Annotated in this window: 53 protein-coding genes and 1 riboswitch (1 of these 54 running past the window's edge); of the genes, 24 read left to right on the top strand and 29 right to left on the bottom strand. The window is 38.1% G+C overall.

Going from position 1 to position 57,671, the window contains the following annotated elements:
• Nucleotides 1-396: 396 nt before the first annotated feature.
• The 5 genes from manX to mntP all read left to right on the top strand — a co-directional run bounded on the left by manX (nt 397) and on the right by mntP (nt 4,592).
• Nucleotides 397-1,359 carry a PTS mannose transporter subunit IIAB gene (gene manX, locus DD649_RS08450; protein WP_294105919.1) on the top strand — a complete coding sequence of 321 codons (963 nt, stop codon included), beginning with the start codon at nt 397-399 and terminating at the stop codon, nt 1,357-1,359.
• Between the two features lie 87 nt (nt 1,360-1,446).
• Nucleotides 1,447-2,250, top strand: coding sequence for a PTS mannose/fructose/sorbose transporter subunit IIC (locus DD649_RS08445; RefSeq protein WP_294105917.1), 804 nt, complete (start codon nt 1,447-1,449; stop codon nt 2,248-2,250).
• 10 nt (nt 2,251-2,260) lie between these two features.
• On the top strand, nt 2,261-3,112 hold the full coding sequence (locus tag DD649_RS08440) for a PTS mannose transporter subunit IID (RefSeq protein WP_294105914.1): 852 nt from the start codon (nt 2,261-2,263) through the stop codon (nt 3,110-3,112).
• Between the two features lie 88 nt (nt 3,113-3,200).
• On the top strand, nt 3,201-3,659 hold the full coding sequence (locus DD649_RS08435) for a DUF986 family protein (RefSeq protein ID WP_294105911.1): 459 nt from the start codon (nt 3,201-3,203) through the stop codon (nt 3,657-3,659).
• A 150-nt stretch (nt 3,660-3,809) separates the two neighbouring features.
• Nucleotides 3,810-3,927, top strand: a riboswitch (yybP-ykoY riboswitch).
• A gap of 83 nt (nt 3,928-4,010) precedes the next feature.
• Nucleotides 4,011-4,592, top strand: coding sequence for a manganese efflux pump MntP (mntP, locus tag DD649_RS08430; protein ID WP_294105909.1), 582 nt, complete (start codon nt 4,011-4,013; stop codon nt 4,590-4,592).
• Nucleotides 4,593-4,645: 53 nt separating this feature from the next.
• On the opposite strand, the gene rlmA is transcribed toward mntP, so the two are convergent.
• The 5 genes from rlmA to DD649_RS08405 form a co-directional block, all read right to left on the bottom strand.
• Entirely contained in the window at nt 4,646-5,470 is an 825-nt protein-coding gene (rlmA, locus tag DD649_RS08425) for a 23S rRNA (guanine(745)-N(1))-methyltransferase (protein WP_294105907.1), read from the bottom strand.
• A 110-nt stretch (nt 5,471-5,580) separates the two neighbouring features.
• Nucleotides 5,581-5,781, bottom strand: coding sequence for an acid-shock protein (locus tag DD649_RS08420; RefSeq protein WP_294105904.1), 201 nt, complete (start codon nt 5,779-5,781; stop codon nt 5,581-5,583).
• 453 nt (nt 5,782-6,234) lie between these two features.
• Complete coding sequence (locus DD649_RS08415; protein ID WP_294105902.1) at nt 6,235-6,972, bottom strand: phosphatase; 738 nt, start codon at nt 6,970-6,972, stop codon at nt 6,235-6,237.
• Between the two features lie 220 nt (nt 6,973-7,192).
• Entirely contained in the window at nt 7,193-8,416 is a 1,224-nt protein-coding gene (gene alr, locus DD649_RS08410) for an alanine racemase (protein WP_294105899.1), read from the bottom strand.
• A 251-nt stretch (nt 8,417-8,667) separates the two neighbouring features.
• The gene (locus DD649_RS08405) at nt 8,668-10,104 is read right to left on the bottom strand and encodes a PTS transporter subunit EIIC (protein WP_294105895.1); all 1,437 of its coding nucleotides are present in this window, start codon (nt 10,102-10,104) and stop codon (nt 8,668-8,670) included.
• 256 nt (nt 10,105-10,360) lie between these two features.
• Here DD649_RS08405 and DD649_RS08400 point away from each other — a divergent pair, with 256 nt between their 5' ends.
• Complete coding sequence (locus DD649_RS08400; protein ID WP_294105893.1) at nt 10,361-11,560, top strand: enolase C-terminal domain-like protein; 1,200 nt, start codon at nt 10,361-10,363, stop codon at nt 11,558-11,560.
• A gap of 18 nt (nt 11,561-11,578) precedes the next feature.
• Here DD649_RS08400 and DD649_RS08395 read toward each other — a convergent pair whose 3' ends face one another.
• From DD649_RS08395 to guaB, 3 genes are all read right to left on the bottom strand, one after another.
• Entirely contained in the window at nt 11,579-12,292 is a 714-nt protein-coding gene (locus DD649_RS08395; RefSeq protein ID WP_294105891.1) for a GntR family transcriptional regulator, read from the bottom strand.
• A 201-nt stretch (nt 12,293-12,493) separates the two neighbouring features.
• On the bottom strand, nt 12,494-14,071 hold the full coding sequence (guaA, locus tag DD649_RS08390) for a glutamine-hydrolyzing GMP synthase (protein WP_294105887.1): 1,578 nt from the start codon (nt 14,069-14,071) through the stop codon (nt 12,494-12,496).
• An 85-nt stretch (nt 14,072-14,156) separates the two neighbouring features.
• On the bottom strand, nt 14,157-15,623 hold the full coding sequence (gene guaB / locus DD649_RS08385) for an IMP dehydrogenase (protein ID WP_294105884.1): 1,467 nt from the start codon (nt 15,621-15,623) through the stop codon (nt 14,157-14,159).
• 171 nt (nt 15,624-15,794) lie between these two features.
• On the opposite strand from guaB, the gene xseA reads away from it, so the two are divergent.
• Entirely contained in the window at nt 15,795-17,162 is a 1,368-nt protein-coding gene (gene xseA / locus DD649_RS08380; protein WP_336429935.1) for an exodeoxyribonuclease VII large subunit, read from the top strand.
• A 62-nt stretch (nt 17,163-17,224) separates the two neighbouring features.
• Here xseA and DD649_RS08375 read toward each other — a convergent pair whose 3' ends face one another.
• The 5 genes from DD649_RS08375 to maeB all read right to left on the bottom strand — a co-directional run bounded on the left by DD649_RS08375 (nt 17,225) and on the right by maeB (nt 26,065).
• Nucleotides 17,225-19,486 carry a TonB-dependent receptor gene (locus tag DD649_RS08375; RefSeq protein ID WP_294105878.1) on the bottom strand — a complete coding sequence of 754 codons (2,262 nt, stop codon included), beginning with the start codon at nt 19,484-19,486 and terminating at the stop codon, nt 17,225-17,227.
• Between the two features lie 160 nt (nt 19,487-19,646).
• The gene (locus DD649_RS08370; RefSeq protein WP_294105875.1) at nt 19,647-21,806 is read right to left on the bottom strand and encodes a S9 family peptidase; all 2,160 of its coding nucleotides are present in this window, start codon (nt 21,804-21,806) and stop codon (nt 19,647-19,649) included.
• Nucleotides 21,807-21,822: 16 nt separating this feature from the next.
• Entirely contained in the window at nt 21,823-22,623 is an 801-nt protein-coding gene (locus DD649_RS08365) for a TonB family protein (protein WP_294105872.1), read from the bottom strand.
• Between the two features lie 133 nt (nt 22,624-22,756).
• On the bottom strand, nt 22,757-23,623 hold the full coding sequence (locus DD649_RS08360) for a ChaN family lipoprotein (RefSeq protein WP_294105869.1): 867 nt from the start codon (nt 23,621-23,623) through the stop codon (nt 22,757-22,759).
• 162 nt (nt 23,624-23,785) lie between these two features.
• A complete protein-coding gene (gene maeB, locus DD649_RS08355; RefSeq protein ID WP_294105866.1) occupies nt 23,786-26,065 on the bottom strand; it encodes an NADP-dependent oxaloacetate-decarboxylating malate dehydrogenase in 2,280 nt (759 codons plus the stop codon).
• A gap of 421 nt (nt 26,066-26,486) precedes the next feature.
• Here maeB and DD649_RS08350 point away from each other — a divergent pair, with 421 nt between their 5' ends.
• The 4 genes from DD649_RS08350 (at nt 26,487) to DD649_RS08335 (ending at nt 29,506) form a co-directional block, all read left to right on the top strand.
• On the top strand, nt 26,487-27,107 hold the full coding sequence (locus DD649_RS08350; RefSeq protein ID WP_294105863.1) for a LuxR C-terminal-related transcriptional regulator: 621 nt from the start codon (nt 26,487-26,489) through the stop codon (nt 27,105-27,107).
• Nucleotides 27,108-27,325: 218 nt separating this feature from the next.
• Nucleotides 27,326-27,697, top strand: coding sequence for an ArsC family reductase (locus DD649_RS08345; RefSeq protein WP_294105860.1), 372 nt, complete (start codon nt 27,326-27,328; stop codon nt 27,695-27,697).
• A 13-nt stretch (nt 27,698-27,710) separates the two neighbouring features.
• A complete protein-coding gene (dapE, locus tag DD649_RS08340) occupies nt 27,711-28,841 on the top strand; it encodes a succinyl-diaminopimelate desuccinylase (protein WP_336429928.1) in 1,131 nt (376 codons plus the stop codon).
• Entirely contained in the window at nt 28,838-29,506 is a 669-nt protein-coding gene (locus DD649_RS08335; RefSeq protein WP_294105855.1) for a M15 family metallopeptidase, read from the top strand. The genes dapE and DD649_RS08335 overlap by 4 nt, the downstream gene beginning before the upstream one ends.
• A 115-nt stretch (nt 29,507-29,621) precedes the next feature.
• Here the strand turns inward: DD649_RS08335 and DD649_RS08330 are convergent, their stop codons facing one another.
• The 6 genes from DD649_RS08330 to DD649_RS08305 form a co-directional block, all read right to left on the bottom strand.
• Nucleotides 29,622-30,014 carry a DUF454 family protein gene (locus DD649_RS08330; protein ID WP_294106191.1) on the bottom strand — a complete coding sequence of 131 codons (393 nt, stop codon included), beginning with the start codon at nt 30,012-30,014 and terminating at the stop codon, nt 29,622-29,624.
• Between the two features lie 827 nt (nt 30,015-30,841).
• Nucleotides 30,842-31,705: a fimbrial protein gene (locus DD649_RS08325; RefSeq protein ID WP_294105852.1), complete on the bottom strand. Its 864-nt coding sequence runs from the start codon at nt 31,703-31,705 to the stop codon at nt 30,842-30,844.
• A gap of 440 nt (nt 31,706-32,145) precedes the next feature.
• On the bottom strand, nt 32,146-34,608 hold the full coding sequence (locus DD649_RS08320; protein WP_336429925.1) for a fimbria/pilus outer membrane usher protein: 2,463 nt from the start codon (nt 34,606-34,608) through the stop codon (nt 32,146-32,148).
• Between the two features lie 14 nt (nt 34,609-34,622).
• Nucleotides 34,623-35,366, bottom strand: a complete 744-nt coding sequence (locus tag DD649_RS08315; RefSeq protein WP_294105846.1) for a fimbria/pilus periplasmic chaperone — start codon at nt 35,364-35,366, stop codon at nt 34,623-34,625.
• Between the two features lie 88 nt (nt 35,367-35,454).
• Nucleotides 35,455-35,967, bottom strand: a complete 513-nt coding sequence (locus DD649_RS08310) for a fimbrial protein (protein WP_294105844.1) — start codon at nt 35,965-35,967, stop codon at nt 35,455-35,457.
• Nucleotides 35,968-36,069: 102 nt separating this feature from the next.
• Complete coding sequence (locus DD649_RS08305) at nt 36,070-36,330, bottom strand: helix-turn-helix transcriptional regulator (protein WP_294105841.1); 261 nt, start codon at nt 36,328-36,330, stop codon at nt 36,070-36,072.
• 909 nt (nt 36,331-37,239) lie between these two features.
• On the opposite strand from DD649_RS08305, the gene DD649_RS08300 reads away from it, so the two are divergent.
• Nucleotides 37,240-37,431 (top strand): hypothetical protein, encoded by a 192-nt coding sequence (locus DD649_RS08300; protein WP_294105839.1) that lies wholly within the window; start codon nt 37,240-37,242, stop codon nt 37,429-37,431.
• Here the strand turns inward: DD649_RS08300 and DD649_RS08295 are convergent.
• Entirely contained in the window at nt 37,412-39,496 is a 2,085-nt protein-coding gene (locus DD649_RS08295; RefSeq protein ID WP_294105836.1) for a GNAT family N-acetyltransferase, read from the bottom strand. The genes DD649_RS08300 and DD649_RS08295 overlap by 20 nt on opposite strands.
• Before the next feature lie 6 nt (nt 39,497-39,502).
• Entirely contained in the window at nt 39,503-39,955 is a 453-nt protein-coding gene (locus DD649_RS08290; RefSeq protein WP_294105834.1) for a DUF441 domain-containing protein, read from the bottom strand.
• Between the two features lie 501 nt (nt 39,956-40,456).
• On the opposite strand from DD649_RS08290, the gene DD649_RS08285 reads away from it, so the two are divergent.
• The 5 genes from DD649_RS08285 to DD649_RS08265 are packed head-to-tail and all read left to right on the top strand — an operon-like array spanning nt 40,457 to nt 43,848.
• A complete protein-coding gene (locus DD649_RS08285) occupies nt 40,457-40,882 on the top strand; it encodes a PPC domain-containing DNA-binding protein (RefSeq protein WP_294105832.1) in 426 nt (141 codons plus the stop codon).
• Between the two features lie 39 nt (nt 40,883-40,921).
• The gene (locus tag DD649_RS08280; protein WP_294105831.1) at nt 40,922-41,503 is read left to right on the top strand and encodes an ECF transporter S component; all 582 of its coding nucleotides are present in this window, start codon (nt 40,922-40,924) and stop codon (nt 41,501-41,503) included.
• A gap of 2 nt (nt 41,504-41,505) precedes the next feature.
• Nucleotides 41,506-42,210 carry an energy-coupling factor transporter transmembrane component T gene (locus tag DD649_RS08275; protein ID WP_294105829.1) on the top strand — a complete coding sequence of 235 codons (705 nt, stop codon included), beginning with the start codon at nt 41,506-41,508 and terminating at the stop codon, nt 42,208-42,210.
• Nucleotides 42,201-43,043, top strand: coding sequence for an energy-coupling factor ABC transporter ATP-binding protein (locus DD649_RS08270; RefSeq protein ID WP_336429918.1), 843 nt, complete (start codon nt 42,201-42,203; stop codon nt 43,041-43,043). The genes DD649_RS08275 and DD649_RS08270 overlap by 10 nt, the downstream gene beginning before the upstream one ends.
• Entirely contained in the window at nt 43,030-43,848 is an 819-nt protein-coding gene (locus DD649_RS08265; RefSeq protein ID WP_294105826.1) for an ATP-binding cassette domain-containing protein, read from the top strand. Before DD649_RS08270 ends, DD649_RS08265 begins: the two co-directional genes overlap by 14 nt.
• 59 nt (nt 43,849-43,907) lie before the next feature.
• On the opposite strand, the gene purC is transcribed toward DD649_RS08265, so the two are convergent.
• The 4 genes from purC to dapA all read right to left on the bottom strand — a co-directional run bounded on the left by purC (nt 43,908) and on the right by dapA (nt 47,806).
• Complete coding sequence (gene purC, locus DD649_RS08260) at nt 43,908-44,621, bottom strand: phosphoribosylaminoimidazolesuccinocarboxamide synthase (RefSeq protein WP_294105824.1); 714 nt, start codon at nt 44,619-44,621, stop codon at nt 43,908-43,910.
• A gap of 355 nt (nt 44,622-44,976) precedes the next feature.
• Nucleotides 44,977-45,633, bottom strand: a complete 657-nt coding sequence (locus DD649_RS08255; RefSeq protein WP_336429915.1) for a hypothetical protein — start codon at nt 45,631-45,633, stop codon at nt 44,977-44,979.
• A gap of 201 nt (nt 45,634-45,834) precedes the next feature.
• Complete coding sequence (gene bamC / locus DD649_RS08250; protein ID WP_294105822.1) at nt 45,835-46,887, bottom strand: outer membrane protein assembly factor BamC; 1,053 nt, start codon at nt 46,885-46,887, stop codon at nt 45,835-45,837.
• A 16-nt stretch (nt 46,888-46,903) separates the two neighbouring features.
• Nucleotides 46,904-47,806, bottom strand: a complete 903-nt coding sequence (gene dapA / locus DD649_RS08245) for a 4-hydroxy-tetrahydrodipicolinate synthase (RefSeq protein ID WP_294105820.1) — start codon at nt 47,804-47,806, stop codon at nt 46,904-46,906.
• A 305-nt stretch (nt 47,807-48,111) separates the two neighbouring features.
• Here dapA and DD649_RS08240 point away from each other — a divergent pair, with 305 nt between their 5' ends.
• Nucleotides 48,112-48,669 (top strand): glycine cleavage system transcriptional repressor, encoded by a 558-nt coding sequence (locus tag DD649_RS08240; protein ID WP_294105818.1) that lies wholly within the window; start codon nt 48,112-48,114, stop codon nt 48,667-48,669.
• Between the two features lie 14 nt (nt 48,670-48,683).
• Complete coding sequence (bcp, locus tag DD649_RS08235; protein WP_294105817.1) at nt 48,684-49,154, top strand: thioredoxin-dependent thiol peroxidase; 471 nt, start codon at nt 48,684-48,686, stop codon at nt 49,152-49,154.
• 178 nt (nt 49,155-49,332) lie between these two features.
• Here bcp and DD649_RS08230 read toward each other — a convergent pair whose 3' ends face one another.
• The gene (locus tag DD649_RS08230; RefSeq protein WP_294105815.1) at nt 49,333-50,418 is read right to left on the bottom strand and encodes an AI-2E family transporter; all 1,086 of its coding nucleotides are present in this window, start codon (nt 50,416-50,418) and stop codon (nt 49,333-49,335) included.
• Between the two features lie 153 nt (nt 50,419-50,571).
• Between DD649_RS08230 and DD649_RS08225 the strand changes: the two genes are divergently transcribed.
• Both DD649_RS08225 and arsC read left to right on the top strand, forming a co-directional pair.
• The gene (locus DD649_RS08225) at nt 50,572-52,035 is read left to right on the top strand and encodes a M48 family metallopeptidase (protein WP_294105811.1); all 1,464 of its coding nucleotides are present in this window, start codon (nt 50,572-50,574) and stop codon (nt 52,033-52,035) included.
• A gap of 12 nt (nt 52,036-52,047) precedes the next feature.
• Nucleotides 52,048-52,404: an arsenate reductase (glutaredoxin) gene (gene arsC / locus DD649_RS08220; protein ID WP_294105808.1), complete on the top strand. Its 357-nt coding sequence runs from the start codon at nt 52,048-52,050 to the stop codon at nt 52,402-52,404.
• Nucleotides 52,405-52,457: 53 nt separating this feature from the next.
• On the opposite strand, the gene hda is transcribed toward arsC, so the two are convergent.
• From hda to upp, 3 genes are all read right to left on the bottom strand, one after another.
• Nucleotides 52,458-53,165: a DnaA inactivator Hda gene (hda, locus tag DD649_RS08215; RefSeq protein ID WP_294105805.1), complete on the bottom strand. Its 708-nt coding sequence runs from the start codon at nt 53,163-53,165 to the stop codon at nt 52,458-52,460.
• 133 nt (nt 53,166-53,298) lie between these two features.
• Entirely contained in the window at nt 53,299-54,594 is a 1,296-nt protein-coding gene (gene uraA / locus DD649_RS08210) for a uracil permease (RefSeq protein WP_294105802.1), read from the bottom strand.
• Between the two features lie 91 nt (nt 54,595-54,685).
• The gene (gene upp, locus DD649_RS08205; protein ID WP_294105799.1) at nt 54,686-55,312 is read right to left on the bottom strand and encodes a uracil phosphoribosyltransferase; all 627 of its coding nucleotides are present in this window, start codon (nt 55,310-55,312) and stop codon (nt 54,686-54,688) included.
• Between the two features lie 350 nt (nt 55,313-55,662).
• Between upp and purM the strand changes: the two genes are divergently transcribed.
• The 3 genes from purM to speG all read left to right on the top strand — a co-directional run.
• The gene (gene purM, locus DD649_RS08200; protein ID WP_294105790.1) at nt 55,663-56,703 is read left to right on the top strand and encodes a phosphoribosylformylglycinamidine cyclo-ligase; all 1,041 of its coding nucleotides are present in this window, start codon (nt 55,663-55,665) and stop codon (nt 56,701-56,703) included.
• Nucleotides 56,703-57,341, top strand: coding sequence for a phosphoribosylglycinamide formyltransferase (gene purN, locus DD649_RS08195; RefSeq protein ID WP_336429906.1), 639 nt, complete (start codon nt 56,703-56,705; stop codon nt 57,339-57,341). The genes purM and purN overlap by 1 nt, the downstream gene beginning before the upstream one ends.
• Before the next feature lie 287 nt (nt 57,342-57,628).
• Nucleotides 57,629-57,671, top strand: partial view of a spermidine N1-acetyltransferase gene (speG, locus tag DD649_RS08190; protein ID WP_294105785.1) — the beginning only. 545 nt of this gene lie beyond the right edge of the window; the window shows 43 of its 588 coding nt (coding positions 1-43); it begins with the start codon at nt 57,629-57,631; the stop codon falls past the right edge of the window.

The raw sequence follows: 57,671 nt of genomic DNA, 5'->3' as shown, positions 1-57,671 counted from the left end.
ATTTAGCTTAGTAAGTGTAAATTTTGGTTTTTTTATTCAATTTTTGACTAGTATTTGTTACCGATAACAGCGTAACAAACTAAAAACAACACAATTTTAGCGTTAAAATAATAACTATTTGCATATTTTAAATACAATGTCATTAATTATTAAGTAATTTTAGGTATATTCTTATTTTTCTGACACGAAACAAGTTTTTAGGATAAAGCAAAATGATATGCTGTTGCCGATTTAGTTACTTATAATATATTTATATAATAATTAGCTGATAACATAGATCGTCATTATTCAGCTACTATTATGTAGCAGGGGAAATTGATAAAAAGGAGCCGCTTTTTTTAGCTTCAATTTTATCCACATATTTATTCCGTTTTTATCTGTTGAGAGGAAAAAATAGTGAGTATAGCTATTATGATTGGTACCCACGGAGTCGCTGCTGAGCAGTTACTTCGAACCACGGAAATGTTAATAGGCGAACAAGATAACGTTTCGTTTATTGATTTTGTCCCTGGTGAAAATGCTGACACCCTGTTCGATAAGTACAATCAGAAATTAACTGAATTAGATACCACCGCAGGGGTGTTATTTCTTGTTGATACATGGGGGGGAAGTCCGTTCAATGCCGCTAGCCGTATTGTCAATGAACATGAAAACTATGAGATTATCACTGGTGTAAATGTGCCCATGCTTGTGGAGACATTCATGTGTCGTGATGATAATCCATCGATGAGTGAACTAATCAATACTGCATTAGAAACAGGCCGTGGTGGCATTCGTCCATTCAAGTTTAAAGAAACTGAAGCGCCAGTCGTTTCTGCACCAGTTAAAGCACCAGTCGCACAACCGGTTATTGCAGGCCCGGGAGAGCATATGGTGATAGCATTAGCCCGTGTTGATGACCGTCTGATACATGGTCAAGTCGCGACACGTTGGACTAAAGAGACAGGCGTTAAGCGTATTATTGTCGTGAGTGATGAAGTTGCTAATGACCACGTCCGTTCCACATTACTAAAACAAGTCGCACCTCCTGGTGTTACTGCTCATGTTGTCGATGTTGCTAAATGTATTCGTGTTTATAACAATCCTAAATACTCAGGTGAACGTGTAATGCTACTGTTTACTAACCCAACTGATGTAAAACGGCTTGTCGAAGAAGGCGTTGATATTAAATCGGTTAATATTGGCGGCATGGCATATCACGAAGGTAAAACCATGGTGACAAATGCAGTTTCAATTAACCAAGAGGATATCGATGCATTTAATTATCTGAACGATAAAAATATTGAGCTAGAAGTCCGTAAAGTGTCTTCAGACAGTAAAGTTCGGATGATGGATTTGATTAATAAACTTAAAAAATAATACTTTTTTGGGCATCAATTTATATTGATTTTGCACCATTACTCAATAACAGATTTATAAACTTGTTTGGTTACAGGAGATTAAACAATGGAACTTACCGTTGTTCAAATAGTACTGGTCTTCGTCGTTGCTTGTATCGCAGGTATGGGTTCAATCCTCGATGAATTTCAGTTCCACCGCCCTCTTATTGCCTGTACGCTCATTGGTATCGTATTAGGTGATATGAAAACCGGTATCATCATTGGTGGTACGCTTGAAATGATAGCATTAGGTTGGATGAATATCGGCGCTGCGGTCGCACCTGACGCTGCTTTAGCATCGATTATTTCAACTATCCTTGTTATTGCTGGTGGACAAAGTATCGGTGCTGGTATTGCAATAGCAATCCCATTAGCTGCCGCTGGCCAAGTTCTGACGATTATTGTTCGTACCGTCACCGTTGCATTCCAACATGCCGCTGACCGTGCTGCGCTCAATGGTAACTTATCAGCAATTGGTTTCATCCATATTTCGGCGTTACTCCTTCAAGCAATGCGAATTGCAATCCCAGCGCTAATTGTTGCGGTTTCAGTGGGTACTTCTGAAGTTCAACAGATGTTAGATTCAATCCCTCAAGTTGTAACTGATGGTCTGAATATTGCTGGTGGTATGATTGTGGTTGTAGGTTATGCAATGGTTATCAATATGATGCGTGCAGGCTACCTAATGCCATTCTTCTACTTAGGCTTTGTCACCGCTGCATTTACTGACTTTAACCTTGTTGCCCTTGGGGTAATTGGTACTGTAATGGCGATTCTTTATATCCAACTCAGTCCAAAATACAACAAGTCACAAGTTGTTGTGACACAAGGGAATAGCAGTAATAACAATCTTGACAATGAATTAGACTAGGAGAAACACAATGGTAGATATCACAAAACCGGCAGCGAAAAAGCTGACACAAAGCGATATTCGAGGTGTATTCTTACGTTCTAACCTATTACAAGGTTCTTGGAACTTCGAGCGTATGCAAGCACTCGGTTTTTGCTACTCAATGGTTCCTGTTATTCGTCGCCTTTACCCTGAAAATAACGACGATCGTAAGCAAGCAATCAAGCGTCATCTCGAATTCTTTAATACACATCCGTATGTCGCAGCCCCTATTCTCGGCGTAACGATGGCGATGGAAGAACAACGTGCCAATGGTGCGGATATTGATGATGGTGCTATCAATGGTATCAAAGTCGGTCTCATGGGCCCATTAGCTGGTGTCGGTGACCCTATTTTCTGGGGAACTGTTCGCCCAGTATTTGCAGCCTTAGGCGCAGGTATTGCGATGACCGGTAGCTTACTTGGTCCAGTTCTGTTCTTTGTCCTGTTCAACTTAATCCGCTTATTAACTCTCTATTATGGCGTTTCATATGGCTATAAAAAAGGGATTGATATTGTTCAAGATATTGGTGGTGGCTTCCTACAAAAACTCACAGAAGGAGCGTCAATACTCGGCCTGTTTGTCATGGGGGCGCTCGTTAACAAATGGACACACGTTAATATTCCGCTCGAAGTTTCACGGATTAAAAACCCAACCACTGGCGTGGAAAATATTACCACCGTTCAGATGATCCTTGACCAATTGATGCCAGGCTTAGTGCCGTTGTTGCTCACATTTGCGTGTATGTGGCTTCTACGTCGTAAAGTCAATGCATTGTGGATAATCATTGGTTTCTTCGGTCTAGGTATTCTCGGTGCTTGGCTAAACTTTTTAGCACCGTAATTATCTGTAATTATTTAAATGGGAGGTTGCAGCCTCCCTTTTTTAATTTTAAGCTCTATAGTATGTTTACTTAGCCAAAGGCACTCCAATGACCTTAAATGATTCAATCCTCGCTATTATCATTTTGATCATGCTTGTGTATGCAATTTATGATGAGTTCATCCAGCCATTACTCAAAGGGAAGACCCTCCTAAAAATTAATCTAAAACGAAAACATCGGGTTGATGCCATCATTTTTATTGTATTAATTTGCATCGTTATTTATACAAATATTATCCGCCACGGTAGTTTATTAACCACTTACTTATTAATGATTACTATTTTAATGTCGATTTACTTAGCATTTATAAGAAGACCTAAGTTATTTTTTAAACAAACAGGCTTTTATTTTGCTAATACTTTTATTTTATACGATAGAATTAAAACAATGAATTTATCCGAAGATGGAATATTAATAATCGGATTAGAGCAAAAGAAAATCCACATACAAGCAATGCATCTAGATGATTTTCAAAGAATTTATGATTTTTTCATTAATCATAAATAATTCAAATATATATTCTTAAGAAAACTAAGGTTAATTAAATATTTAATTAGCCTTAATTTTCTTAATATCGCAAATGAAAATTATTCTCAATACGATTTAATAGTCAACAACGAAAAGTGTTGCCTTTATAATAAATTATGGTATCTTTCATCCCACGTCATTGGGGAGTAGCCTGTTCTGGAAATATATTCTTTCCAGAAAGTCCGTATCAACATGCTCGTTTGATTTTAAACGTGGTGCGGACACCATAATTACTATAATTATAGGTTGGCAAGACCATAGACACATGAATAAGCCTTTTGGTTGGGGGTAATTTATGTGTATATGGAAACACCCAACCGAGGTTATGTTATGAGCTTCTACGCCACCCTCATTTTAGCGCTTGCGCTATCGATGGATGCCTTTGCTGTTGCTATTTGTAAAGGTTCCGTGCTACACAAACCCCATTTTAAAGAAATAATACGAACTGGTTTTATCTTCGGCTTAATTGAAGCGATCACACCAATTATCGGCTGGGGAATTGGTATTTTAGCAAGCCAATATGTTATTCGTTGGGATCACTGGATTGCCTTTAGCCTATTATTTGTTTTAGGTGCCAGAATGATCTGGCAGAGCTATAAAAAGAAAGACGATGAATGTTGCACTAAACCCTCAAGTAATAGCTCTTCAAGTCTTATATTATCGGCCATTGCCACCAGCCTTGACGCCATGGCAATAGGTTTAGGTTTAGCATTTTTACAAGTTGATATTGTCCACACTGCGATGACAATTGGTTTAATGACCATGATTATGGCAACAATTGGGATGATGATTGGCCGTTACGTTGGTCCGATACTTGGGAAAAAAGCTGAGATCATTGGCGGTTTAGTATTAATCGGTATTGGCTTTAATATCTTATTTGAACATTTAGAATTGTTCATGTACGGAGTATAGTTCTAATTCAATTGTATCCCTCCCATTATGAGAGGGATACAACATAAATACCTTTACTCACCCTGATATTGATAAACCCGAATAAGAAAATCTGCTGTATATAAGCTATCTTTAGATTGTTTTAATGTTTGCTTAACCTCTTCAGAAGCCCGCCATGCAAAAGGTGTCATCGCTAACAATTCATACGCTTCCCCACCCGATAAATTCATTTTGTAGTTTAAACGACACTCATCGAGTAAATTAAAATTAGGTAAATCTTCGTTTTTCTCTGGGTGCAATTTCACTTCATCATAGATTAATGCTTTTAATTCTTGCAGATGTTCTGCTGCTGGCGTTACTGTAATTAATATTCCGAACGGAATGAGTACTCGGCTTAATTCTTCGGCTTTACATGGTGCGTAAATACGCACGATGGCACCGATACTCGACTCTGGAAAGGGTAATCGGTGGCTAGAAGCGACACAAAAATTAACTAATTTATAACGTTTGGCCGCAAAACGGATTGCGACTTTAGAGACATCTAGACCAAATACGGTAGCCTGACTAAATTGCGTTAATAATGACTGTAAAAAATAATCAGTGTAGTAGCCTTCTCCACAACCAATATCAAGCACTGACTGATTTTGTTCCGGCAAATAACCGGCTAATTTTTCAGCGACTTTATCACGCATTAATTGATAATGTCCCGCATCTAAAAATTGCCGACGAGACAGCATCATCTGAGCGCTATCCCCAGGATCTTTCGAACCTTTATGTTGTACCGGAAGTAAATTAACATAACCTTCTTTAGCACGATCAAACTGATGGTTTGCTTCACAACGGTAGTTATTATTAATTAATTGAAGGGATTTAAAACAAAGGGGGCATTGATAATTCATATAGTTACACTGATTTATAAATAATTCGCAGTATACCATAGATCATAATAAGCAGCGCCATAGGAATTATTCGCCCATGGCACCGATACAGGATGATAACCTAAATAAAATTAAATCGCTGTTTTAGCAACCTTTGCGCTCTTTCCTTTACTTTCTTTTTTCTCTACTTTCGCCTTCATAGTATGTGCTTTAGCGGTTTGATGTGCAGTTGCAACAGGAGAAGCAGGCTCAGTTTTTACAGTTGTATTTGCAAATGAAGCACTAGAAACAGCTAAAGACAATACGGTTGCGATTGCTAATAACTTTTTCATTTTAAGTACCTTAAGATTTTAGAAGCAAGGATGTTCTTGCCACACTAATTAATCATAATTCATGAACGCTCCACAATAGGACAAGATTAAAGTTTATTAAACATTTTATAGGTTATTTAGAGTGAACTATATTTTCATTTTGTTGATTATTCATTTACTTTAGAAAATTTAAAATAAAACAAATAATTATTTAAAATCAATGAGTTAACAAATAAAAATTAGGCGTGAATTTTTTTATTTTAAAACCCAGATTAAAACCAATTAATTTGATAACTCATTAAATCGATTTTAAATTAATTATTCGTATTTTTTATTATCTATTTATTTTTTACTCTATTGCTATTATCTAATTAAATGACTAAATAAAAAAGCCGCTCAGCAGAAATGAACGGCTAATTGCACAGAACAATGTGAGTATCTAATAAATATGAACAATCATCCGAATCTAGTAACTTAAAAATCAGCAAATTCAGGAATATGTTTACGTCCATGAGATTCAAGAAAATCTAACACTCGGCGCGGCGACACATTTAATATTTGTGATTGGGGAAAATCAATAGAATCAAGCATTTCAACGACTCGATCAAAGCGACCTAAATAGCCAGCATGGTGTGAATCAGAGCCTAATGCGACCCAGCCTCCCGTTTCTTTAACTGCTTTAGCAATTTCTAGACAATTTTTCTGGCTACCTGCTCTTGAATGCAGGAATGATGAATTATTCATCTCTAATGCAACATTACATTCTTTAGCGGCTTGCGCGACTGCTTTAATATCAATTGGATATTTAGGATTCCCAGGATGCGTAATAATTTGTACTTTTCCACTGCGAATAGTGGCAATCATTGCCTCAGTATTCTCAGCTAAACTTTTAGGCTCTAATACAGGCTCATGAAATCCAGCTAATATAATATCAAGGTGACGCTCAATTTTTTCATTACAATCAGTTTCGCCCAGCTTATTTTTTATATTGGCTTCAATACCATATAACAATCCGACACCGCCCATAATCCGTGGCAAAATTGGCATATTACCAAAATGCCATTCATGAGGAGCATCTTGCATTTCTGGTCCATGATCAGTAATTGCAAATAATTTCACACCGCGGCTGGCCGCTTCTGCAAAATACTCATTAACGGTACTATAAGCATGAGTACTTGCAATGGTATGTGCATGTAAATCAACTTGATACATAAATAATATCCTTCTAATTCTACTATTTAGCGTCTAACCCTTCCTGATAATGAAAGGATTCAACACGCTAACACATCGGCTCATTGGATTCGATAGCTATTCGTATAAACAGCACATAATCAACATATTATAGAATAATATATAATTTCTTATCTCATATTTGCTATTAAAAACCCGCCAATAAGGCGGGTTTTTAAAACAATTTAATCATGAAATATCATTAATCCACCAGCACTCGCGGATTAGTTGCTCCCCAAAGGATCGACATTTCAGTAAATAGCGCACCACTAATATCTTCAACTTCTTCGGCAGTTATTTCAGCTTTACCTTGTTTACCAAAAAACACCACTTCATCACCTGGTTTAACTTGTTTTAAATCCGTGATATCAACCATAACGGTATTCATTGATGTTTTTCCTAATACAGGTACTTTTTGCCCATTAATCAGTACATGTCCTGCATTACTAAATACGCGTCGATAACCATCAGCATAACCAACAGGGATATTCGCTAATACTGAGTCACGTTTTAACGTATAGGTTCTGTCATAACCTACCGTATTCCCTTTTGGATAATGATTCACAGCTGCAATATTCGACTTGAACGTCATCACACGTTTATAGTCATTTGTCGCCACCGTATCACCATAAAAAATACCGCCAACACGCACCATATCAAGCCATGATTCAGGGACAGTAATTGTGGCGTAAGTATTTGCGACATGCAAAATAACATCCTCACGTTTTAATCCCGTTACCGCTAAAACTTGTTTAGATTGCTGATTAAATTTAGCTAAATCTTTTCTAATCTGCGTTTCATCTTCTTCTGGATAATGAGACATTATTCCAACAATCTTTAGTTGAGGTAACTCAGAAATTAGTTTTGCATCATTTAACCCTTGTGCGTTGCTAACTTCTAACCCATTACGTGACATACCCGCTGAATTAAGCGCTAAATGAATAGGGATTATTTTATTTTGCTTCAGTGCAATCGCATTGAGACGCTGCGCCATATCCAAGTTACCAATTAACTCTTCAACATCATAAATGCTAGCTTGTGCCATTTCTTGTTCAGTGGCATTACGTACCCGCATCAAGCGCCCTTTAAATCCTAACTCTCTGACTTGTTCAAATTCTTGGTTATTCGTTAAACCAATACATTGCACGTTATTTTCAATCATAACAGGCGCAACAAGAGATAAATCATGACCATAGGCATCTCCTTTCAATACTGCGCACATTGAAGATTTATTGCCTAACAAGGCCTGAACCTTTTTGACGTTGTAATCCAGCGCACTACGGGAAATTTCTATCCACGCGTTATTTACAATGACAGGCTGCACCTGTGCATTTGCCGTTGTAGTAATATTGGTATTCGCGGGTTGTTGGCACGCTGTCACCACCAGAAGTGGTAATAATGCTAAATATTTCAGACGAAATGACACTTATTTATCCTTAGCCATAAATGATAACTTTCCCCAATCGATTATTTTTTAATTTTGGAGAGTTAATATATACATAGCATGCATATAGGCTTCGAATAATAACAAGATGAATGATTTGGACAAGTGATAATTGAATTTTTTTGAATAAATACGTAAAATTGACGCATAAAAAACCAAATATTATTTTGATATGATTCAAATAGGCTTACCCAGTTTTACCTCAGTAAGCCCCTATCTTCCTATCACTTAAACTATTTATTATCTACTCGGACGAACATGGTTGTTAATATAAAAGACAGCGCAAATACACCACAGACTCCAAGGACTGCTTGAATAAAGTTCTGAGTCCCACCAGCAAGATAGGCAGGTAAACTAAAGACGGACGAAAGAATGTAGCTAGTTAAATGAGTATCAAGAGTCACCGAAATTGCTCCGAATATCCCCGTAGCTAAACTCGCCATGAATAGTGCTTTAGTATATTTAGTCAATACACCGAATAATGCAGGTTCTGTGATTCCTAATATTGCGGTGATACCAGAGCCTAAGGTAATTGACGATTGCTCTTTTGAGGCAATTTTACGCTGTTTGTACCACACTGCCATCGTCGCGCCAGCAATCGCTAAATTGCCTAAGCACATGATAGGCATCAGTAAATCTTTCCCATATAGTGCAAAGTTATTTAAGCTGATAGGTGTCATACTGTGATGAATACCAAATACAATGGTAATTGGGCGAGTTAACCCGAATACAAAACCAGTTAAAGTCGGTGATACATCAAGTAGAGAGCTCACTACCCAACCTGCGCCGTTGCTAAGCCACATACCCGCAGGTGCAACAACAGATAACACAACTGTAGATGTTACAGTAAAAGCTAATAACGGCGTGAATACAGGCTTGGCCGATGCAGGAACTAATTTATCAACTAATGGTGTAATTTTTGAAAGCACCCAAACGGCTAAAATAGCAGGAACAATCGCACCACCATAATTCAATAATTCAATTGGTACAAAACCGAATACAGATAGTTCAGGGGAACTCCCTGCAGCAGAAAGCTGCCCCGCTTTTTCAACTAATTTCGGAGCCATCATTGCTGCTGCAACGGCTAATGCAATGTATTCATTCACTTTAAAGACTTTAGCCGCAGAGAATGAAACTAACATAGGTAAGAAGAAAAATACGGCAACAGAAATAGATCTAAAGAAAAATACAGTGTCTGATGTCTCAGAAATAACCTTGGTTGCAATCAGTCCCGATAACAGCCCCATTAACATACCAGATCCTGCTATCGCAGGAACTACGGGTCCAAAAATCCCAGCAACAACTTGCATGGCATTTTGAAATAATTGCCCTTTCTTTTGTACGCCCTTATGTTTTATTTTTTCATCTGTAGCTGAACTGACATCAGTCAGTGCATTAAACCATTTTTCAACTTCAACACCAATAACCACCTGGATTTGCCCTTGAGCAATCACAACACCTTTTACACCTTGAATGCTTTCTAACCTTTCTTTATTTATCAGTGATTCATCGATTAATTTAAAACGCAAACGCGTCATACAATGGGTAATATTTTCAATATTTGCGTTACCGCCTAATGTCGCGATAAGTTGCTCTAATGTTGCCTTAAAAGCATCTTTATTTACTGCTGATGTTTCTTTAATTGGCTTATTGGTACCTGGCAATGACATTATATTGTCCTATTTATTTATTATCATTTGCTCATATTATCCATTAGCGATAATTATCCAATCAGTAGATATGTGATTTTCATCACATTAAGCCCTACGAAATAATAAAATTAGATTATTTTTATCAATTGGTACGTTTTTATTGCCTAATCCTATACCGTATCGAACCAGTTAATTTTAAATTAAATTTGCCTCTTGAAATCTATATTTATTCGCTGTTACATAAGCAGATTCAGTTAGCCAGAGGATGTTAAAAGTGAACATAAATATAATTTCAGATATTAAATGCATAATTACTAAACCAGATAGACATAATCTCATCACAGTGATCGTTGAAACTGATTCTGGACTAACCGGATTTGGCTGTGCAACCTTTCAACAGCGCCCTCTTGCCGTAAAAACAATGGTAGATGAATATTTAAAACCATTATTAATCGGTAAAAATGCAAATAATATTGAAGACCTCTGGCAAATGATGATGGTTAATTCTTATTGGCGTAACGGTCCTGTCATCAATAATGCAATTTCAGGTGTTGATATGGCACTTTGGGATATAAAAGCAAAATTAGCCAATATGCCTTTACATCAGTTATGGGGGGGTAAATCGAGAGATGCTATTCAAGTATATACTCACGCAACCAGTGATACGATGGAAGGATTATATCAGCAAGTCGATAAATACCTCGCTCAAGGTTATAAACATATTCGCTGCCAACTTGGGTTTTATGGTGGTATACCGACTGATATGCACACCCCAGAAACATCAACAGCCGGTTCATATTTTGATCAGGACCAATACATAGACAATACCCTAGAGATGTTCAAGAATTTACGGGCTAAATATGGAAAATCATTTCATATTTTACACGATGTACATGAACGATTATTTCCAAATCAGGCCATACAATTTGCCAAAAATGTTGAGCAATATAGCCCTTATTTTATTGAAGATATCCTGCCACCAAACCAAACCGAATGGCTAGATAATATTCGTAGTCAATCGAGTGTATCCCTAGCCTTAGGTGAATTATTTAATAATCCAGAAGAGTGGAAAGCACTTATTATTAACCGTAGAGTCGATTTTATTCGTTGCCATGTTTCGCAAATTGGCGGTATCACTCCAGCCTTAAAGCTCGCTCATTTGTGTGCAACGTTTGGTGTTCGCGTTGCTTGGCATTGTCCACCGGATATGACGCCTATTGGCGCAGCAGTGAATACTCATCTAAACGTACACTTGCATAATGCCGCTATTCAAGAGCATGTGACTTATAAACCGAACACATTACGCGTATTTCCTAATGCTGTAGAACCAAAAAATGGTTATCTCTACGCGACTGAAATAAATGGGATAGGTGTTGAAATGGATGTGAATGCAGCGAAAGATTTTCCTGTTGAATATCGTCCTCATGAATGGACCCAAAGCCGCCTTCCTGACGGAACAATCCACACACCATAATTATGCAATGGCCACAGATTAGTGGCCATTTTTATCTCTGTAGTTAAGACTTTCTGTATTAAATTGAGTGTAATAAGTACATTGATAATTGATATCGATAATATCGCTCACAACAAAAACCTCGCCTGTTTTCAGAAAACCTCTATTGGTGATATTCATTGCGGCACTAGAACGCTTACAGTCAAGTAATACGGCATCTTCCTTTGATAAATTAATTGCTCGATAGCTTGTTAAATAACTATCAATTTCTAATCCCAATGAAAGAACATGTTTTTGCAACGAACTTTCAATGACTTCATTCGAAATATGGGTAAATATTTTAACGGGTAGCTTAGTCTCTTCAATTTGTGTCACTTTACCTTGAATTAAACGTAACCGTTTTATATGCCAAAGATATTCATCATTATTAATTGAGAATACTTGTATTTCATGGGGAGTCGGTAAACGTTTATTGAGTTTGATTTTTTTATAGGATATCTCCCCAAATTTATTTTCAGTCACCGAGTTATAAATAAGCGGTTTATTAATAATTGCCGTATTAACAAAATAACCAGAACCTAATTTTGATTTTATAACGCCAATTGCTTCAAGTTTGGCTAATGCTTTTCTAACTGAAAACCGCGAAATTTCATATTTTTCGGCTAACTCTCGTTCAGGTAATAGCTTTACCGTAATAATACCTTGGCAAATTTTACTAATGATATCTTGAACAAGTTCTTCGTATTTCTTCATCGCGAATTTGCCTATTTAAGCCTGACAACATGATTAATCGTATTCTACACTATCAGCTATATGACTCATGAATAATACCTTACATTTCCCTATAGATTAATAAAGGTGTCATAAACATATTTAGCACCAATAAAAAAGCCCATTTTTACATGGGCTTATACTATCTCTTGCTATCAGTGCTAGCTAATTCTTATTGGGGGATTATTCCCACTCAATTGTCGCAGGTGGCTTGCCGCTAATATCATAGACTACCCTTGAAATGCCTGTAACCTCATTGATGATACGATTAGAGACACGACCAAGGAAATCATATGGCAAGTGAGCCCAATGAGCGGTCATGAAATCAACAGTTTCTACTGCACGCAATGAAACAACCCAATCATATTTACGGCCATCACCCATTACACCGACAGAACGAACTGGTAAGAATACAGTGAAAGCTTGGCTAACTTTATTATACAAATCAGCTTTGTGCAGCTCTTCAATAAAGATAGCATCTGCGCGACGGAGTAAATCACAATACTCTTTCTTCACTTCACCTAATACGCGAACACCAAGACCTGGGCCTGGGAACGGATGGCGATATAACATGTCATATGGCAGACCTAATTCAAGACCAATTTTACGCACTTCGTCTTTGAACAACTCTTTTAATGGTTCAACCAGACCCAGTTTCATGTCATCTGGTAATCCGCCAACATTATGGTGTGATTTAATAACATGCGCTTTACCTGTTGCTGATGCAGCAGATTCAATAACATCAGGGTAAATAGTCCCCTGTGCTAACCATTTTATTTGCGGTAATTTTGATGATTCTTCATCGAAAACTTCAATAAAAACATGACCGATTTTTTTACGTTTAGCTTCAGGATCGCTAATACCTTTTAGTGCATTAAGAAAACGATCTTCTGCTTTCGCATGAATAATGTTTAGGTCAAATTTACCTTCAAACATTTCCATCACTTGATCTGCTTCGTTTAAACGTAATAAACCGTTATCAACGAATACACAGGTCAAACGCTTGCCAATGGCACGATTCAATAACAATGCCGTTACCGAAGAATCCACACCGCCTGATAGTGCCAGCAATACGTGGTCATCTCCAATTTGAGCTTTTAAACGTTCAACTGTATCTTCGATAATTGCCGAAGGCGTCCATAATGCCTCACACTGACAAATATCTTGCACGAAACGTTTTAAAATATTCAAACCTTGATGGGTATGCGTCACTTCTGGGTGGAATTGAACACCATAGAATTTTTTCGCCTCGTTTGCCATAATGGCATACGGGCAACTTGGGGTGCTGGCGATAGTTTTAAAATCAGCAGGAATTGCAGTAACTTTATCACCGTGGCTCATCCAGACATCTAAAACTGGCGTGCCATTGGCATTTAATGAATCTTGAATATCACGGAATAGTTCGCATTGTTCAGTTACTTCAACATTTGCATAACCAAATTCACGCTCTCCAGAAACTTCAACCGCGCCACCTAATTGCATCGACATAGTTTGCATGCCATAGCAAATACCTAATACTGGAACGCCAGCATTGAAAACATAGTCGGGTGCACGAGGACTATCAGTTTCTGTTGTGCTTTCTGGTCCGCCAGAAAGAATAATACCGTTTGGATTAAATTCGCGAATTTGTTCTTCTGTAACGTCCCACGCCCAGAGTTCACAATAAACGCCAATTTCACGGATACGACGGGCAATTAGCTGAGTGTATTGCGAACCGAAATCAAGAATAAGAATGCGATGTTTATGGATATTAGTTGTCATTTGAGGCGAATTCCAAAAATTCAAGTCAAAAAATAAAAATTGGTGGCTCTATCTGGTATGTAAAGCCACCCTGTAACGTTATCTGTTATTGCCCCAAACGATAGTTCGGGGATTCTTTTGTAATCGTCACATCATGAACGTGGCTTTCTTGAATACCTGCGCCACTGATGCGAACAAATTCTGCTTTAGTTCTCAATAGCTCAATGGTACCACATCCAGTCAGACCCATACAGGAACGTAAACCACCCATTTGCTGATGGATGATTTCTTTTAAACGGCCTTTATAAGCAACGCGCCCTTCAATACCTTCAGGTACCAATTTATCGGCAGCATTATCAGACTGGAAGTAACGGTCTGAAGAACCTTTAGACATTGCACCGAGTGAGCCCATTCCACGATAAGATTTATAAGTACGACCTTGGAATAAAATGGTTTCACCTGGAGATTCTTCTGTGCCTGCAAACATGGAGCCCACCATGACACAAGAAGCACCTGCGGCGATTGCTTTAGAAATATCACCCGAGAAGCGAATACCACCATCCGCAATGACAGCAATACCCGTACCCGCTAATGCTTCTGCCGCTTCGGCAATTGCTGTGATTTGAGGAACACCCACGCCGGTTACGATACGAGTGGTACAAATTGAACCTGGGCCAATACCAACCTTAACAGCGCTAACACCTGCATCAGCAAGGGCTTTCGCACCTTCTGCTGTCGCAACGTTACCGCCTATAATTTGTAATTCCGGGTATTTTTGGCGTGTTTCACGAATACGCTGTAATACACCTTCCGAATGTCCATGAGATGAGTCAATCAACAAAACATCAACGCCAGCAGCGACCAGTGCGTCTACACGCTCTTCATTGCCAGCGCCTGCCCCAACGGCAGCCCCAACACGCAAACGGCCTTGCTCGTCTTTACATGCGTTTGGTTTACGCTCTGCTTTTTGGAAATCTTTAACAGTGATCATTCCTAACAAATGGAAGCTGTCATCGATGACGAGTGCTTTCTCAACACGTTTTTCATGCATTTTTTGTAATACAACTTCGCGTGCTTCGCCTTCCTTGACCGTAACTAATTTTTCTTTAGGTGTCATTACCGCAGTAACGGGTTGATCAAGATCGGTCACGAAACGCACATCACGGCCAGTAATAATCCCCACTAATGCATTATCAGTAGAAACAACCGGATAACCTGCGAATCCGTTACGCTTAGCCATTTCTTGAATTTCACGAATTGTTGTATCTGGGGTGACCGTGACAGGATCAGTCACCACTCCACTTTCATGTTTTTTCACACGGCGAACTTCTTCCGCTTGACGCTCAATGGTCATATTTTTATGGATAAAACCAATACCACCTTCTTGAGCAAGTGCGATAGCGAGCTCATATTCAGTGACAGTATCCATTGCAGCTGAAAGCATAGGGATGTTGAGGCGGATTGTTGCAGTGAGTTGAGTAGACAGATCGGCTGTATTAGGTAATACAGTAGAGTGTGCAGGAACGAGTAAAACATCGTCGAAAGTTAGTGCTTCTTTTTTAATGCGTAACATAGGCAATATCCCACCAGGCAGCGTTATGGAAAGGTATAAAATATTGCCGCTGAATTATACACACCGTAATCGATTGCTTCCAGCCTTTTTTTGAAAAAAAACTTGCTAACGTCAATAGCTACGTTAGTATCTACTCATTAAGTCATTGTTTTAAAATTTGATCTGGCTCACATGTCGACACAACAAAATAACGCAATTTATTCTGTCAGCAAGCTCAATCAGTCTGTTCGCGAGCTGTTAGACAGCCAAATGGGCAGAATTTGGCTCACCGCTGAAATTTCTAATTTTTCACAACCAAGCTCCGGTCATTGGTATTTGACGTTAAAAGATGACAGAGCACAGGTTCGTGCGGCCATGTTTCGCGGTCAAAATACCCGAGTCAGCTTTCGTCCGCAAAATGGGCAGCAAGTGCTTGTCCGCGCCACAGTAACACTGTATGAGCCACGTGGTGACTATCAACTCATCATTGAAAGTATGCAACCTGCAGGTGAAGGATTATTACAGCAGCGCTTTGAGTTGCTCAAACAAACATTGAATGCACAAGGCCTGTTTGATATTGCTCATAAAAAACCGTTACCTACACCTGCAAAATGTGTTGGAGTCGTAACGTCGGCAACAGGTGCGGCGCTACATGATATTTTACACATACTGCGTCGTCGTGACCCTTCTTTACCCGTCATTATTTATCCAACTCCCGTTCAAGGTGAATTGGCTCCTGCACTTATTGCTCGCGCAATAGAAATTGCTAATTTACGTAATGAGTGTGATGTGCTGATCGTCGGTCGTGGAGGTGGTTCTTTAGAAGATCTTTGGGCATTTAATGAAGAAATCGTCGCTAGGGCTATTTTTTCAAGTAAACTGCCTGTTATTAGTGCTGTTGGTCATGAAACTGATGTGACAATAGCAGATTATGTTGCTGACGTAAGAGCACCAACCCCGTCTGCCGCGGCCGAGTTAGTGAGCCGAAATCAAACTGAAATGTTACGCCAAATCCAGTCTCAGCAACAGCATCTTGAAATGGCAATGGATTATTACCTCGCAGGCCAACAGCAACGCTTTGCTCGCTTGCAACACCGATTACAGCAGCAACACCCACAGTTACGCCTAGCAAGACAACATCATCAACTTAATTTACTTGAGCAAAAATTAGCTCAATTTATGACTCGCCAATTACAAAAATCCACCTTTCAATTTGAGAAATATGAACGTCGTTTATTGCAGACTGATATGCGTCCACAACTGCAAAAACAGCAACGACAACTTCAACAAACTCAATATCATCTACAAAATATGATGTCCGGACTTGTAAATAGTTACCGTCAGCGTTTTGCAGTTGCATGTTCAAAGATGGAAGCGGTAAGCCCTTTGGCTACGCTTGCTCGTGGATTTAGTATTAGTGAAACAGCGAAAGGCGCTGTACTGAAAAAAACTAATCAAGTTAAATTAGGCCAACAACTAAGAACGCGCCTTAACGATGGTTGGGTTGAAAGCGAAATTACCAACATTCAAAAGTTAAAAGTAAAAAAACCAACCAAATGAACATTTCCACCACTTATCCAATGAAATTTATGCAGATAAGTGGTGGTTAATTTATTTATTGCTTAAAAACGCACCTGCCCACCAAGCATGTAAGTTCGCCCTCTTGCAGTGGCATTATTTTTGCCTCTCTCTTCCATAATAGCCGTCGAGTTTGCACGATTTAATGCATCAGAATAATTTTCATTAGTAATATTGTTAACCGTGAACATCAATTTGATGTTTTTATTCATTTCATAATCTGTATATAAATCAATTACTGTGGGTTGCTTCTCATATTTATCTTTTAAAGCATCACCATTATTATCTACGATAGACTCCACACCAATGCGTTTCGATGGACCCGTCCATGTAACCGTTGTTCCTAATTTTAATTTTTCATCTAGTAACCTGATACCGGTATCTAATGTAAGATAATAATCAGGTAATTCTGTAAAATCACCCGCACTGAAATCAGCCATCCGCGCTATTGAGTTTGGTTGATCGCCAGTTTCCTTTGTATACGAAACTGTAGAATAAAAAACACCTGCATCATAGTTGGCTTGTAATTCATAACCGCGTAAATTGACATCACGAGGGTCATTAGTATAAATATAACTTTTTTGTATAATGTCAGGTCCTTCTTTATCCCAAACATCATCATTCATTAAGCACCATTCAAATTCGGCATCATTCCTTGGGCGACATAATAAGTAAGGTTTACTGGTAATATAATCTTTAATTTTTGTATGGAACCAAAGTGCTTTTAAATTAAATTGATCGCCTTCAACCACTAAATCTGGTCTAAAGCTATTAAACCCAATTTGCCATGTTTGTGCCTTTTCCCCTTTTAAAAACGGATTCATTGATTGTCCACCATTTTGCGAATAAAAAACTTCTTGCGAATTTGGTGCACGCATTGAATGTGCGTAGCTGACAAAAGGTTGAAATTCAGGGATCACTTCTGCGGATAATAATAACCCTGGGTTAAATCCACCTTCTCGTAGATTTAAGTTTGCTTCTTCTTGCGGGAAACATTTTTCCGTTTCATTACAAGCAGGTTTATAGCCATTTAAACGATAATGGGTGTAATTTAAATCAAATGTCGCCGTATAAATATCATATTTAGCCTCAAGTTGTGTATAAGCACTTATTAAGTCTTGCGTTCCACTTGGTGAGAATGGATTATAAATCAACGTATCTTGATCGATAACCGAGCTAACTTCTTTCTGATATTTAGTTTTCATCAGTTTTGAACCTGCTAACCATTGGTAATCTACAGCGCCATAAGAAAAACGGCTGGTATTAAACATATTAATGCCATCTGCCGTATTTTCTGATTTACCTTCCCTCAATGCCCAACCTAATGAGTCACCTTCAAATTGTTGTTTACTTTTTCCATGATTCGCCAATAACTCGAAATCAATAAGTTCATTTAAAGGTGTATATTTGTATTTAAGGTAATAATCTTCACTGTCAATTTTTCGACGTGTTAATTTATTTTGAAAAAAGCGCCCGCTAAATTCTAATTCATGGCTATCATTTGGTTTAAATTTTAATTTAGTGAGTTGTGATTGAGGCTTTTGCTTATAGGTTGAATCAGTAGCAAAATCCTCACTATTATAACCAGATCCATTTTTATAGTTGCCAGGAATATTGTGCCCACTGACGGCAATTAACCCACCGATATAACCATCCTCTGAATTTAATTGCGATTTTCCAGCAACAGCAACCATGCCATTATAACCAAGGCCATTATCGCCCCAACTCGCTTTACTACGTAACCCATATAAATTATGGTCAAGTAATACATCATCAATACCAATTGTTCTAAAGTTTGCACTTCCAGCTAATGCATTAATACTATTGCTACCATTTAATTGCCCTTTTTCAACTTCAACTTTCACAATAAAGTTGGGGTCAATTAATGCACCAAATTCATTATTTGGTTGTTGCCCGTGGGTATAATTACTTGGGGAAATACCGTAATAACTTTGCGTTACCCCATCGACCATCATATTTACACGGCCAAAACCACTAAGCCCACGAATATTAACACTCACAGCACCTTGGCTGGCATCCATCTGCGTATAGGTGCCGGGCATGGTGCGGATAATTTTATCCATTGACTGCAATTTATTTTCAGTTCCCACGGCACTAAAAGCGCCGGGTTTTTCTAATGCTTTGACTAATGCCGTTTGTTTCTGCGCCCCAGAAACCTTCAATCGACTAAATTTCACCACTTTATCGTCTGTCTTAGTTGGTTGCTGTGTATTTTGAGCAAAAGAAAAGCTAGGGTATCCAGTTATGATTAAACTGATCCCCATATATATTATTTTATTATTCATCAAACCATTCCTGTAAACACATGAATTACTTATGTGCTCACATGCCACAGCGGAAAATTTGCTACCGCTAATAAGAGAACGGCAGTAAATTATAATTTATTCACTATAACTTGCTACCGTTACCCTTCACTATCTTAGCTCTTGGCTAATTATTATTTAATTACTTTAAACGAGGAAAATAAACATCTTTATTTTCTAACATCAAGATAAAACTATAATCCAAAGCGGTATCATCTAACGCGTTAAATCTCCCTGATTTTCCGCCATGTCCCGCATTCATATTTGTCTCTAATAACAATATTGAATTACCTTGTTTCATATCGCGTAATTTTGCCACCCATTTAGCAGGTTCCCAATATTGTACTTGGGAGTCATGCAACCCAGTAGTAATGAGTAAATGAGGGTACTGTTGTGCCTTAATATTATCGTAAGGGCTATAAGATTTTATGCGCCAATATGCATCTTCATTTTCAGGATTACCCCACTCGTCATATTCACCAGTAGTCAGTGGAATTGAAGGATCAAGCATTGTCGTCACCACATCAACAAATGGAACGGCGGCAACAACACCTTCATACAGTTCAGGGGCCATATTAACAACCGCTCCCATCAACAAGCCTCCCGCACTACCACCCATTGCATAAATATGCCCTGCTTGACCGTAACCTTGATTTATTAACGCTTTTGTTGCGTCGATGAAATCAGTAAATGAATTCATCTTATTGATTGTTTTACCTTGTAAATACCAATTTTTACCCAAGTCACCGCCACCGCGAATATGGGCAATCGCGTATACAAAACCGCGATCGAGTAATGATAAACGAGAAGAACTAAATGATGGGTCGAGGCCATAGCCATAAGCGCCATAACCATATACTAACAACGGATTTTTGCCTTCCTTGAACATGTCTTTACGATAGACCAATGAAACAGGAACTTTTACGCCATCCGTCGCCGTTATCCATAAACGCTCATTTTGATAATTGGCTTTATCAAAATTAGGTACTTCTTCTTGTTTTAATAACTGTTTTTCTTGCGTCTGCATATCTATTTCATAGATAGAAGAAGGTGTAGTCATTGAAGAATAGCCATAACGCAGCTTATTCGTATTTGGCTCAGGGTTACTTGAAACCCATGCCATATAGGCAGGATCATCAAAACTGACATAATTTTCAGCTTTTGTTTGCCAATTGATTTGGCGAATATTGACTAAGCCGTTAGCACGCTCTTCCAATACAAGCCATTGATTAAAGAGTTCAAAACCTTCTAAATCAACATCATCACGAGGCGCAATTAACGTCATCCATGCATCAGAATTATTTTCACTCGTGTAGAGCCCAAATAATGGGTTTTCATGGTTAGAACGAATATAAAATTTATTATCAAAATGATCAGGGTAATATTCAACACCGGTTTGGCGAGCTTTGAATACTTTGGCTTCCTGTTTAGGATTATTAGCATCAATCAATCGATATTCGGACGTTTCAGTGCTCGTGATACCAATTAAAATATAATCTTTAGAAGTCGATTTAGATAAACTCACATAATAAGTATCATCTTTTTCTTCATATAACAGCTTATCTTGTGCTTGTTTTGTCCCAAATTGATGCGAGAAAACTTGGTATGGCAGCAAAGTTTGTTTGTCTTTATTTACATAAAATAACGTGCTGTTATCGTTAGCCCAAACAATATTGCCCGACGTATTTGTTAATGTTGCTTCTTGCCATTGTTTATCACCAACTTTACGGAAAGAAACAGCAAATTCATTGCGGCCTTGTTTATCTTCTGCAATTGCTATCATCGTATTATCAGGAGAGATGGCTAATGCGCCCATTCGATAATATTCTAGGCCATCTGCCCGTTGATTGCCGTCGACAAGCAAAGTCCATTCACCTTTGCTATCAATCGGGCGTCTTTCATAAATTGAATAGTTTTTTCCAGCTTCAACCCGCGTTCTGTAAGTATAACCATTATAATCATACGGAACTGATTCATCATCTTGCTTCATACGAGAAAGCAATTCGTCATAAATTTGTTTTCTTAGCGACTCGCCAAGTTTAAGCTCTTGTTTAGTATAGTTATTTTCTTCTGTTAGATAATCAATTATCTCTGGTGATTTTCGTTCGTCATCTCTTAACCAATAATAATCATCTACACGTACATCGTTGTGCATTGTCATTGTATAAGGTTGTTTTTTTGCCTTAGGTGCTGACATGTAATCCTCCGCAAGGCTATTCCCTGCATATAATCCAAAGAGTGTAATAATACAAAATTTAGTGACCCCAAGAGATGCTAACAATAAATGTAATCGTTTGAACATTTTTTTTCCTAACTAATTAATCATTATTTATCGTAAAATCAATTGCCATTTCTACTATCACACGTCCATTTATCAACATGTCAGCAGGTGGTTGGGGTAATGGTTCAGCTCTTGAAAGCACATTTTGCGCTTCTCTGTCCAAGGATTGAGTTCCTGATTTTGCCGCTAATGAGCTCGCTAAAACATAACCTTGCGCATCAACTTCAAACTTAACAACAGGACTACCCATTCGATTTCGTTTTTGAGCATCTGCGGGGTAGCGCTTAAATTTATTAAGCTGCCCGAGCACCAAAGCTTCCCAACGCCTTTTCTCATCCAGTTGTGACTGAGATTGGCTATTTATCTGCGCGGCTATGCGTTCAGATTTTTTTAACGCAGCAGCGTCACTCGTAACTGGTGCATCACTCGCTTTTGAATGATCACTTTCAATTTTTTTAATTTTTGGAACCTTATTTTCCGTTTGCTCTTTTTTAGGCTCAGGTAGTGACTTTTTCTTGTCTGTTTTCGTCACTAAAATTTCAGCTTGTTCATTGATGAGCACCGAAGGAATTTCCATCTCTTCTGTTTTTGATTCTTGCGCTTCACTTGCCACTGATAATTCTTGAGTTTGACCTATATTTAATTCAGTTAATTGCTCAGCTTGCGCATCAATAGAAAGCTCCATGATCACCGAAGGTGGTGGCAATAGCTGTTCTCGTTGTTCTTCATACATGTTATGAATAAACAAGCTAATAATTACAATATGTAAAACAACAGCTAAAACGGCTGAACCTGCCATTTTAAATGTTTGTCCTTGCCCTAAAGTCATTGTATTCATTTTTATCTTTAATCACACAAAACGTGAATGATAATCAATAACAAATGCAAATGAAAACTATTTCTTATATTTTCGACTAAATCATTCGCAGAAGTCATTGATTATTCATGATATGAAACTATTTCGTTATTGATTATTTAGGTGTGTACCAAACATAATCTGCATGTAAATGATCAATTTCATTGTCTTGCTCAGAGATAATCAACACTTTAAATTCAGCATTTTCATCAAGATCTTGTACATGTAACGGTACTCCTATGGCTCTTGTTGCGTGATAACCACCGACAAATAAAAGTGCAGGTGTTGGAGCCTTAATGAGTGATTCAGCCATTCTACGATCGCGTAATTGTTGGATAACAACCATCTTGTCTACTTGTTCAGCCGTTAATTCGCCACCATGTGAACTTTCAATTGTTTTGCTAATGATTTCCTTAACGATGGGCTGCGTTGAACGCTCCCCCGTTAATACAGGGGAATTATGATAAGCCTCTGTTATTTCTTGCTTATCAAGATTGGCAGTTAATAATGGGTAAGGCGTTTTTAATAGCTGTTTAACCAATTCACCATACTGCTCCCATGGCCAACCATTTTGCCATTTAAGTGTTGATTGCAATTTTTCATCTCGTATATAGAGATTACCTTGCATTTCAGCTTTAATATTATTGACCTGAGCTTGTTGTGAAGGTGTAAGCATTTCAAGTAAAACAGATCCTTGAGGTCTTACTTTGGGCATTTCTTGTGAAAGCCATTGTTCTATTTGGTGATGGTATTGATTGTCATGTTTTTCACCGACAATCACTCTAGGAGATTGCGAGAGCTGTTGAACTAGCTGTTGTGGCGTAATTGCTTTTCCTGTCGATAGATCGATAATTTTCCCTTGAGCGGTTAGCTTATTATCTAACTGAACGGGAGATTGCACTATTTTTTGAGTGCATCCGGTCAGAAATAATAGCCCGATAAAAAGAATCGATGCACTGCCCTTCAATCCAACTGATATCATTATATTTTCCATATCTAAGTAGTTAATCCACTCAAAATACAGATAATGAGAATCATTTACAATTAAAAAAGACTTCTACTTATAAAAATAGAAGTCTTTTGTTTTTAAATTAAACTAACAGGCTTATTAAATATAAAACCCTATTAATTTAAGGCCTTATAATTAAAGTGGATTAGTTTGAGCTTCAACTACGGCTAATGCCACCATATTCACAATACGGCGTACAGACGCAATCGGAGTCAAAATATGTACCGGTTTTGCTATTCCCATCAACACAGGTCCTACTGTCACACCATCTGAACTCGTTACACGCAATAAGTTATAACTAATACGAGCAGCTTCCATATTTGGCATAATCAATAAGTTAGCAGAACCTTTTAATGGGCTATCTGGCATAACATCTTTTCTGATTGATTCAATTAATGCCGCATCGGCATGCATTTCACCGTCAATCTCTAGGTGAGGATCGCGAGATTTAATCAATGCTAATGTATCGCGCATTTTTTGAGCCGACGCGCAATCAGAAGAGCCAAAACTTGAACGCGATAGCAATGCAACTTTTGGTTCAATACCAAAACGACGCACGGTATCTGCGGCCATAAGCGTAATTTCAGCAAGTTCTGCTGAGGTTGGATCTTCATTAACATAGGTGTCAGCAATAAATGTATTACCCGTAGGCAAGAGTAATGCATTCATGGCACCAGCCGTGTGGACGCCATCTCGGAAGCCGAATAGGTCTTTAACCACATTGTAATGCTCACCATAACTTCCCACAGTACCACAGATCATGCCATCAGCTTCACCACGTAAAACCATAATGCCACCGATGAGAGTCGGGTTACCTATCACTGCACGACGCGCCATTTCTTGTGACACACCACGACGTTTCATGATTTGATAATATTCTTGCCAATATTCTTTATAGCGCGGGTCATTTTCGTTATTGACGACTTCAAAGTCTTTACCGAGCTCAAGATGTAAGCCCAATTTTTCAATGCGCATCTCAATAACACTTGGACGCCCTACTAAGATAGGGAATGCCAAACCGAGTGAGACTAACTCTTGCGTCGCATGCAATACACGCTCTTCTTCTCCTTCAGCTAAAACAATGCGTTTTTTCGCTGTTTTTGCTAAAGAGAAAATAGGTTTCATGAATAAATTTGTTTTATAAACAAACTGATTGAGTTTTTCAATATAGGCATCAAAATCTTGAATTGGACGGGTTGCAACACCAGAATCCATCGCTGCTTTTGCCACCGCAGGCGCAATTTTCACAATTAAGCGAGGATCAAATGGCTTAGGAATAATATATTCAGGACCAAAAAATAAATCTTGATTACCGTAAGCAGAGGCAACCTCTTCACTTTGCTCTGCTAATGCGAGGTCTGCGATAGCGTAAACGCAGGCCAATTTCATCTCTTCATTGATAGTGGTTGCGCCGACATCCAATGCACCACGGAAGATAAATGGAAAACACAGAACATTATTAACTTGATTTGGATAATCTGAGCGTCCAGTACAGATAATTGCATCTGGGCGTACTTCTTTTGCCAATGGCGGCAGAATTTCAGGTTCAGGATTAGCGAGCGCTAAAATAAGCGGATCTTTAGCCATCGTTTTCACCATTTCAGGTGTTAAAACACGAGGGCCTGAGCAGCCTAAGAAAATATCAGCGTCTGGAATTGCATCCGCTAAAGTACGTTGGCCATTATCATCAATCGCATATGCTGCTTTGGTCACATCCATTCGGTCATCACGACCTTTATAAATCACACCTTTTGAATCGCACACCGTAATATTTTCACGTTTTAATCCTAACGCCACTAACAAATTCATACAGGCAATTGATGCGGCACCGGCACCCGATACCACCAGCCTTACCTCACCAATCTCTTTTTTGACAATCCTTAAACCATTAATGACGGCAGCTGTACAGATAATTGCGGTTCCATGTTGGTCATCATGAAACACCGGAATTTTCATTCTTTCGCGCAGTTTTTGTTCAATATAAAAGCACTCTGGCGCTTTAATATCTTCGAGATTAATACCGCCAAAAGTAGGTTCAAGCGAGGCTATAATGTCAACAAGCTTGTCTGGATCCGTTTCATCGACTTCAATATCAAAGACATCAACACCAGAAAATTTCTTAAATAATACGCCTTTTCCTTCCATGACAGGCTTACCGGCCAAAGCACCGATATTGCCTAAACCCAGCACTGCCGTTCCGTTTGAAACAACACCCACCAAGTTTCCTTTTGCAGTATAGCGATATGCCTTTAAAGGATCGGCTGCGATTTCAAGACAAGGGACGGCAACACCTGGCGAATAAGCTAATGCGAGGTCACGTTGCGTCGTTAAGGGTTTAGTTGGTGTTACAGTTATTTTCCCTGGATGAGGAAACTCATGAAAATCAAGAGCACTTTGTTTTAATTTATCATCCATCATCAAGTCCTTTCAAAATAGGTAAGGTAAGAGCGATAACAGTATAAACACATCTTTCTAGCAAATCATGATCATGCTGGCAATTTCCAGAAAAATCTTTTGGTTACGATGAAAATGAGTAAAAAACTAAGTAAAGCGTTCTCGGGTTTTAGAATAATAGCAATATTATTAGTTATAACTCTATTTCTACAAATAAATTACTTACTTAAATCTTCATTATTATTTTCACAAATTTAATGTATTATTTAAATAACAAGAAGAAATTTAAATAAAAATTAAAACATAATTTCGTCATGTAATTCATGGGATTTAAATTATTAACAAATAGATTAAATCAAGTCATTAAATAATAGTTCTAATAGTTAATTTTTAATTCTTAATATTATCTCATTAAGCGCTAGGACATAAAAAGGAATTAACTATGTCTAATCACACCGTTATGATTATCGATGAACACCCTATTATCCGTTTTGGATTACGTCAGTTAATGGACTCCGATGAACATTTTACCGTTACTGCAGAGAGTTGTAATTGCTCAGAAGCACTTAATATTGCTACGCGTTTACAGCCTGATATGATTATGATTGATATTAATATGCATGGAAATAAAACGTTTGAAACCATGCGATTACTGCGTAAACATTGCACTAACAGTTACCTACTCGTTCTTTCATTATCCACAATGAAAACAGATGTCTATAGTGCTATTGATGCAGGTGCTCAAGGCTATCTATTAAAAAACTGCGATCTCGATATGCTAATGCATAGCTTAAAAAAGGCAACTGCGGGCCATCACGTTTTTAGTGAAAAAATATACCAACATTTGATTACTCGCCATCAAACAACAGAACCATTATCTAACTTAACCCGTCGTGAATGTGAAATTATCCATGAAATGGCCGCCGGTTTAAAAAATAAAGAAATATCACAGTTATTATTTATCTCGGAAGAAACTGTAAAAGTTCACATTAGAAATATTTTAAAGAAACTACATGTTCGTTCGAGATTAGAAGCTAGCTTACTTTATATGCGTTCAAAATAAATGATGTATTAATAACTTAATCACAAAAAATTATTATTTTAAACTCATTTAATATGAAGTTTATTAATTAACAAGTATTAATCAATAGTCCGTCATTCAGTATATGACTAACGTTTTCATTTATAAATAATAAATCTTTCCTATTCAAAGGGGTAGACCAAAAAACCATTTTCGCGCATTATGTTAAGCAAAATAGTAAGTCATCAGAGGACTACGCGATGCCAAACACCCCTTCTTCGTCTTATATTATGTATGGAATTAAAAACTGTGACACCATTAAGAAAGCACGCCGTTACTTAGAAGATAATGAAATTCCCTACCAATTTCATGATTACCGCGCTGATGGCCTCAATGATAAGCTGTTATCGACCTTTATCGCGCATTTGGGCTGGGAAGTCCTTGTTAATAAAAGAGGAACGACATGGCGAAAACTAACTGAAGATGAAAAAAACTCAGTTATTGATGCTAACAGCGCCAAAAAAGTATTGCTCGACGAACCTGCAATGATAAAACGTCCTGTACTTGTTTCTTCAGATAACCGCTACATCGTGGGTTTTTCTGCCGATGAATACCAACACTTTATTAAATAAACAGGAGATTAAAATGGATTGTCCTGTTATTGAACTGGCAAAACAACTTATCGCTCAACCCTCTATTAGCCCAGATGACCATGGCTGCCAAGCATTACTAATAGAACGTCTTGCAAAAATAGGCTTTACCGTTGAACAAATGCCATTTGGGGATACGTTAAATTTTTGGGCTTATCGTGGAATGGAAGGTGAAACTCTTGCATTTGCAGGCCATACAGATGTTGTTCCGGCTGGGGACCCCACTCATTGGCAAACACCTCCATTTACCCCCACTATTATTAATCAACATCTTTATGGGCGTGGCGCTGCGGATATGAAAGGCTCAGTTGCCGCAATGGTGGTTGCTGCCGAGCGTTTTGTTGAAAAACATCCAGAGCATCGTGGTCGTCTTGCCTTTCTAATTACTTCTGATGAAGAAGCTGCGGCGACAAATGGTACAGTCAAAGTAGTTGAAACATTAATTAGCCGCAATGAACGTCTAGATTATTGTTTAGTTGGTGAACCCTCAAGCCAATCTGAACTTGGCGATATCATTAAAAATGGTCGTCGAGGGTCTATTACGGCGAATTTAACTGTTATTGGCACGCAAGGACATGTTGCTTACCCCCAACTAGCGGATAACCCCATTCATCGTACAGCCCCTTTTTTACAAGAACTTGTTACGACCCAGTGGGATAACGGTAATGCATTTTTTCCTGCCACAACAATGCAAATTGCCAATATTCAAGCAGGAACTGGGGCAAGTAATGTAATCCCCGGTGAACTTTTCATTCAATTTAATTTTCGATTTAGTACAGAACTAACTGATACTATGATCCGCGAGAAAGTGATCGAAATGCTCACTCGCCATGGATTGAACTATAAGATTGAATGGTCACTTTCAGGGCAACCATTTTTAACAGGTGACAGTAAACTTGTCACTGCAACAAGACAAGCCATCAATGAATTTACAGGGCGTACTGCCACCCTTTCCACCAGTGGTGGCACATCAGATGGTCGATTCATTGCTCAGACGGGTGCACATGTAATTGAGTTAGGTCCATTAAATGCCACCATCCATAAAGTGGACGAATGTGTCAGTGTGGACGATTTAAAGCAACTCGCCTTAATTTATGAAAGAATTATGGAGTTGCTATTATTATGATCACTATTGATATGCTAACTGGTCGTTCTACAGATCACTTAGTCACATTAGGTGGTAACCATCGCTTGCAATTTAATACCACCAAAGCCTTTCTCGCGATGCAACAAGCCGCTGCTAAGTCTGGATTTAAACTGCAATCAGCGAGTGCATTTCGCGATTTTTCACGCCAATTATTAATTTGGAACGAAAAGTTTAGTGGTAAACGTCCCGTGCTTGATACCCAAAGTCAACCATTAGATATATCAACACTAACTGAAGGGCAACTGTGCGAAGCGATTTTACACTGGTCAGCACTACCAGGTGCAAGTCGCCACCACTGGGGAACTGAGATAGATATATATGATCCCTTGAGAATCCCTGTCGGTCAAACATTACAATTAGAGCCTTGGGAATACGAAGAAGGTGGCTATTTCGCCGAATTAAATAACTGGCTAACAGATAATATGGCGTCATTTGATTTTTATCGCCCTTTTACTGCCAAAGACGCCGGAGTGGCTTATGAGCCTTGGCATATCAGTTATTGGCCACTATCTCATGAAGCTGAACAGCTACTCACTCCTGATGTTATCAGACGCGTTTTATTACAAGAAGATATTAATGGTAAAAGTTGGTTATTAGATAATCTTGATTATGTGTTTAGACGCTATATTAAAGTGCCTGATTAACCCTTTTGATATCAACCAGTATGCATCAGCGACATACCGCCATAAACATAAAGCAGATGCATACGGTTATTTCTATTACTGTGATTTTTGGTACGGTTGTTTAAAATAAAATTATTTAACGTTCTGTTTTAGTACGTGTTGGAATTTGTTCATCAACCACAGGCAAACGGTACATAAAAAAGAGTAACCAACAAAGCAATGCTAATAAACCTATTTTCAACCACCAAAAACTCACAACCCAAATAGAAAAAGAAAATGTGATTAATATTAATGCAATCGCTTTTGGCTTCGCCCCTTTAGGTAATCCTTTATACTTTTGCCAATGACGAATATAACCGCCAAACCATGACCGATAAAGTAACCAATGATGAAAACGAGGAGATGAGCGTGAAAAACACCAAGCTGCTAGCAGTAAAAATGGTGTTGTGGGTAATACCGGTAAAATCACCCCTGCGAAAGCTAAAATGACGGCGAGCCAGCCTACCATTATCAGAAATATTTTTTTTATACTCACTTAGGTTTTCCCGTATAAGACAATAGTCCGTAAAATATCCTTATAAAACCTATGGTAACCTCGAAGATGACCAAGATTATACTCTAATACCAAATGCGCTAAATGAGAAGGAATCTCTTTTATCTTTCCCCAATATCAGATAATTTTTAATTGATCATACTTTTCCTACTAGTGCATAAATCTATCTTTTTCATCTTATAAATAAAAAGGCTTCATCATTAATTGATTTCTTTTACTTACTCACATTTGAACTAAGCTAAAATGAAAGTATGGATAATTCACTATGTCTTTATAAGTCTATAAGCATACAAATGATAAGGGATTATATTACTAAATCCACAATACGCTGTGTCATAAATAATTCCGTTAACAACCTTTCAACTTGAAATATGAAGAATATGTTTTATATCGGGTAAGAATGGTAGATAGATAATGAAACACTTATCTTTATTGACAGCAGTTGTTATTTTCACTTTCAATGTTAATCATGGATATAGTTAAACTAAAATATTGGGAGAAAAACAAAACGGTATAATTACCTTTATTGGCAATGTTATCGAACCACTGTGTGACGTCCATTTCAATAACACTAAACATGTCAGTGTTGAGTGTTATCATGATGGGAAATATATAACGAAATCTAGCTCACTAACACAAATAAAGAAACTAAATTTTAGCTATGTGAAAGTTGAATATAAACACGTTAACTAAAAAAGATATTAAACTTATATTATGATTAATACGTATAATTTTAAACACTTAATCGGGATACCCAAATAAATAATTGAAGTATCCCGATTTTTTATTACATGTTTATCTGACTATTGCATATCTATCATGAAAATAGCCTTACTATTCGCCTTACCCGGTTTAATTATTTCAGGGGGATATTTAACATACCTAGCGCTAAAGTTTAACGTTATTATTTGAGTACCCGACCCCGTTTGTACTGGAACCGCTATCCAGTTATTATTGGTAATGGGAATCCCGTTCCCTAAAGTACCGAGTGAAAGCACTTTCACTCGGCCGCCAACCGAATTTAATATTTCAATAGCTACGCCTTTCGCGGTTGAACCTAAGTCAGGATCTAATAGCAAATAATTTTGCTCATTATTCACCCTATTTTCCTCATTAGGTGCGAAACCATATTTTACTTTTGTAGCACCCCGTTGGCATTCAAGTGTAACTGAAAAATTTGCTGGGGTTGAAGGAAGGCTAGTTGCTGAGTGCTGACCTAAATTGACGACAGAGGTCACTTGATTTATACCGCAGGCATTAATAACTCGCCCACCAATAACTCGCTGAGCTAAATTAGTATATGAATTAGCGGCTGAAAATGTTGTGCCTGGATTTAAACCTGGTCCAGAAAATCCAAATACTCCGCGAGAAACGATACCCACTTGGCTTAAGTATGCATTTGAATTAACGGCTTGATCTGAACGAACTTGATTAATAGAGATACCCGAAAAATGTTTTAATGTAATATTAATTTTATTTGGATTAATTGAGTCTATATCATATCCAGTCAGTTTTTTTCTTTGTACTGCGTTATTAAACTGTGTTGTTGTATCCGTATTTGAACCAATGAAAAAATTAAACATCATGCCCGTCATGTTAGTTGACCAATATCTAATACCGGCTAAAGTAAGACGCGGGGCATTATTATTAATAATTCCAGGTGGCATATAATACATTTCATAAATTGAGTCCTTATCAGTTAGGTCACATTGAAAAAGAACCCTATCTAATGGAATACCAGTTTGACCGGATATGTTACTAGGCGATATATATTCATATGCTAAAAGTGTACCTATTGGTTGATATACTTCCCTATAGATCATCAAGTCAGTTTTTGACCCAACTCTCACGGGATTTCCAGAATTACCACTTGGTAATCCACCATTCCTTACAACACATGTAGCTTGGGATAATTCGGACATAAAAAATAATATAAATCCGAAAAACATTAAATCACGTTTAAGCATAACTCTCTCCGAACATAACACAAGTTAAATAAAGAAATAACTAGCATGAGTCATTAAACCCAATGGTGGAATGACACTTTAAAATAAATAGCAATAGTTAACGCAATATTTAATATGATAAATTAAAAGATAATATTATATCAATAATACTGACAAACTGATTCAGGTATGGAGTTGTTATTAGAAATATTATAATTGAAGCTACAACGCTGCTTATTATTACTTCCCCATCTGACAGTAATCTTTCCTTGTGCTGATTGAGAATTAAAATAAACTAATCCTCCTTGCCCAACTAAACCTACTTTTCTATTATTTTCATCGTATATATCAGCGCCAAATGGTACAGACTTATTATCCTGTAGCTTTATTCGATAAGTAATATTCATACCTTTTTTAGTCTCAAATTTAACTAACACTGAAGATCCTGCATAAGGTGCTATTTTTACCATATTGTTATCAATATCGACATCTGTACTCATATTCTCAGAATTAAGATAAAGGGTATTGTATTGATAAGGTGTAAGTGACGGTACTATTGCCTTCCCTCGTTTATCAATGACTATATTACTCCATGAAGATATTGAAGCACCTTCCGCTTCATCTGCTTCCACAATAGCAAATGTTTCGCTTAAATAACGAGATGGTACGATGCCACCTTGATAAGCAACCAATGCACCACTTGCCCCAGCGGAAAGTGATTTAAAATCATTACCTTGGGAATAACCAGCATTAACAGAAGTCACTGAAAAATCTTTTTGAATATTTCCAGAGAAACTACTATCCGACTGTCCAATATTACTTATTGATGCATTCCAAGCCATTGATTTATCATCGCCAAACGTACTACTCACACTCGTATTATTTAGCCAACGATCTTCAGAACGTGAGAGTGAGCTAGACAATAACGTATTTTGTTCTGGATACCAGATAGAGAATGGTACTGACACGTTAAATATATAGTTATTATCAGTAGCATTGTTATCATTTCGATACATTTTAATATAGCTAAAACTATAACCAATTCCTTTAAAGCTATTCATATAACCCGCTTGCAATTGTTTGGTATCGGGTAAATTATCACGCCACGTTTGCAATGAGCCACTCGCATATACCGAGCCATAATCTGCTAGGTGTTGATTAATCGTTAACACATATTGTGCACGCCGAGGATTAATATTATCCCCATCAAATAAATCGTTCTTTGTATCGCGACTTGCTTCATACAAGCTTAAATAATTTTGTGACTCATAACGATAGCCTGCTAACGCAATATTGGTGCCTGTTGTATTTATATCTTTATTCCATGTGACTCGAGCACGAGTGCCATTATAAATTCGGTTATTATCTAATTCAGATTTTGAATTAGCTACATCAAAGCTAAACGCGCCAATTTGCGTATTTACGGCCAGTCCAAGCAAACCGGATTGATATTTATTTGAATACTGCAATCCTATAAATGGAGTGACAATATTACTTAGCCCATATTGCACTGTTGACTGAATAAAAATATCAGAAGAAGTATCATCACCACGCAATCTACCACTCACAATGCTGTAATCAATTTGTCCTGGCCTCAATAAACCGGGCACTGTTGAAAATGGCACAATAAAACTTGATACATTGCCATTCGCTTCTGTCACTTGAACCGTCAGGTCTCCACCATAACCTGTTGCATACAGGTCATTAATCGTGAACTCTCCCGGGGATACGTTCGTTTCATAAATAACATAACCGTTTTGTATTACCCTCACACGAGCATTACTATTCGCTACACCTCTAACTGTAGGCGCAAACCCTTGCAACGATTGCGGACGCATACGATTATCGGTTGTTAATTCTGCACCGGTATAAGAAAAACTGTCAAAAATATTTCCATTAGTAAATGATTGTCCAATGGTTAATTCACTTTCAATTTGCGGAATTGCTCTTTGAACATATGTTCTCACATTCTCATGTCTAAATTTATTATCCTGGTTATATTGAAGATTAGATTGATGTCTAAACCTGTATAAACCTAAATTAACTCCTGTTGATATATTTCCATATACAGAATGGCTATCTTGTCCATGATTACGACTACTATAGCCATTGAAATTATAGTTAAGAAATAGTGCAGGGATCCCTTCGGTAAGTGCGCTAACAGGTACTAATCCACGCGCGTATTGTTCTACCATAATTTGTGGAATTAAAATATCTAAACGTAATACATCCTGCTTAAGCTTAATTTGCACATCTTTCGACAACATGTGGAGGTCTTTGCATTGCTCAGTAGATTTGATATTTTTTAAATATTCTGGCTTTATTTGAAAGCTATCAATATCTTCTTGAGTTAAACAAGGAATAACTTTCCCTTGCTTGTTTTCATAAAACCTAATCTCTTTATTATAAATAAATTCGTTATTTAGGTATAGATCAACAAACCAATTACCCGGCGTATTTTGATCTTCTGTCAGCTTATCTATTGATATATCTTTAGCGTTTCCAAGCAAAAAACCTTCATTATATGAATATTTTTTTTCAGGCAGTTTTTTTTCTAAAGCAAAAGCTAAGCGACCACTCATTAAAGATAGTGAAATAAATATAAGGATTAATTTAATTTTCATAGCAATACCATTATTTATAAATTATATTCATAGGTATCTAAACCACCGTAATCATTAATAACTGAGTAACTAATTTTTTTAGCATTAATAAATGCATTAGGTATCCCAGTCCCACTATCAAGGATCACATCTGAGTAAGGTGCTACCATTTTACCTTCTAATTTCATTTTATTAGATGCATCATGAATAACGACATCTTGAAAAGTTATAAACCAAGGTGAATTATTTTTGATAAATAACGCATTCCCTTTTGTCGATTTTTTGAATGAAAAAATAAGTTTTTCATTTAATAATTCAGGCATTCCTATACCTGTAGGCCTAAAAAATAATTTTATTCTAGATCTAATTGCAATTTGCATCGTATTTTTATTAGATTCAATTGCATCTTCTTTTTCTGGTGGAATTTCTAACACATTTAAATAATAAATTGATTCTCTGTCTTTAGGTAGTGAATCACCAAGATAAGTTAATCTTAAATTTTGCCCTGCATTTGGTAGCATTTTAAATATCGGTGGTGTAATAGCAAATGGAGTTTTAATATCCTCAGGAAGCTCATTAGGATCGCCTTTATCTAACCAAACTTGAACCAATGCTGGCCATTTATTTTCATTAACTAGCTGTACAACTTTACTTTTAGATTTTTCATTATATATAATACGAGTGCCATTAATAATAACACTCGCATAAAGTGATGTTGATATCATGAATAGAAATACAAATAAGAATATTTTATTTATATAGGCGAGTCGAATTGACATAATGACCTAACCTTGCATTTTTAATGTAATACATGAATTTTTCAATTTAGCTGTCAGGAGAATTAAATTCTCCTGACAGCATTATTCATTATGGGTATGTAAGCGTATAATTTACTTGTGCAGTAACATTACCCGGAGCAGTGACTGTATCCTTAGCGAAATAATAAGCCTGATACGCAAGTTGAGCTGCGCCACCAACAATTGGAGTCGAACCAACAGGTGTGCCATTTACCTTCGCAACATTACCTCCTTGATCTGCTAAACCAATCTGGACGTTTGCAGGTGCAACAGAAGGAATCAAATTACCTGTCGCCGCATCGCCATTTGTTAAGCTTTCGAAATTTGCCGCTACATCGACACCGCTGACAGTACAATTAGTCAAATCGATAGTAAAAGATGTATTTCCGGCAGTAGCACCAGCCGCATTCAATGCAGTAGTAGACACTGTGGGCAAATTAACGGTAAAGTCACCATTAGTACCTGAGCTGACTTTGCATGTTGTCGCCGTAATTTCACCATTAAATGTAATAGTACCATCAGCTGCTAATACCGATGCTGAAATTGAAGATGCGATAAATAAAACTAAAAATGTTTTTTTCATATTTAACCTTTATAAGATAAAAAAATCTCAACCTTTATTTTTAAAATAAAGGTGACAAACTACATATATAGGGATAAATCCATTTAATACTGCCATCCAAAACTAGATAACTAACGTACTTGCGATAAATATATTTTTATCATAATCAGATAATAAAAATACGACATTTATATTAAAAGCATTAGCAAATTTAGCTAATGACTCAACATCGATTCTATTAATACCACGCTCAAAACGAGAAATTTGCTGTTGGCTTATTCCTGTCATTTTAGAAAGAGCTTCACCACTTAAACCTTTTTGAAGTCTAATTGTTTTTATCTTTTTTCCAATCGATAACGAATATTTATATTTTTCAATTTCCATATGTTTCACCTCTGATCTTATTATCAAAGTTTAGATTCAGATTAGTTTCTAACTAATATTTTACGCATTCATAACTTAAAAACAAACAACATCACTCATTAGTGAGTAAAACAAATTAAATTTACTTTTATAAGTATTCGTTAAGTTAATAACTAAGTAACCCCAATAAAAACATCATGTTATAAAAATCAAATAGAATAGAATTTATAACTAAATAATCCCCTTTTACGCTAGCGATTGGTGACATATAGCTGACCAATGTCAAAAAATAGATAGTTACACTATAAAAATGAATTTAAATTTAAATATATATTATCCGTTGAGACTTTTCAGTTCATTTCGCATTACAAATATCACTTGAAATTAATTAAAGCCATTGTAAACAATCATAAAACAACAATCTTATATTGATATTTACTGTAAAATAAGACCCTAATAGAAATGTAAAATAAGAATAATGAAGAAAGCTACTTTTAGTAGTCAATGACATTATTTAAAGAACCAGCGCTAACCTATTTACACACTATTACTTCATGATATCGCATGGAGTTTATTGGCATATCTATATTTGATGTGTTAACTATATTTTTGATTAAACCAAGGCTAAAATTAAATAAAAATATTTCATATAAATATATTAAAAAAACCCTAGTTCTCATTTAAAGCGCGCTAAAACGATTCAATTATTCATCATTACTTATTGTAACTTTAAATCACAAGCCTATTTCACTGATAACACTTGATTTTTGTAATGTAAAAAATTCAGTTAATCAGCATCTATAAATAAAGCATTATCGCTAACTATGATTAGCCATTGTTAAAGTACTTGCAATTATCGATGTTCTCATCAAATACTATCCGTATAACTAAGTGATTAAATCCGAATATCATCAAAATTTGAGGACATATATGCAATGGTTAACTGATTATTGGTGGGTTATTTTACTCATACTTATCGGCATTATTTGGAATGCAATCAAGGCGATGAAGAAAATCGACCCTAAAAAATTTATTGATAATAAACCTGAGATACCACCCCATAAAGATAATAATCACCTTTGGGATGATGAAGACGATTGGCCTAAGGATAAGAAATCGTAAATTTTTGCTCAATCATGGCTGTAAGTTCCAATTGCTGATAACGAATATACAGACCGACTTCCAGCCTTGCTTGTTTAATCCACTGTTTTTGACCGGTCAAACCGACCTGTGTGCAAATTTCCGCTATAGATAAGCCGTCACGAAAATAAAGGGCTAGCACACTTTGGGAGCCGCATTGATGTTCAGCACTTGGTGGTTTAATTAGGTTGTCCTGCATTAACAAACGCTGAATCGCCGCGCTACTTGCAGCCATAGGTCTGCTATATTGACTAAAACCAATTAATTCCATCCAATCTTCGGTGGTAAGACTTTGCTCTTGGCTACTTTTCAGATTAAATTCATTCAAATCGTTACGCCAAAATAGATCTCTTTGTAATAAATAGTCAGCTCTCGAATACAATTTTTGTGCTTCAACTGAAATTGGCATTATAGCCATCGCCGAAAAACAGCCGCTGCTAGCCTCTTTGTGGCTACCAATTCGCACCAACCCAAAACCTGCAGCTTGCCAAAAAGCAAGTAACTCTGGCGTTAAACCAAAACTGACCGATAAATAATCTAGCCCCTGTTGTTGCGCCTGTTTTTTTTGTAATTCAATTAGTTGAAAACCTATTTTTTTCCGACGATAAGCAGATTCGACCGCAATTCGCATTACTCTGCGCGAGCTCATTTGTGCAGCAGAGGGAAAATAACTATGTGCAGCAAGTGATTGTGCAACTAAATTACCCCTTGGGCGCCGCAACCCTGCCCAAACTTGCCAGCTTAATGCTTCATCTAATTTCCCCTCGCTTATCATCCATAACGCACCAACATAACGTTCAGATTGATGACTAACGTAATGATCCCCCATTAAGCGAGCAACCGAAAAATATTGATTTTGAGCATCAAGCAAGCGACGTAAATCAAGAGGAGAAGTTCGATAGTGGGCACTCGTCAATAACCCATAAAATCTGCTGAGCCGTTCAGCGTTATTTGCAAGTTGAGATTGTGAGATAATTTCAAGTTGAATATTTCCATCAACCGGAAGCTGTTGTGGCGGCTCAGACAATAACAACGCTTGGTTTAGCCAATTTTCAAGTGGGTCATTACGAGCAAATCGGATAGGTTCATTTAACGTTAATGCCGTAAAATGGTTAAGCGTAACGCAAAATTTATTAATAAAACCTCGCCCTGTGCCTTCATAACCATCAACCGTGGTGGTCATTAAAACTCGAGGGAAATAGGTAATAATTTGTCTAAGAATATATGTTGGAATCGTCGCTGCTTCATCAATAATCAACCAGTCAGCACTGACTTGCTCACCGCGTTGGCAATATTGGAGTAACGTATCTGGCGCCCAAAATGTTAATGACTTTCCTGCATATTGTTCTAAAACTTGTGTCGCAACTTTTGCGGGTGCACAGCACCAACATTCCCCTTGCCATTGCTGAATCAACATTCCAGCGACAGTAGATTTACCTCTACCTCGGGCAGCAATAATACCCCAAATTTTTTGCTCTACCGATTGCGTTGTAGACAACATCTGGTTAAGTGCGAATTGTTGTTGCTGAGTCGGCTGGCCCGTTGGCGATTGCCAAGTAGGACAATCAGTTAATAATGCAAACTGCGGTTCTTGTCCTTGCTGATAAATAAGGGTTTGTGGTGAAGCTTTAATAATGCGCTGAATATGATGAATAAAATTTGGCGTTGATATAATACCCAATTGCTCATTCCAACGTACACTATCTGCATCTTCGCTTTGAGGCCAAATTTCATGGGGTGGCGTACAAACCACCAATAAACTTCCTGCTTTTAGCGTGCCAGCTAATATTGCAAATGCTTCACTATGAAAACCAGACCTTGCATCAAATATAGCGTGAGTATACTCACGTCCTAGTAGTAAATGGGCTTTTTCTGGTAACATTGCTGCCGATAAGTGGGAAGATAAAGTTAGCCAATCACCTGATAATTGAGCTTTAATTTGAGTAAGCTGTTGTTCTACCCACGTATTCTCTCCCGATAACACCAATAACCGGCGAAACCCACATTGGCGTAATTGTGCACATATATCGGGTAATGAGCTATACATAGCTATCTAAGACTTACCAATTAACAGTGACAAAATACCCGCTGCAATCAGTGGCCCAACGGGCACACCTCTAAATAATGCGACACCGATAACCGTACCGACCAATAAGCCTGCAACGGTAGAGGGTTGATGCGACATGAGTGTCACCCCACGACTACCAAGCCATGAAACGGCAATACCAATGATAATTGCTAATATTGATTTCCAATTTAAAAATGAACTCAATACGTCATGTGCAGATATTTTACCGCTGGCTATCGGCGCCATTACACCAATAGTAAGAATAAGAATACCAATCGTCAGACCATATCTTTCCACCCAAGGAAAAAAATCATTTAATGGCGTGATCCGAACGACAAGCAAAAATAGCATCGCTAAAGTGACAGTCATGTTATGACTGATAATACCCAGCCCAGCTAATACTAATAAAATTATCAACGTCGAGTCGACATTGCCCATAATCATTCCCTGTAAAACAACTGTCTTGCATTCGCAATCAGTAAAAAACACATAGATTAAACATGTTATTGACTCATCATTGAAGAAGCAAATATTTACCTAATATTTTCCGCTTACAACATAAAAATAGTTTTAGCGGTTATTTTTCTTCCTATATTAAATCAATGTTTGTACAGATTTAAGGAAGAAGAGCATTCATTATTTAGTGTGTAATATCAGTGATCCTGCTTGAACTACTTAAGCTAAATAGTCGGAATATTAGCGACTCTCTAAATTTTAAATTATGCTTTTTCCTGTCTTAAGTGCCGATAAACATCAACTAATAGCAAGTGTTACTGAAAAATAGCTGGAAAGTCTTTACGCTCAGACAAGATTTTATAATCACGTATAATGATGCAGGGTAATCTATATTAAAAATTTATAGCTTATTATTTTTAATACTTTTATCTGTTTAATTCCTCGTGAGAAGCTTTACACACCACTATTTTTAGGATTGATGAAATGAGCAAACCTTTATCACCTTATTCAAGCGCTCGCTATATCGCTATCCGCTTGAGCCCGGGAGAGGATGTAATCCTCACTTTACGACAACAAATTCAACAACATAATTTACAAGCTGCCTTTATTGCAGGATCAGTTGGTAGTTTAACCGATGTTGCTTTGCGCTTTGCAGGCCAAGAAAATAGCCATCAAACCTCTGGAAAATTCGAAATTGTTTCTTTAATTGGCACACTAGATGCTAATGGAGAACACCTCCATCTTGCAGTATCCGATGAAAATGGTCACATGAGTGGCGGGCACATGATGCAGGGCTGTACGGTTAGAACCACTTTAGAATTGGTGATCGGCGAACTAGAAAATAATACTTTCATCCGCGAACATTGCCCTTTATCTGGTTACGACGAACTCGTCATTACCTCTCGTTAATTTTATTATTGGTTATATTTTGCAAGGATTAATGCTGTCATGACAAAATCCCCCCTTATTTCTAGTCGTACATTAGCTTTAATTGTTTTTTCTATCGCAATTAATATGATTGGTGGACAATTAAGCTCAATGCTTAAACTCCCTATATTTCTTGATTCTATTGGTACATTAATTTGTGCGTTATTAGCCGGACCATGGGTGGCCTTATTCAGTGGTTTATTAACAAATTTATTATGGGGACTGCTCAGCGGCCCTATTGCTGCTGCCTTTGCACCCGTAGCTATGATGATAGGATTAAGTGCAGGATTATTAGCGCGTGCCGGAGGATTCCGTACATTGCCCCGCGTTATTTTATCTGGCGTAGTGATAACTTTTGCTTTAATGATTGTTGCTGTACCAATAAGAACTTATTTATTTGCAGGAACTACGGGTAGTGGTGCAGACTTTTTTGTCGCTTATTTTCATGCTGTTGGGGATAATTTACTTGAATCTGTCGCCATCACCGTACTCGGCGCGAATATTGCCGATAAAATTATTTCAGCCTTAGTTGCTTGGTTATTAGTTCGCCGATTACCTGAGCGCGTACAAAGAAGTTTCCCACAAATGGCGAAGGTTCGCTAAGGATGCACCCTTTCACCTCGTTAACTATATGGTTATGGCTCAGTGCTAGCGCAATGCTTTTACCTTTAGGTTGGCCGCTAATTATACTCAGTTGTAGTCTATTCTCAGCATTAATCATTTGGCCAGCCGCTCGTTTTCGTTGGCGCTTTGTCGCATGGATTATGCTTCCAATGGCAGCAGGACTCTGGCTGATCCATAGCGGATGGCTGTCCCAACTATTAACAGGTGAAATGCTACAAAATAATCATCAAGAAAGAGCGATGGCATTATGGTTTAGATTACTAGCCATAATCAGTGGCTCTCAATTGTGGTTACAGTACGTGCCAACCGAGCGTTTCATTCGTGCGTTATTTGCTAGCAGACTCCCTGCTAGCTTTTCTTATTTATTAGCTGGACCTTTATTACTCGTCGAACAACTTCGCCAACAGCTAGCCAGTATTAAAGAAGCTCAATTAGCGAGAGGGGTTCCGCTTGATGGTAATTTCTGGCAACGGCTAACTTCATTACCCACAATATTATTACCTCTTGCCAGTAATACTTTAAGCGAGCTCAGTATTCGTGGTGCAGCATTAGATATGCGAGGGTTTCGCTATACCACTCAACGCACCACGCTTAATCACCCTATCGATAGCCCATCTCAGCGCTGGCTGCGTTATGGTCTTTTATTACTTATTATTGTTGAAGGTGGGTTAACACTGTGGTGGTAAATTTACAACAAATGAGCTTTACGCCCGTTGGCTTAGAAACACCCATATTAGGCCCCATTGATATGCAATTAGTGCGCGGGGAATGGCTATGTGTGCTAGGCGGTAATGGCAGTGGTAAAAGTACCTTAGCGCAATTACTATGTGGATGGCATCCCGATTTACTCAGTGGTCAATTGCAAGGAACAGCGCAAGCCATAGAACAGCCTTTAGCCGAAGGCTCTCTTGTCACATTATCGGCTAATCGACAACTTATCCAGCAATCGCCACAACTACAATTATCCGGTTGCGCGTTTACTGTTGAACAAGAAGTTGCATTCGGTCCCGAAAATCTAGGTTTATCACCTAACGATATTACTCAACGAGTTGATGAAGCTATATCTTTGACATTTTGTGAGTCATTACGTTACCGCCATCCTGCCACCCTTTCCGGTGGCGAAGCCCAACGTGTGGTTTTAGCTAGCGCGCTTGCAATGCGCCCACAATTGTTATTACTAGATGAAGCATTTAGTCGCTTAACACCGAGTGCGACACATCGCATATTATTACAACTTAAACAACACACCCAACATAGCGGCTGTAGTGTAATTTTATTCGAGCGAAATTTGTTGCCGGCTCTTAGCTTTTGTGATGATTTTTTACTGCTCGACTCAGGTCATACTATTGCTCACGGCGATATTGAGCAGATATTCACCGCAGCTCAAGAAACGATTAATATGCCTGATGCGTGGCGTACCCTTGGTCATTTGGTTAAGTCGGGGCATTGGAAAAATTCAATCCCTCGCAATGATAACCAATTGCTCCAAGCATTTAAGGATTTTTATGCTACAGCTTGATAATTTAACCTATCGTTGGCCTAATTCAGTGAATGACAATATTTCACCGCTGTGCTTAACCATTAATTCAGGCGAATGGATAGCATTAGTGGGCGATAATGGTGCAGGAAAATCAACCTTATTGCGCCTTATAGCCGGATTATTAAAACCCACTCATGGCAGTGTGTTGTTTGAGAATACAGCTTTAACGAATTATTCTGCACCTGAACGCGCCAGTAAAATCGGCATTTTATTTCAAGAAGCAGAAAAACAAATCTTTCATAGTACGGTAATGGATGAGGTTGCCTTTGGGCTTCGTAGGCAAAAATTATCCAAAGAAGAAATTCAACAACGTACCCTACAAGCTTTAGACGTTTGCAATTTAGCAGAGGTAGCACACAAACATCCACTTGACCTCCATTCAGGGCAGCGCCGTATGGTCGCGGTAGCCTGTTTGAGCGCCGTTGCACCCAAATTATTGCTACTTGATGAACCTAGTCGAGATTTCGATGCACGTTGGATGAATTGTTTTGAGCATTGGCTAAATCTACAAAAAGCGCAAGGCACGACGGTCATTACCATCAGCCATGACCTTGATTTTGTTGCTCGTCATTTTGATAGAGCCTTACATTTATCTGCGGGTCAATTAATTGGAGATGGTGATATTGACCAAATTTTACGCCACGGTGAATTACAGCCTGCCTCAGAACTTCCCGCACCAACGCTAATATCACTGAGCCATGCTTTGCAATTACCCCTACAACGTGAGCCTCATTTCTGGGCTACTCAATTTATAAATGCGACTAAAATGAATCAAAACGCCTAAAAAAATAGCCTGCATTTTGCAGGCTAAAAAACATCATTTAAGGAAAATACATAAATTTGTTAGTCGAGTTGAACACCGATACGGCGAGCAACTTCTTCATAAGCTTCAATCAGCCCACCTAAACTTTGACGAAAACGGTCTTTATCCATTTTGTTCAATGTCTCTTTATCCCATAAACGGCTACCATCAGGTGAAAACTCATCACCAAGAATGACTTGACCGTTGCACAAGCCAAATTCCAATTTAAAATCAACAAGAATGAGCCCTGCATCTGCAAAAATTTTGCTTAATACTTCGTTGGCTTTGTAACTTAACAGTTTCATTTGTGCTAAGTTTTCTTGGCTTACCCAACCGAATGTTTCGCAATAAGACTCATTGACCATTGGGTCATGCTTTGCGTCATCTTTTAAGAATAAATCAAATATTGGAGGATTTAATACCATACCCTCTTCAATGCCAAGGCGTTTCACTAATGAGCCTGCAGCGCGGTTACGGATCACGCATTCAACAGGTACCATATCCAATTTTTTAACCAAAGCTTCAGTATCAGATAACAAGGCTTCCATCTGGGTTGGAATACCCGCCTCTTCTAGTTTGCTCATAATAAAATGATTAAATTTGTTATTTACCATTCCTTTACGATCAAATTGCTCGATGCGCTCACCATCGAGTGCTGATGTATCATTACGGAATTCCAGAATTAATAAATCAGGATCCTCTGTGGTATAGACAGTTTTTGCCTTCCCACGATACAACTCAGCTTTCTTTTGCATTTTACACACTCCAGAGATGTGGCTAAACGAAATAGGATATCAACCTGCGTTGCAGATTCAGATAACTAACAGCAGTGCTGCGATAACTTTAAAAAACGCAATTCATTGTTAGTTTTCTGCTCTGTTTCAGTTAGTTACCGAATATTTTCATTCGTCATTGCTAACTAACTGATATTCAATATTTAATAACTCACTAACCATTATGATAATCAAAATATCATTCAGACGCAAACGATTACTTAACGATGAACACTGATTTTTTGTCCATTTGTTTTATGGTTTATTTATTCAAATGAATAGCAATTTCAGAATTGATTTTTGCGAGTAAAAACTGAAGAATGGCGATTTAACCGTATTATCTAGAGATTAGTGGTATTTTACTTATAGCAATTAATCTATTTGTATGAATATCAATGTCGTTCCCCCAAAATAGATCGCTCCAGTTCGTATAAAAATCATTCATATTTTTAATCACAGTCAGAGGTCTATCTTCAACCGTACCATCAGAAGCATAAACGTAATATTGAGTATTAAATGCCCAATCAATCATTGATTCCCAAAAACGTCTCCCGTCATCGGTATGTTCTTCATCAGTAAGCATAATACAATATGTATCAAGTAGATAAGCAAAAAATAAGCTGGGTAATTCTCGAATAACACTTTTATGTATCGATGAAATTGTGCGCCATACTTTAATTTGTGTACATGTTATTCTATCCAAAATAATATCTTTTCGAAATTTTAACTCAACCAAGTAAACGGTTTCAGGAATATCGCCCACAGTTATCAAACGATATTGCTCTTTTTTTTCTGACTTAACCAACCGATAACCAATAGAAATATCATAATTTGGTAATTCAAAATCACCAATACCCTCTCTAATAAAGGTAGCAGTATGTGAAATATTACCCTCAGTTGTTCGTAATTTTCGATTCAAACCAGCCTCTGATATTTTCCTTGGCATTACATTACTGTCTCTATTTTTTATCCTCTTAATTCGATTATTATGCACGACAGATCCCTATAATCTTACCAATCTATAAGTAGAGTATATCTGAAAACAAATTGCTTATAAATCCACCAAATATGCTTATTTTTTTATATTACTGATTAAATATCATTGTGCTTAATTTATGTTTAGTCGTAATAAAACGAAAAAAACCGTAACCCAATAAATGCGTTACGGTTTATATTCAAATCAAATAATTAATAATTATTTTTTAGGTGCAACTTTACTAAATGCGGCTTTCAATGCAGCAACCATTTCATCATTTTGTTTTTGAGTTAATGGCACACCTTTAGTATTGATAAACTGTAGGCTACTACGGTTATTCAAATCACCAACCTGAATTTTATAGTCGGCTTCTGGTACTGATGGGTCATCAACACCAAGTGCTTGCCATTCAGAGCTGCTTAGTCCTTTATATGTCACCATAACAGAACCTGTCGAACGGCTACGATCGCCGACTTTCATACCGACATTTTCCAGTGTATGAGGCAAACGCTCCCACACAGCATCAAACGGCGCACGAACAATGACCAATGGTAGACCTGTGGTGTCACTACCGGTTTGAACATCAATAATACCATAAGCATTCTGAATGCTATTTTTATTAGATGTATCGCGCAATGCAAATAAATTATCGGTTAATTCATTTAACAGCAATTTATTATAACGTTGCATTTCAGCGGCATCGGTAATCGATTCGGTACCCTGCTGCATTCCTAAATTAGTCACGGTCAGCGCTATCATGTTATTTTCTGGTTGCACTGTAATTTTATGGCGGCTTTCGATTGCCACATCTTCATCTGCGCGATCCCATTTAACCCAATTGGTTTCAATTGAATGTGAACCATCATCTTTTGAAGATACAGGAATACCGCGCTGTTCTAGGATCAATGTCACTTGTGACCATAGAGCACTATTTTCAGGGGTATTTTCTAGCAACAAACGACTCGCATTAGCGCTATCTTCTGTACGCGAACCGGACAATTGCGAAATAGTCAGTACTGGTGGGCGAATATCAAGTGCTTTCCCTATCGCTCCTGTTGATGTTGCCTTAGGAATATCAAACTCACCATTTTGTTCTGGTAATGTAATTCCTTGAGGCGCATTCAACATTTTCAATGGCGCAGCATTGAGATATTCTTCATCACCACTGACCTGACGTTTATAGCGCTGATCGCTGGAGCAGGCTGCCAGTAACACAACAAGTGACAGGCCAGCAACCTTCATAACCTTCGATTTTTGCAATAATGTTGCCATTAAAATTCCCTAAATTTTACAGTAACCCAGCGAGCTTCAGAGCTTCCTCTACCTTCTGCTGACCTGATGCGGTTAACGGTGTCATTGGTAACCGTAAAGTATCATCGGAGATCAGGCCAAGACGGTGACAGCCCCATTTCGCTGGAATTGGATTTGGTTCAACAAATAACTGATGATGCAGTCCCATCAGTCGTTTATTTAATTCACGAGCCTCAGTATATTTGCCTGCAAGCGCTAAGTCACACATTTTTACCATCTGTGCAGCTGCAACGTTTGAAGTTACTGAAATTACACCTTGGCCCCCGAGTTGCATAAAATCAAGTGCAGTTGCATCATCACCTGTGAGCAATACAAAATTATCATCAACAAGTTCTTTGATTTGGTGAACCCTTGCTAAGTTCCCTGTTGCTTCTTTAATTGCAACAATATTTGCTAATTTAGCTAAACGCCCCACGGTTTCTGGTAATAAATCACAACCAGTACGTGATGGTACATTATAGAGAATTTGAGGCAAGCTCGTGTTTTCTGATATTGCTTTAAAATGTTGATAAAGCCCTTCTTGAGACGGTTTATTATAATAAGGTGTTACCGTCAAGCAAGCAACTACACCGCTGTTTTCGAAATCTTTCGTTAATGAAATAGCTTCTGCTGTCGCATTGGCGCCTGCACCAGCAATAATAGGGATACGTCCATCGGCTAATTCTAACGTAGCTTTCACCACTTCAACGTGCTCTTTGTGATTTAGCGTAGCAGATTCACCAGTAGTACCAACCGATACAATAGCAGATGTACCGCTTTCAACATGATAATCAACCAATCTTTTTAGGCTTTGTTTATCTAAACGCCCAGCTGAATCCATCGGTGTAATAACTGCAACAATACTTCCCGTTAAAAAATCTTTGTAGTTTCCGTTAGCCATGGCGATAACCTCTAAAATAGTTGAACCCCCATGTTACTTTTTCATATCGAAGAAGAAAACCACCCAAACGCAAGATTTTAATGAATTTTGTTAATGCCAGCAGCATAAACTTAAATAGAAGTAATAATTCACTGATATTTCTCGCAAGAGTGAGTCACTCCTCTTGGCAGATTCATATTTTTATGGTTTCCTTATCATTATCTAAAGTTAGTTTTTTTATGACGATACTTTTTATGGCAATATTTTTTATGGCAATATTGTCGGTCGAATGAAAACTGACATAATACAAAAATAAGGAATAGACTTTGCCTCAGACTGAACAGCAATTTCTCGTTATTACCGCGCTGGGAACAGATCGTCCAGGCATTGTGAATACAATAACTCGCCTTGTTAGCGAATGTGATTGTAATATTGAAGATAGTCGCCTAGCGATGTTTGGCAAAGAGTTTACTTTTATCATGATGCTGTCGGGTAGCTGGAACTCTATCGCCCTCTTAGAATCAACACTACCGCCCAAAGGAGCCGAGTTAGAGCTTCTCATTGTTATGAAAAGAACTAAAAGCGTTCAAACCACTTACTATCCATCGACAGTGACTGTCAATATTGTGGTCGATGATGCGCCTCGAATTGTCGAGCAATTCACAAATTTATTCACAACCCAACAATGTAATATTGCAGAACTTGTTTCTAAAACTCAACCTGCCCATAATAATGTACCAGCCCAACTAGAAATTCAAATTACGGCACATGACCCATTAGATGATAATGGCATAATAATAAAAAATAAATTTCAACAACTATGTACAATGCTTAAAGCTAAAGGCAATATCAGCATTGTTAACAACCCCAACATGCAGAGTTAATGGAGATATAAGCAATGAACCCATTGAAAGCCGGTGATAAGGCGCCACAATTTAGCCTTCCTGACCAAGATGGTGAGGTTATCAGTCTGTCTGATTACGAAGGTCAGCGTGTATTAGTTTACTTTTACCCAAAAGCAATGACGCCGGGTTGTACTGTGCAGGCTTGTGGTCTACGCGATGAAATGGACACACTGAAAGCTAAAGGTGTCGAAGTTTTAGGGATCAGCACCGATAAACCTGAAAAATTGGCGCGTTTCGCTGAAAAAGAACTATTGAACTTCACTTTATTATCCGATGAAGACCACCAAGTCTGTGAACAATTTGGTGTATGGGGCGAAAAACAATTCATGGGGAAAACGTATGATGGAATTCATCGTATTAGCTTTCTTATTGATGCTGCAGGTAACGTTGAACACGTATTTGACGACTTTAAAACCAGTAATCACCATGAGATTGTACTTAACTACATAAACACTCACAACTAATCTAATTGAATAGGGTTGTTATGTTGTATTCAACCCTCTTTTTCAAAACCTGTAATATGTCACTCATTATCCAACTGATAAATAAGCATTTATCATCAATTGCTCATCGTTAAATTAAGCATAAAATCTTGTCATTCCCCCCGTCCCCTAAAGGACGAGGCTCTTATTAGCGCAATAACTATTTACTGTCCTTACTCTCTAGCTTTTCACTATCACTGGTATCTTCTGGCCATGCGTGGATCACGGCTTTAATCAAAGTGGCGAGAGGAATAGCAAAAAACACCCCCCAAAATCCCCATAATCCACCAAAAATAACCACAGATAAAATAATAACTAATGGATGTAAATTTACCGCTTCTGAAAACAGAAGTGGAACAACAATATTGCTATCAAGCCCTTGAATGACAAGATAAACAATAATCAAGGACCAAAAGTCACTACCAATTCCCCATTGAAATAGTGCCACCAGCACAACCGGAATTGTCGCGGCTACCGCCCCAATATATGGGATCAATACCGATATTCCGACTAATACAGAAAGTAACACCGCATAACGCAAGTCAAAATAAGCAAAACATAAATAAGTACAAACACCAACAATCACCATTTCAGTGATTTTACCGCGTAAATAATTCGCAATTTGTTGGTTCATTTCCAACCAAACTTTGCTAACTAACACGCGATTTTTCGGTAGCAATTTAACAAAACTTTTCCCTATTCTGTCTTTATCTTTAAGTAAGAAAAACATCATTAACGGAACAAGCACTAGATAGATAGCGAGGGAAAAAATACCAATCAAAGACGCAACTGATGCTTTTACTACCGAGTCTGCCACACCGGATAAACGACTACGCAAGTTATCTGCCATCATGTCGATAATGCCAACATCAACTAAAGCAGGATATTGTTCAGGTAATTTTTGAGCAAATTCATTGAAACGCGTGACCATACTCGGTAAATCAGCAACTAAATTAATTCCCTGTTGCCATGCTGTAGGTGCAATTATTAAAATGACCATGGCACTAATTCCTGCAAATAAGGTCAAAATAATGCTAACAGCGAGAACCCGAGATAAACCAATACGTTCAAGTAAATGTGTCGGCCATTCCAACAAATACGCTAATGCAATTGCCACCAATAACGGAGCCAATATACTGCTAAAGAAAAAAATAATAAGAAAGCCGATAACGAGCAGAGTAAAAAGTGCAACAGCTTGTGGGTCAGCGAAACGTCGGCGATACCACTGTAAAAACAATTCCAACATTCATTGGCTCCTGGGATATTAATGCAAAAAAATGCGCTTAAAATAAAGGACAGTTCTTAAATTATCGAAAATTATACCGAATAACTGATTTTACGATAGCTTTTGCTATCATATCCCCTAAATAATTCGTGCTGTATGGGATACCATGACCAAATGACTAAAAAATTTAAATATCCACTACTGGCTTTATTAATCACTGCACTAATGAATAGTACAGTACTCCCTGCGTATGGCGCTATTGAAGATACGTTACCCGATATTGGTACAACCGCAGGAGCTACACTAAGTATTAACCAAGAAATTATCATGGGTGATGCAATTACGCGCCAAATTCGCGCCAGTACACCATTAATTTATGACCCATTACTTACTCAATACATTAACAAATTGGGTATGCGTTTAGTTAAAAATGCCGATTCAGTTAAAACACCCTTCACGTTTTATCTTGTAAATAACCCAAATATTAACGCTTACGCCTATTTCGGTGGTAATGTCGTCCTGCATTCCGCGCTCTTTCGTTATAGCCAAAATGAAAGCCAGTTAGCCTCAGTTATGGCTCACGAAATATCTCACGTTACTCAGCGCCATCTTGCACGAATGATGGAAGACCAAAAAAGCACCACGCCGCTAGCCATTGCAGGAACCATTGGTTCATTACTGCTCATTATGGCTAATCCACAAGCAGGATTTGCAGCGCTAACAGGTACTATGGCGGGTGTACAGCAAGGTATGATTAGCTTTACCCAAGCCAACGAACAAGAAGCTGACCGCATTGGTTTACAAACGTTAAGACGTGCTGGGTTTGATCCTCATGCAATGTCTGATTTTATGCAAACAATGTCAGACCAAACCCGCTATATGTCTAAGCCACCTGAAATATTACTGACTCACCCATTACCAGATAGTCGTTTAGCCGATGCACGTAACCGCTCAAATCAATATCCGAAAGTGAGCACGCCATCATCACTGGATTTTATGTTAGCCCGTGTACGTATCTTGTCGATGTATAGTGAAGATCAAAAGATCGCTTTAGACCAAATAATTGATAACTATAGTAAAGGTTCTGAACAAGAACAGCTCGCCGCAAAATACGGCCAAGCCTTACAACTATCTCAAAATAAAAAGTATGCAGAAGCAGAAAAAATAGTCAGCCAATTATTAGCAAAACAACCAGACAATCCGTGGTTTATCGATAGCATGACGGATATTGATATTGAACAAAAACAAGTAGGTAAAGCCATTACTCGCCTGCAAAATGCGTTAAAAAAATCACCCAACAACACTGTTCTAATCGTTAACCTTGCCAACGCATTAGTTAATGGCCATCAATATAAAGAAGCCAGTAAACTGTTAAATAAATATACGTTTGATTACCCTAATGACCCTATCGGTTGGGATTTATTAGCAGAAGCATCGGCAAAACAAGGTAATCGAAACGAAGAACTCGCGGCTTACGCTGAGGGAATGGCGCTTAGAGGCAACTATGATAATGCAATCAATTATCTCAGTGATGCTAGCAGAAAAAGCAAGCTCGGCAGTTATGAACAACAACGCTACGATGCACGTATTGATGAATTGAAAAAATTACAATTACGCGACAGTAATGCCAAACCGTAAGGAATAATCGTCATGACGGATAATATTAAGATTTACCATAATCCTCGCTGCTCTAAAAGTCGAGAAACACTCAATCTTTTAGAAGAAAGAGGCATTACGCCAACGGTAATTGAATATTTAAAAACACCGCCTAGCATTACTGAAATTAAAAAATTGCTAACAATGCTTAATTTTAACGATGCGCGCCAATTAATGCGTACTAAAGAAGATTTATATAAAGAATTAAAACTTAGCGATGATTCATTGAGTCAAGAGCAGCTCATCAAAGCGATGCACGATAATCCTAAGTTGATTGAACGCCCCATTGTGGTCCATGGTGATAAAGCTAAATTAGGTCGCCCACCTGAGCAGGTATTCGATATTTTATAGCGACTATTATTGGCAGTCATTTGGCTGCCAATCATTTCCCTAGTCGGAGAATGCTATAATTTGAGAGTTTCTTTTACAAAAGGGATGGTCAGTTTACGTTGTGCAACGATAGATGCGTGATCTAACTTATTGAGAATATCGAATAAAGTACCCATTTTTCGGTCAAGGCGCTTTAAAACAAAACGACACACATCTTCAGGTAGTTCAAACCCTCTTATCCGAGCTCGTAATTGGAGCGCACAAATTTTATCTTCATCACTTAGTGGATGTAGCTTATAAATTTGTCCCCAGTCTAGCCTTGACGCTAAATCAGGAAGAACCAAATCAATTTGTCTTGGCGGCCTATCACCCGTAATCAAAAGACAAGTACGCCCGATTTCTAATATTCGATTGTAGAAATTAAAAATGGCCATTTCCCACTCTTCATCTCCAGCAATGCATTGAATGTTATCAAGACATACCAGTGATAAATGTTCCATACCCTCTAAAACTTCAGGTACAAAATAAGCTCGTTTATCTAATGGCACATAGCCTACAGCCACACCTTGCTCCGACAATTGAGCACAAGCTGCATGAAGCAGATGACTCTTTCCCCCGCCTTCACGAGACCAATAATAAATATAGCTCCCATGAGATTGCGTAATCGCTGATTTAATTGCAGATAATAAGGCATCATTTTCCCCTGCATAAAAGCTGGCGAAAGTTTCATCATCGGGTAGATAAAGTGGCAGTGAAAGCTGTGATGGTGTGTTCAGAAGCACCTCTGACTGTGCAAATCAATTAACGCGGACAAGTTTACCATAAATTTCAAGGATAGATGAACAGTAAGAATTTCAATTGCCGGCGTATTTCGTCACACCGGCAATTAGTTTTATCTTTTCATATAGAAAAAGTTTATTTTTTCTTCGTATCGACTTCTTCAAGTTCCGCAGTGACAAATTGCTTTTCAGGACGTACAAAAGTGATAAAACGGAACAGTAACGCCATTCCTATACCCACTACTGTTGCCAATGCCATTCCCTTAAGTTCTGCTTGCCCAATATGAATAACAGCGCCGCTAACCCCAATAATTAAGATAACTGACGTTAAAATTAGATTTTGTGGTTTGTTATAATCTACTTTTGAGTCAATTAAAACGCGAATACCGGAAGCACCAATCACACCATAAAGTAATAAAGAAACACCGCCCATGACTGGAACTGGCACTAACTGGATCGCCGCTGCTAATTTTCCGACACAAGAAAGTAGTATGGCAATCACAGCAGCACCACCAATAACCCATGTGCTATACACTTTCGTTATGGCCATTACACCGATATTTTCACCATAAGTGGTATTAGGTGTCGATCCAAAGAAGCCTGAAATTACTGTCGAAAGTCCATTAGCAAACATTGAGCGATGCAGGCCTGGGCTTTTCATTAAATCGCGTTCAATGATATTCGCGGTGACGACTAAGTGACCCACGTGCTCCGCAATAACAACCAGCGCCGCAGGTAAGATAGTTAATATCGCAAACCATTCAAAACGTGGTGTATAAAAAGTCGGTAAAGCAAACCATGGCGCTTCAATAACTGGTGTAAAATCAACAATACCCATGAAATAGGACAACGCATATCCGCTCAACACGCCGATTAAAATTGGAATAATCGCCAGAAAGCCGCGGAAAACCACTGCACACAAAATAGTGACCGATAAAGTGACAATTGAAATAATTAGCGTGGAGGATTCAACAGGCACGCCTTCTTTTGGCAGTAAACCCGCCATTCCTGCCGCTGTTTGCGCCAGCTCTAAACCGATAACTGCAACAATTGCACCCATTGCCGCAGGTGGAAACATGACGTTAATCCAACCACGACCCGCAATTTTTACAATTAAAGCAACAAGGCAAAACAGCACACCACAGATGATAAACCCACCAAGTGCAAGCTCATATCCTAACGGTAGCAAAATTAATACTGGTGAAATAAAAGCAAAACTCGAACCCAAATAAGCTGGAATTTGTCCTTTACAGATAAATAAATATAACAATGTGCCAATACCATTAAATAACAGTATGGTTGCAGGATTAACACCAAACAAAATAGGTACGATAACCGTCGCCCCAAACATAGCAAACAGGTGTTGTAAACTCAGTGGAATAGTTTGTAGTAGAGGGGGTCTTTCTTCAACACCGATCGTACGACGTGTCATTTCGTTTTATCCTTTTAATAATGGATTTTATAATTAAGAAAATAATAATTAAACAAACAAAAAAAAGCCGACTCATTAAGTCGGCTCATTATTATTTAGTACCAAATATCTTATCGCCCGCATCTCCGAGACCCGGAACGATATACCCTTCTTCATTTAAATATTCATCAATAGAAGCAGTATACAATTCAACATCTGGGTGAGCGGCTTCAAGTGCTTTAATACCTTCCGGCGCAGCAACAAGAACCAAAATTTTAATTGCATGACAGCCTGATTTTTTCAACAAATCAATTGTTGCAATCATAGAGCCACCGGTCGCTAACATCGGGTCAACGACTAGCGCCATACGCTCATCAATATTTGAAGCTAATTTTTGGAAATAAGGGACAGGTTTTAGTGTTTCTTCATCACGATAAACACCCACCACACTGATACGTGCACTTGGAATACTATCTAGAACACCATTCATCATGCCGATACCTGCACGAAGAATTGGGACTACCGTTATTTTCTTACCTTTGATTTGTTCAACTTCTACAGGACCGCACCAACCATCTATTGTTACTTTTTCAGTTTCTAGGTCAGCGGTTGCTTCATAAGTGAGTAGGCTACCAACCTCTGAGGCCAGTTCACGAAAACGCTTAGTACTTATATCATGAGCTCGCATCAGGCCGAGTTTATGTTTAACGAGAGGGTGTTTTACCTCAACGATCTTCATGGGTTTCTCCTACTGTTTTAGACACTGGCGGACAAAAAAATCGCCGGATTATACCTCTTTTTTCGGTAGATGCCACTAGATTCCGCTTGACTTAGGTCAAGATTTAATCAGTTAGATTTTGTTTTTTTAAATATATCTGCTAATTCAAATAGTTAATTAGCTAGTTTATATGCTTATCTCTAAGCGATATTATAAGGATGAACACTAAGTGTAGCTAACACCATGGTAACTTGAAGAGTCTTTGCCATAATTTTTCATTAACAAAGCTATCGCAAACGTTTGCGTTGCCTGCTAGAATATCTATCAAGATAGTTTATTTTTCTAAATATGCAATTGCCTTGGGGGCCGTAGTGACTGATAAAACCTCTCTCAGCTATAAAGATGCCGGTGTCGATATTGATGCAGGTAACGCATTGGTTGAACGCATTAAAGGTGTAGTAAAAGAAACTCGCCGCCCAGAAGTCATGGGAGGACTCGGAGGCTTTGGTGCATTATGTTCCCTGCCACAGAAGTACCGTGAACCAGTTTTGGTTTCAGGTACAGATGGCGTTGGCACCAAATTACGTCTTGCGATGGATTTAAAGCGTCACGATTCGATTGGTATTGACCTTGTCGCTATGTGCGTTAACGATTTAATTGTACAAGGTGCTGAGCCCCTATTCTTCCTCGACTACTACGCAACAGGCAAATTAGACGTCGATACAGCGGCAAGCGTCATCACAGGTATCGCTGAAGGCTGTAAACAATCAGGTTGTGCCTTAGTGGGTGGTGAAACTGCCGAAATGCCAGGTATGTATCATGGTGAAGATTATGACGTTGCTGGTTTCTGTGTTGGTGTCGTTGAGCGCTCAGAAATTATTGATGGCACTAAAGTCAGTGCGGGTGATGCATTAATCGCTTTAGGATCAAGTGGTCCTCATTCAAATGGCTATTCTCTCGTACGCAAAATTTTAGAAGTCAGCAAAACTAACCCAGAAAATACTCAGTTAGAGGGCAAATCACTCGCTGATCATTTATTAATGCCAACTCGCATTTATGTGAAAAATGTCCTTGAGCTGATTTCTAAAAATAATATTCACGCTATCGCACATATTACAGGTGGCGGTTTTTGGGAAAATATTCCACGCGTTTTACCTGATAATACTCAAGCTATTATTGATGGCGATAGCTGGCAGTGGCCGAGCGTATTTAGTTGGTTACAACAAGCAGGTGCAGTTACAACACATGAAATGTATCGCACGTTTAACTGTGGTGTCGGTATCATTATTGCTCTGCCTCAAACCGAAGTTGCCTCTGCGTTAACATTACTCACCGCATTAGGTGAAAAAGCATGGCAGATTGGCACCATCGGCCAATTACCTGAAGGTGAAGAGCAAGTAGTGATCCGCTAATGAAAAAAATTGTTGTCCTCATTTCCGGTAGTGGCAGTAATTTGCAGTCATTAATTGATGGTTGCCATAACGGCACCATCAATGCTGATATTGTTGCAGTAGTGAGCAACCAAAGCGATGCATACGGTATTATTCGAGCACAAGAGGCGGGTATTCCCGCCCTTTGTCTGAATGCTAAAAACTATCTTAGCCGCGATGAATACGATGCTGCTTTACTGGAAACAATAGCGCAATATCAACCTGACTTAGTGGTGCTTGCTGGTTTTATGCGAATTTTATCATCGAATTTTGTTAAAAATTTCTCGGGTAAAATGCTCAACATACACCCGTCTTTGCTCCCTAAATATCCGGGGTTGCATACTCACCGAAAAGCCCTTGAAAATGGCGATAAAGAACACGGTACTTCTGTGCATTTTGTCACCGAAGAACTTGATGGCGGTCCTGTCATTTTGCAAGCAAAAATCCCACTTTTTACAGACGATACTGAAAATGGTGTCATTGAGCGGATCAAAACCAAAGAACACCACATTTACCCGATGGTAGTGCAATGGTTTGTGAATGACCGATTAACAATGATTGATGGCAAAGCGGTGTTAGATGGCAATCCACTTCCTGCACAAGGTGCCGCTGTCGAGTGACCTTTATTAAGCGACACCCGCTAAATCGCTAGGCTAATCAAATCAAGGGCCGAAAATAATTTCTGCCCTTTTTCTCTTTATTCTAACCTTATTCAATATTTTCCCACCTAAACTGGATAAATCTTCGCCATGAAAAAAAACTCTCTGCGTTGAGTCATTATTTTATTACAAATAAATGGTATCCTTATCATGGTTCTTAGAAGTTAATTCAGTGTGTTTATTTCTGTTTTTACCAAAACGGCAAAATCGATATATAAACATATACCAAAAATAATTAGAGGTGTTATATGACTACCGGGCAAGCTCATCCGTTTAGGTTGCGCCCACTTG

Source organism: Providencia sp., assembly GCF_003533305.1.
Lineage (GTDB): Bacteria > Pseudomonadota > Gammaproteobacteria > Enterobacterales > Enterobacteriaceae > Providencia.
This window is presented reverse-complemented; position numbering and strand designations above follow the sequence as displayed.

Bases quoted from the DNA above. Each gene is read 5' to 3' on its own strand.
- dapA (WP_294105820.1), bottom strand. From the start codon at position 47,806: ATGGCTAACGGAAACTACAAAGATTTTTTAACGGGAAGTATTGTTGCA.
- bamC (WP_294105822.1), bottom strand. From the start codon at position 46,887: ATGGCAACATTATTGCAAAAATCGAAGGTTATGAAGGTTGCTGGCCTG.
- DD649_RS08290 (WP_294105834.1), bottom strand. From the start codon at position 39,955: ATGGGCAATGTCGACTCGACGTTGATAATTTTATTAGTATTAGCTGGG.
- DD649_RS08295 (WP_294105836.1), bottom strand. From the start codon at position 39,496: ATGTATAGCTCATTACCCGATATATGTGCACAATTACGCCAATGTGGG.
- DD649_RS08365 (WP_294105872.1), bottom strand. From the start codon at position 22,623: ATGAATACAATGACTTTAGGGCAAGGACAAACATTTAAAATGGCAGGT.
- xseA (WP_336429935.1), top strand. From the start codon at position 15,795: ATGTCGACACAACAAAATAACGCAATTTATTCTGTCAGCAAGCTCAAT.
- DD649_RS08265 (WP_294105826.1), top strand. From the start codon at position 43,030: ATGCTACAGCTTGATAATTTAACCTATCGTTGGCCTAATTCAGTGAAT.
- DD649_RS08435 (WP_294105911.1), top strand. From the start codon at position 3,201: ATGACCTTAAATGATTCAATCCTCGCTATTATCATTTTGATCATGCTT.
- guaA (WP_294105887.1), bottom strand. From the start codon at position 14,071: ATGACAACTAATATCCATAAACATCGCATTCTTATTCTTGATTTCGGT.
- DD649_RS08310 (WP_294105844.1), bottom strand. From the start codon at position 35,967: ATGAAAAAAACATTTTTAGTTTTATTTATCGCATCTTCAATTTCAGCA.
- DD649_RS08445 (WP_294105917.1), top strand. From the start codon at position 1,447: ATGGAACTTACCGTTGTTCAAATAGTACTGGTCTTCGTCGTTGCTTGT.
- arsC (WP_294105808.1), top strand. From the start codon at position 52,048: ATGACGGATAATATTAAGATTTACCATAATCCTCGCTGCTCTAAAAGT.
- mntP (WP_294105909.1), top strand. From the start codon at position 4,011: ATGAGCTTCTACGCCACCCTCATTTTAGCGCTTGCGCTATCGATGGAT.
- DD649_RS08275 (WP_294105829.1), top strand. From the start codon at position 41,506: ATGCACCCTTTCACCTCGTTAACTATATGGTTATGGCTCAGTGCTAGC.
- DD649_RS08305 (WP_294105841.1), bottom strand. From the start codon at position 36,330: ATGGAAATTGAAAAATATAAATATTCGTTATCGATTGGAAAAAAGATA.
- uraA (WP_294105802.1), bottom strand. From the start codon at position 54,594: ATGACACGTCGTACGATCGGTGTTGAAGAAAGACCCCCTCTACTACAA.
- guaB (WP_294105884.1), bottom strand. From the start codon at position 15,623: ATGTTACGCATTAAAAAAGAAGCACTAACTTTCGACGATGTTTTACTC.
- DD649_RS08375 (WP_294105878.1), bottom strand. From the start codon at position 19,486: ATGAATAATAAAATAATATATATGGGGATCAGTTTAATCATAACTGGA.
- DD649_RS08325 (WP_294105852.1), bottom strand. From the start codon at position 31,705: ATGCCACCTGGAATTATTAATAATAATGCCCCGCGTCTTACTTTAGCC.
- DD649_RS08350 (WP_294105863.1), top strand. From the start codon at position 26,487: ATGTCTAATCACACCGTTATGATTATCGATGAACACCCTATTATCCGT.
- bcp (WP_294105817.1), top strand. From the start codon at position 48,684: ATGAACCCATTGAAAGCCGGTGATAAGGCGCCACAATTTAGCCTTCCT.
- DD649_RS08440 (WP_294105914.1), top strand. From the start codon at position 2,261: ATGGTAGATATCACAAAACCGGCAGCGAAAAAGCTGACACAAAGCGAT.
- purN (WP_336429906.1), top strand. From the start codon at position 56,703: ATGAAAAAAATTGTTGTCCTCATTTCCGGTAGTGGCAGTAATTTGCAG.
- DD649_RS08315 (WP_294105846.1), bottom strand. From the start codon at position 35,366: ATGTCAATTCGACTCGCCTATATAAATAAAATATTCTTATTTGTATTT.
- purC (WP_294105824.1), bottom strand. From the start codon at position 44,621: ATGCAAAAGAAAGCTGAGTTGTATCGTGGGAAGGCAAAAACTGTCTAT.
- DD649_RS08300 (WP_294105839.1), top strand. From the start codon at position 37,240: ATGCAATGGTTAACTGATTATTGGTGGGTTATTTTACTCATACTTATC.
- DD649_RS08335 (WP_294105855.1), top strand. From the start codon at position 28,838: ATGATCACTATTGATATGCTAACTGGTCGTTCTACAGATCACTTAGTC.
- DD649_RS08280 (WP_294105831.1), top strand. From the start codon at position 40,922: ATGACAAAATCCCCCCTTATTTCTAGTCGTACATTAGCTTTAATTGTT.
- DD649_RS08230 (WP_294105815.1), bottom strand. From the start codon at position 50,418: ATGTTGGAATTGTTTTTACAGTGGTATCGCCGACGTTTCGCTGACCCA.
- dapE (WP_336429928.1), top strand. From the start codon at position 27,711: ATGGATTGTCCTGTTATTGAACTGGCAAAACAACTTATCGCTCAACCC.
- maeB (WP_294105866.1), bottom strand. From the start codon at position 26,065: ATGGATGATAAATTAAAACAAAGTGCTCTTGATTTTCATGAGTTTCCT.
- rlmA (WP_294105907.1), bottom strand. From the start codon at position 5,470: ATGAATTATCAATGCCCCCTTTGTTTTAAATCCCTTCAATTAATTAAT.
- DD649_RS08370 (WP_294105875.1), bottom strand. From the start codon at position 21,806: ATGTTCAAACGATTACATTTATTGTTAGCATCTCTTGGGGTCACTAAA.
- DD649_RS08420 (WP_294105904.1), bottom strand. From the start codon at position 5,781: ATGAAAAAGTTATTAGCAATCGCAACCGTATTGTCTTTAGCTGTTTCT.
- DD649_RS08345 (WP_294105860.1), top strand. From the start codon at position 27,326: ATGCCAAACACCCCTTCTTCGTCTTATATTATGTATGGAATTAAAAAC.
- DD649_RS08415 (WP_294105902.1), bottom strand. From the start codon at position 6,972: ATGTATCAAGTTGATTTACATGCACATACCATTGCAAGTACTCATGCT.
- upp (WP_294105799.1), bottom strand. From the start codon at position 55,312: ATGAAGATCGTTGAGGTAAAACACCCTCTCGTTAAACATAAACTCGGC.
- DD649_RS08405 (WP_294105895.1), bottom strand. From the start codon at position 10,104: ATGTCATTGCCAGGTACCAATAAGCCAATTAAAGAAACATCAGCAGTA.
- DD649_RS08360 (WP_294105869.1), bottom strand. From the start codon at position 23,623: ATGATATCAGTTGGATTGAAGGGCAGTGCATCGATTCTTTTTATCGGG.
- DD649_RS08395 (WP_294105891.1), bottom strand. From the start codon at position 12,292: ATGAAGAAATACGAAGAACTTGTTCAAGATATCATTAGTAAAATTTGC.
- DD649_RS08320 (WP_336429925.1), bottom strand. From the start codon at position 34,608: ATGAAAATTAAATTAATCCTTATATTTATTTCACTATCTTTAATGAGT.
- DD649_RS08285 (WP_294105832.1), top strand. From the start codon at position 40,457: ATGAGCAAACCTTTATCACCTTATTCAAGCGCTCGCTATATCGCTATC.
- DD649_RS08225 (WP_294105811.1), top strand. From the start codon at position 50,572: ATGACTAAAAAATTTAAATATCCACTACTGGCTTTATTAATCACTGCA.